Raw genomic sequence first — 57,671 nt, forward strand, 5'->3', positions numbered from 1 at the left:
CAGCTGCTAATGCTGAATACTGTCGCCGGGGATGCAAGTAGGAAGCTCATGAAGATTGCGTTGTACGTGAATCTTTAATTTAAAACACTACCTAGTCAGTTAAGTGCGCTACACACATTTTCTAAAGGCCACTCTTCGGAGTGGCCTTTTTTTTTGCTCTGGGATGATAGAGCGCATGCTCATCGACTAATCGCTGTGACTGCACCGAGGTGTAGATTTGAGTGGTCGAAATATCAGCATGGCCGAGCATTTCCTGAATCACACGTAAATCAGCTCCCCCTTCCAGCAGGTGTGTCGCAAAAGAATGCCGTAACAAGTGCGGCTTGATCGGCTTCTTAATGCCTGCCCGCTTTGCGTGCTCTTTAACTAGCACCCAGATCATTTTTCGCGAAATGGCTCGGCCCTGTTGACTCAAAAATACCTCACTCCCGGTGCGCGCTTTTACCAGATGCGGTCGCCCGCCCACCAAATAGTCTCGCACCGCCTGAACCGCCGCACTGCCAATAGGCGCGATGCGCTCCTTGGAGCCTTTACCAAACACCCGCACATAGCCTTCATCCAAATTGATGCTCTGCAACAATATCCCACACAACTCGGAAACGCGCAGGCCACTACTATAAAAAAGCTCCAAAATGGCACGGTCACGCAAACCATGCGGGCTCACAGCCGAGGGCGCATTCAGCAGGCGCTCGACTTCCTCCCGCGTCAGCACATCCGGTAAGTCACGCGAGAGCTTAGGCGAGCCAAGTAGTTCGGTCACATCATCCTTGCGCACATTCTCACGCACCAAGTGCTTCGCCAGCATCCGCAAGGCCGACAGCTTTCGCGCCTGACTACTACGCGCGAAACCGGCCCGACTCAAACTCGCTGTCCATGCCGCCACATCGGCAGACGCCACGTGCTGCCAATCCGCCACGCCCGCCTCTACCAAAAACTCGACACACTGCACTAGATCTCTCGTGTAGGCCGACAAGGTATTTGCCGAAAGTCCACGCTCCAACTCTAACCACGCCAAAAAGCTCTCAAGCGGTTCTGTGAAGGCGACGGGGATCTGATCTAAGAGGTCTTTACTCATGCGTAGGGGCCTCAGTGATGAAGACCGCATCGGTTCGGCTCTGAGCTTCGGCGGTCTTCACAAGTGAAGCCCCTACACGATCAACTTCAAAACATGTGCCTTGCAAGCTCATAGAGCTTGCTCACAATCGCCCTCATTCAATGAACACCACGGATACTCACGAGAACACCATTAAGCCCACCGATTTGCGTGGAATCCTGAAATACGTACCCATGTTTCGCGATCACGTTTTCGTGCTGGCGCTGGACGGCAGTCTAGTCGCGCATGAAAACTTCCAGAATGTGTTGCTCGACATCGCAGTGCTCCGCTCGCTCAACATCAAGGTGGTGCTCGTACATGGCATCGGCGAGCAACTCAAAGCGCTCGCCAGCCAAAAACACACCGCGATCAGCGACCCACATGGCGAGCTCAAGACCGACACCGCCACACTGGAGCTCGCAACTGAAGCCGCCGCCATCGTCAGCCTGCAAGTCATACAGGGGCTCACTCGCAATGGCCTGCGCTGCGCCACTTGCAACGGCGTAAGGAGTAAAGAGATTGGCATCGTCAAAGGCGTCGACCAACTTAACAGTGGCGCGGTCGACAAACTCGATGTGGTCTTATTTAACAAGCTATTGGATGCCGACACGATTCCCGTCATCACCCCGATCGCCTTCAGCCGCGACGGCACTCCGCTACGGATCAACTCCGACTTGCTGGCCTCCGAGCTCGCCTCCAAGCTCAGCGCCTCGAAGCTGATCTACATGACGACTCAAGAAGGGCTCAAAATCGACGAGAAGCCCTTGACGAATCTTCCGGTCGCCGATCTCGAAACGCTACTCGAAACCGCTGCCGAGAAAATTCCCGAGCGCCTACGCAGCAAGGTGCAACACGCCGTCAAGGCCATCAACGCCGGCACCCCACGGGCGCACATCCTCGACGGCCGCCTCTTCGGCGCACTGCTCAACGAGATATTCGACAAGGTGGGCATCGGCACCATGGTTTACAGCAACGAGTATCAATCCATTCGCCGTGCCGTCGAAGCCGACGCGCACTCGATCTTTAACATCACGCGCAACGGTGTTCGCTCCGAAAGCCTACGTGAACGCTCACTGGAGTCCATCGAAGCCTCCATCCACAGCTACCTAGTGTATGAAATCGACGGCAGCCTCGTCGGTTGCGTCAATTTAAAGAGCTACGACGGCGGCGACGTCATCGAAGTCGGCAGCGTTTATGTGCAGCCCTTCTACCAGAACAAAGGCGTAGGCCGCAAGATGGTCGAATTTGCCTGTGCCGAAGCCAAGGCACGTGGGGCCAAACGCGTGATCGCGATGACAACTCAAGCGAACCAGTTCTTTTCCAAGGTCTGCGCATTCACCGAAGGCGACCTGTCTGATCTCCCCGACGAACGGCGGGAGGATTACACAAAAAATGGCCGAAACTCCAAAGTGCTCTATCTCGATTTGTAGTTATTAGCCAAATACACTCAAATGGAACTCTATCATACAACAGACGCCGACGGCATATCTGAGCTGAATCCAAGTATCGATAAAATGCGCGAGCTGCTCGACAGTCTGGACGCACGCGATGCGGATGAAGCCGAGCATCCTGATGTGTCACTCATACACGATCACAGCGGATGGTCGCTTTCGGTCTATCCCAGCGGAGTTGTGACTTTTGAGAATCTCGACGAAGTGGATGACGCACCGCGCTTCATGAGTGGCATCACCCGAAATCAAGCTCTCGAAATGTGGCTAGAGCTCTCCCGCGGCAAGATCCAGCAAGTCAACAGCCGCCCATGGTTACGCGACGAAGCGTAAGGAGAAGGCGACAGTAACGACGGCTGAAACGCGTCGCTCCTACTAACGACTAAAGCGCATCGGTTCTGCTTCGGCGCTGTGGATTGTCCGCAGCTAAAGCAGCCACCGCAATCACGCCCGCTGCGATTGCCGCAAAGGCAAAGCCCGCTCGATAGGCGCCCAGATACAACTCCACCAAGCTAAACAGAAACGGCCCCACCGCACTCGACATCACGATCACCGTCATAAACAGCCCAGAGATCGCGCCTAAATGTTGCCGCCCAAAAAAGCGCGGATACACGATCGAAGACAAGCCCCCAAAACACCCGCCCGCAACACCTTGCCCCAGGATGTGCAGCCAACTAATCGACGGATAATCTCCCATTGCCAGCGCACAAAAACCAAGCATAGCCGACACCGCCATGACGCACAGCAGATACTTGATCCGCACAAAAGGCTGATCCGTGAGCCATGCGACAGCAAAGCCCGAAACCACGGCGACGATCGCAGCTGGCATAAACAGCCTTAGGATATAATCGGTCGACACCCCCAGCTCCTCTCCCACCGCAATGATATGAAAGGCATAGGCCGTGACCACTAAGCCGTTCAATCCAAACATTGCAGTGAACGCCCAAAAGGAAAAGGTGCGCCGCGCTTCCGCTAGCGTATAATCGCGGTAGATGACAGAATCTAGATTCTCTCGCTGCACTTTACCGACATAATCGCCATCCATTTCAAGTCCACACTCCTCTGGATTATCCCTAGCAAAAATCCAGAACAGCAGCGCCAATACACAAATCATAACTAAGCCCATCAGTTGCCAAGCACCCTGCCAGCCAAGTTGCCGAATCAAATATTCGAAGCCCATGGGCGCACCCGAGAATGCAAAGGAAACGACAGCCCCGCTCCAGGCAGTCACGACCCCACGCCGCCGATTAAACCACTTCCCCAGCATCGCGCGTGAAGACATGGTCACCATTCCTTGTCCCGTGAAGCGCAAGAGCGCAAAGCCGACCACCAGCACCAGGCCTGGTGCCAGCCAAGGTCGTGCATCCATCAAAGGCAAATAGCTCAACCAGCGCGAAAACAGCTCCATAAAACTCAAGCCCAGCAACACCACGCCCAAAGCCAGCACAGAATACACCAGCGAGCGCCGTGCACCGCAACGGTCGAAAAAGCGCCCCCCCGCACTGAGCCCGAATGCGCTCAACAAAGTGCCCAGCATATACGCCACACTCAACTGCATCGCACTCAATCCTAAGGCATCTGCTAAACGTGCAGTAAACACACTCACCCCTACGGTCTGCCCCGGCATACTCGCCGAAACTCCGAGCGTGGCAAATACTACGATCATCCAACCATAGAAGAATGGCCAACGTCGCGGTTGTAGCGGAAAGTCCGGTCCCCAAATTTTAGATTGTTTACCCATTTCAGAACACATTCTCTCAGACATAGCCGCACAAATCTGCTGTGTCGATAGACAGTTATATCGAATAATACTACAAATACCTTCGAACAATGGAATAAACAGTGCCCGCGTGACTTCTAATTCCCATGACTACAAAACTCACTCATTCACTCGATCTATCTCAGACCACTCCACGCAGCCCGCGCGCCACGCTAGCTGGCTTTGTGGTGGCTGCTCGCATGCTGGATAAATGCCGCGCCGTCATAGCCGGAACCGCCGACCAGTATCATTACAACTGCCCCTTGGATCAAATTTTCCTAGAATTCACTGGAATCGATGCAGATGCCTTCAAGGATTTTGTCGCGACCGACGCTGACGATGCCGCCGTGGCCGAATGGATCCAAGCCAACAGTAAATCGCTCACGGAAGAAGAAGTTGTAGTCTGGAACAACAGCCTGCGCTACAAGCGAATCAGTGAAATGCCCGCGAACTTGCAAGTATTCCTCGAAAACTACATCGCCGAAGTAGTGCCTGCTGATAAAATTGTTTATTACTGGTTCGACGTTTACGATATCGAAGAAGGCCGCATCTAACATAAATTTTCCAAGGTTATTAATCAACGGGAGCCATTTGGCTCCCGTTTTTTTGTCTACAGCCAAAGAATTCATCACACTATATAGTTGATTTACTGAAAGTTTACAAATAAGCACCTAGTTAATCATCATCGGGCAGGCTTTCATCAAGGATCATCCAACAGCCGTATAAGTAATCCAAGTAAACCAACTTTCACTTGAACTCATTCCTATGAAAAAATCACACGCTGCAATATCACTCTTAGCCATCACCGTATCTGCGACGTCAAGCGCTGCTGTTTTTGAAGGGCTCTCGACTCAATTCAACGCCATGATTTTCGGGAATTTCTACGGCATGGGAGGCGACACTGAAGGCCGACATTTCACATCTGGAAACGTTACCGTGAACGACGGCAGTAACTTATACACGGTGGCCGATGCCGTCGTGGCGCCCGACTTGCCCTATTCCCCCGGCAGGCACGACTTGATCATTGGCGGCAATTTCACCGGCAAGGCCTATGTGTTGACAGAAAGCGCCTACGTTGGGGGCAGTTTAGTCAATGGCGTTTCCACCGCAGAAATTCAAGTATACAACGGCGCCCCCTTATCAGGCTCTTATTACTCAAGTGGCACAGGCACTGTGACTACCAATGCAGGCCCCTTCGATATAGATTTAGCCACTGGACAAGCAGTCGCCAGCGGCAGCGGAGCCTCCTTTGATGCAATACTCACGGGCCTACGTGCCGACTCGCTGGCATTTTCACGCTTGGCAGATACTCCAGGCACTGTCGCGACCAACGATGGCTACGGCTCTGTCGGCATCACTTTTACCGGCGACCACGACATCTATGTTTACACCGTAAGCGAAGCCGACTGGGATGGACAAAAATATCGGACTATTACAGCGCCAGAGGACGCGACTGTCATCATCAACGTTGAAGGCAGTGAGATCGATTTATCCGGCACAATGAATGTCACTGGAACCGAACTGACCAACGTCATCATTAATTACCAAGAAGCGACTTCGATCGCGATGACCAGTATGGATCACAATGGGGCAATGCTGGCCGTGAATACCACCTCTTACGAACAAACAGCAGGCGGGCTCAACGGAGCCGCATTCATCGCAGGCGAAGTCGAGAAAAACGGAGGCGGAGAGTTTCATAATCACCTATTTACTGGCGACTTATCTGCAGTGCCCGAGCCGAGCTCCTATGCATTGCTAGTCGCAATGACCGCGGGTGCATTCGTCGCAGCGAGAAGACGACGCTAGAGCCCATGGCAGAAGCGCTGAAAAGCGCTAGGCTCGCGCGGCCGAGGCGCAACGCAGGCACAACGCATGCACAATTCAGCAGCTGACTTCATTTTCACAAACGAGTCCGCTACACAAAGGCGGCTTGCCGCGCGCTGACTGCCCAGTCGTAAATCGACTCATATTTAGCAGCCGAAGCATCCCAACTGTAATCGCCAGCCATGCCGTTTTGCTGCAACTGCCGGAACGCATCAGGTCGATCATAATAAGTGGCGCAGGCCCAGCCGATCGCATAATACAGCGCATCGGCAGTCGCCTGATTAAACACAAATCCAGTGCCAGTACCCTGCTCTTCGTCGAATGGCTCCACCGTATCAATCAGCCCACCCGTGGCACGAACCACTGGCACAGTGCCATAACGCATCGCGTATAACTGCCCCAAACCGCAGGGCTCAAAACGACTTGGCATGATGAAGCAATCCGCGCCCGCAATGGTCAAATGCGCGAGTTGATTATTGAAGCCGATATAGCTGCCGAAGCGGCCGGGGTGACGCTGCGTCAGTTGATCGAAACTGTGCTCCAAGTCCGGCTCCCCGGTGCCGAGCACCGCAATCTGTATCTGCATATCCGCCATTAAGCGGTCGCAACACGCAGCCAAGAGATCGAGCCCCTTCTGCCCCACGAGCCGAGAGACCACTGTAAACAGCGGCTTATCTGGATTCACTTCGAGACCATAGGCCACTTGTAACGCTGCCTTGACGGCTGCTTTGCCTGCCATATCGCTAGCCGAAAAATGCGCTGGAAGGTGAGGATCCGTCGTGGGATTCCACTCATCTAAGTCGACGCCGTTGAGCACACCTATCAGGTCGGAAGATCGAAAGCGCAGTAAAGCATTCAACCCGCAACCACCATCGGGCGTCTGCACCTCACGCGCGTAGGTCGGGCTGACTGTGGTAATTTTAGTTGCGTGGTAGAGGCCGCCCTTGAGCATATTGAGCTCCCCCATCGACTCCAAGCCATCGCTGCGAAAGACCGAGTTCGGCAAACCAGAAAACTGGAGCAAGCTGCGATGAAACCAGCCGTGATGTTGCAAATTATGAATGGTAAAGACCGAGGCCGCCCGCCCCATAGGACGCTCTGCTTCAGTGGTATTCATATAGACGGGCGTTAAAGCACAAGGCCAATCATGGCAATGCACCACGTCGGGAATCCAATCCATTTGCTCACAAAAATCAATCGCCGCACGACTCAGAAAAGCGAAGCGTTGCCCGTTGTCATCCTCATTCCCCGAGGGGCCGACGTAGACTGCAGGCCCACCGAAATACTGATTATGCTCAATAAAGTAACAAGGCAGTTCCGAACCCGGCAAAGTATGCTGCCAAATACGCCCATAAGCTTCGTGCCCGCCGAGTCGCACGATGAGCGGGCGCTCCAAGGCTTGCGCACCATCAAAATGCTCCATCTCCGCATAGCGCGGCATCAAGATACGCACATCATGCCCACGTGCAGCCAGCGACTTCGAGAGCGCAGCTACCACATCGGCCAAGCCGCCCACTTTCTTAAAAGGCGCCACCTCGGGAGCCAACATCAGGATACGCTGCCTTTCCATATCTACTAGCTCTTGGCTTCCGTATTCTCAGGCGCATTCCAATCTTCGTGCTCGTCTTCGAAATCCTGTAATTTAAAATTAAAAATCGGCAGCAGACAGATCAAGCCGACGCAGGTGAAGCCAAGAATCGCAAAACCAGTCACGTCGTGCACAGAGCCAATATCACCGATCAAAGGCAAGACCCAGTGCTCGTCGATCGCCTGCGAGCCATTATAGTAGGCCCACAAAGTTAAAAAGATGCTGCGGATCAGATTAGTCAGCACCGCAAAGATCATAGCGGCACAGACCAACAAAAACTTTTTCCAGAAACGATCCAAGAAGACAGCCGCCAGAAAAGAACCGGCAAATAAACAAGCCGTCAAAGAACGAATACCAGAGCAAGCCTCCTCAACCCCCACTTGCCCCTCGGGAAGGATGAGCACATTACCTTCACGCTCCAATTCGAAACCGAGGAAATCAAAAGAATGAAAGACAATGATCGTGACCTTGGTCAGCAAAAAGACGCGAATCTTAGTTTCTAAGACAGAGACCAGTGGCGCCGAAATCATCCAAATCAAAGCTGGAAAGATAAACAGTGCCGCTAGCGCCAGGCGCTGCTTCAGAGGCATCAGCTTCCCATCCACCCGTTGCTTGGTAAAAATAAAGACGCCACTCAAAGTCAGCCCCCCGAGGCTGGCTGCAATCGCCAACGATGCCGGATTCTGCGGTCCGGTGGCCGCACGCAGGAGCGCCCCAATCCCAAAGAGCAGCAAAGAGGCGCAAAAGGCCGCAATCGCAACCCACTCAAACAGAGAGCTAAGCCCACCACTTTTAGCAGGAGCTGGGGCAGGCTCCCCTGGCGCATGCCCCGAAAAGAGATAACTGCGCAGCACTGGCCAGCGATCATAGAGCACATAAGCCGAAAAAAGTGGCACCAGATAGCCAAAACTATAATCCTCGCGATTGGCCCACCAGAACAGTTGATCCCAAATCGTATACAAGGCAAAGCCAGCGATGAGGCAGGCCACTGCTATTTGCTCCGGCAAGAGATTTTTAAAGGTTTGGTTTTCGGTTTTCGTCGTCACGGGGATCAGGTGCTCACAATCGGAATAGAAGAAGTCAATCTAGGGCGAAGAGTTGTCACGCTTGCAGCCTATAGCAACCCAGAAAAGCGGATTTTCACTCCAGTGAGCGAGGCAAATGATTGTCACGAAATCGACACCACTTTGGCGTAAAAGTGTGGACAAGCTTGAGTTCTGGCTTCTCGATATTGCGCATTATGATGATTCGAGAAGTCCCGCAAAATTTTAAGCTCACCTACTCTCAAGAGGATATTGCCTACAGAGTCTATAAAATGGCGGGACAAATGCGACACTGGGTCAAAGATGCCCAGGTCAACGATGGGCAGCAAGTGCTCGCGATTTGCATCCTGCGTGGCGGCGTCTTTTTCTTTGCCGATCTACTCAAGCAAATCCCCTACACAGTCGAACCTTCTTTTTGCCGGGCGATGAGCTACTCCTCAGAGAGTAACACGCAAAGCGAAGAGTTCCGTCTGGTAGTCGAGCCCGCGGAGATGAAAGGACGCCACGTGCTCCTAGTCGACGACATCTGTGATAGTGGCAAAACACTCAAGCACCTGCACGCCTATGCTCTCGAAAATGGCGCAAAAATGGTCAAAACCGCAGTGCTCATCCACCGCAATCACGCAGCATCCGTCTACACCCCGGATTACATCGGCTTCGAATACACTGGCACCGAGTGGTTTGCGGGTTACGGCATGGAAGACAAAAACCACAATTCAAATTTCCCGGAAGTCTACACCATCCCCTGCCAATAGCTGCATGACGAAGGACAATGCACGGCGGTATGTCGCGACATCCAGTTAAAGGTAAAAAAGAGTGACATTAGTGCAATAGCGTTCACTATCCTTAGTCAGATAAGGATAAGCAATGCTAGGAATCACACAGTCTGCAGCACTCGTCGGCGTCGACGCGCACCTCGTACAGGTCGAGGTCAATACAGGCGAGGCAGGCGATCCTCGCTTCATCTTAGTCGGCCTCCCTGACACCGCCGTAAAAGAATCGCAAGATCGCGTCCTTTCCGCAATGGCCAACAGTGGCTTTCGCACACCCGCGACACGCACCACTATTAACCTCGCCCCTGGCGGCCTACGCAAGGAAGGGCCCGCCTACGACCTTCCCATCGCCCTCGCCATCCTCGTCTCTATGAAAAAGTGCGAAGATGCCGAACTGGACAACTTTCTGATCGCGGGCGAACTCAGCCTATCGGGCAAGACGCGCCCCGTTAAAGGCACCTTAGCCATGGCGATGCTGGCCAAACGCCTCGGCAAGCGTGGGCTGATCGTGCCCGCAGAATCAGCCGACGAAGCGGCCCTCGTGGACGGCGTCGCGATCTACCCCGTCGAAAGCCTCGACGAAGCGGTGCGCTTTCTCAATCACGAGCATATCATTAAGCCCCTCCCCACCAACCAGAGCAGCTTCTTTCAAACACCCCCCGAGAGCCAGCGTATCGACTTTGCAGAAGTCAAAGGCCAGCAAGCCGTGCGGCGCGCCGTCGAGATTGCCGTCAGTGGTGGACATAATCTGCTGATGATTGGCAGTCCGGGTTCGGGGAAGAGTATGATTGCCAAACGGATACCGACCATCATGCCGCAGCCGCAGATCGACGAGTTCCTCGAGATCCTCAGCATCCAGTCCGCCGCAGGCACCACACTTTCCAGCGACAACCGCTACTTCCAACGCCCCTTCCGCTCGCCCCATCACACTATCAGTGATGTCGGCCTACTTGGCGGTGGCTCCATTGTGAGCAACAAGAGATAACTGGAATTTACAAAAATAAACTGGAAATACGAGGCACTTTAAACTCATAGAACAGATTATTTAGGAAAATCATATAGCACACACCAAAGGAGCAATTTGAGAATGCCTGATCAAAACACTGAATTAATTTCTTTATTTTGGCCTGAAAATGACAACCAGACATATCTAGTTGCCGGATATGGGCATCTAATTAAAGCATCTAATCGGAGTTACGAGTATGACGTAATTGCTACCTTAATCCCGGCTAATCCACTTGAGAAAACTCCAGACTTTCGAGATGCCTACGACTACCAGAAACAGTCGCGACATAGAGTGCCGGTTCCCGACATGCTAAAGTTCCCACCTGGAACCTTCATCAAAAATGCAGAAGAAACCGAATGTCCTCCAAATTTTCGATTTCCAGAGGCCTCAGTCGATGTTGATCCCTCAGGAGTCATTTATCTCCAAAACGTCGCAAAAAACACATTCTCATACCATCCAGCTAAGCAACTGCACGACGAAAACTTCGCATTGATAACTGATGAAGTAAATAAAAGCAAACTGTATGCCCCATGTTGGAACATCATTTCCAGTTGCTTTGGCAGCTCGAGTATGCTGCTCAATGCAATCCTTCAAACTCCTGCCCAGTATACCCATACTGATTATAGTAGCCATTTCATCAATCTATTCACAGCCAAGTCCCAGATTGATCATCCGAAAAAAAGCATCCTTATTGAGTATGCCGACCGCCAAAGAACTAAATCGCATAAGGATATCGTTGAAATCTTTTTTGATCGTCGCACTCAGGAACAAATCATCGACTTGCGCAGAGCGATCATAGCTCAGTTCAATAAAACTCAAACACACCGCCCCAAAGCCAGAGTTTCCTTTAAGTTCCCTTGGGATAATGCTTTTAGCCTTCGGTATACTTATCGAACACTCGCAGACTATCGCGGCTACAAGCAAAGGCTGATTCAGAGATTTACTGAAATCTCATATACATCTCCTCACGAAGGCTACAAAGTTACTCGATTGGGTGAATCATCGATACCAACTGGCATAAACGAAGACGGAGAACCAAGTGGAGACAATCGGCACCAAAAAAAGAGAGGAAAGCGAGAATCAAGAGCGCCTAAACCAAATGCGACTTCATTCAACGTCGAAACATATGGTTGCGCAAAGCCTGCTCATGATCGATTCTCAATTGGCGTATCATCAGAAAATGAACGCCTTCCACCACCTGATTCAGACCCTCAAAATGATCCCAAAGAAGACGGCGAGACACAAAACTATGGAACAGCACCTGCGGAGTCCGATTCGGGCAAGAAATCATTAGGTCGAGGAAATTACAGCGCTGAAAACAACAATTCCTCCGTTAAGAAGTATCCAGTCGATTTCGAGGGGATCTACGAAGAACTTTTGCAACTACCTGATATTTCCGCAGTTCAATCGCCTAGTGCTTCCCCAATACGCGTGAACCAAACTCAAAGAGGAAACTCTTTTACGGACCCACATATTATCAGTGGCTCTGATCGGATCAAGTATCAGCGGCAGTTACACCAAGCGATCATTTCCTATAAAGGAACTACTGTGATACTACTGAATATAGAACGAGTTAACATAAACGACCGATTCTCATTTCCAGGAATTATCGCAAAAGGAGTCTCATCACAGAGATGCGAAAAAATCATCGATGAGATTAAAATGCATATGTGCAGATTGAAGAAATATCCTACAGTATATTTCGAACAGAATCCCGATCTAATACCTTTCAGCAAAAACCACAAAATTCCCCCTCCGCTCGATGAAGCAAATAGAGGCACGGCACGCAGTATCCATAGGGAGCTTAGAGCACTTCTATCTCCGAAAAAGAAACCCAGAAAATCAAAATAAGGCAGACAATACAATCTACTATCGGACCTACAGGCCTATTAGCCTCCAATTACGACTGACTTATTAATTTCTTCGGCAGAAGCTCTAGAGAGGGTACAAAATGCTGCCCGTTGCTCAGACATCTGCATCTGGGCAATTTTCTGAGAATACTTTTCCCTCAGTTTTTCCAATGCTTCCTGATTATTCTTAGACGCCATCATCACAGCCTGCCAAATTCAAAGATTTTTTCAAGTTCATAGTAAAGAGCCACATTAAGCTAATTCCGCAGGAATAATAAACAGGTAGGCCAACTCTTAAGACTCTTTTAGCCTATACAGCCGATTCGTATAATGCCATCATACGAAGCCTTTTGAGCCAAAGAAAGATAAAAACTCAGAAAATGATGCTCTGGGGGCCACAAAGCTGACGTTAATAATGTCGCTGGTTGGAGGGACAGGCTTCGGATATTGGTATAATCCGTGAAGCAGGAATTAGGCATAAGATCCCTTTGGGTGGAGAGCACGGCCCATTGCTGCAAAACAGGGGGCGACCAGAGGCGGGACGGTCGACCTTTGCCAGTGAAGAGGCGAGAGCCGAGTGGAGGTCTGCGGCAGCCGATGCGACGTTGACCGGAAGAGCGGCTAAGCACCTTTCATCGTATCGCGCATTCGCTTTATTAGCTGGGATGGCCCCGAAATCGAGACACCAATGTATGTTTCTGACTCCACCTCAATCTTATGACCTTCAATATCGACCTCAAAGAAGCTTAACTCTTGAGAACCCGCCAACGCCCATCAACCATTTTTCCATTAAGCTTTGATATAGCCGATCTCAATGATCTCCAAACTTCATTGTCATATTCGGCACCTACATTATGAGTAACTAGATCTTCCATTCTAATATCCTAAATCCTTTCCACCAGTTCAACCAGCTGATTCAATTATATCGTCCCAAGATTATTGCTCGGACAAAAAACTCTAGTATCTATCCCATTACGAGTTTCAATTCCATATGCAGAATTGCATTTGCCAAATCCTCGTGGCGAACCGTTAAACTAAAACTCTGGCTTGAAATTAGGATCAACCCAAACTGACTCAACCTGACCAGGCTTCAATTGAATAGAATCAGCATCAAATGGCTCTAATGCAGACAAGAATTCGGAAAATGAATTCGCTATCAACCGTCCCAGTGAACCTTCTTCATGCTCCCACAAGTATACGCGCAAATTACTTGAGGAAAGATAAAAAATGTTTCCCGACGGATCCTCCCAGGGCACCTCACTGCAAATTCGTAAGTCGTTGATTTTTGGTCATAAGGTTGGTCACGGCGTCAATTTTTCTTTGATTTCGTTGGACGAAGGCAGGTGCGGGTAAGTCCGGACGCGTGGTTTTCCAGATTTTGAGGACGGCTCCCCGCAGTAGAGCCAGGTTGGCGGCGGTGTTGCCGGTGCGACAGCGGCATTTGTCTTCGAGGAAGGTGGCGTCCCGGTGGTGGTGGTTTTTGTTTTCCACGTTCCAGCGCAGGCGTATCTGCCCCAGCACGGCTGCGGGAGGTTCCTTCTCCCGGCTGCTCAAGTAGATCCGGCTGCCCTTGGAGTTTTGGCCGGATTTCTTGTCGGTTGATTCGCGCTTGATCTCGGCGACCGATCGTATGCAAGGGAAGTTGACTTGCAGGGGACTGACGGGCATGAGCCGGATCGAGCGGGTGTCGATGCGTCCATGGCCGAGTTCTACCGGTGCGTGCAAAAAGGGGGAGCCGTATGGCTCAACCTCCGGGTGACTTCTTCGAGGGTGGTTTTCTGGTTGGCCTTGAGCTGGACGAGAACATCGCCGCCGCGCTCCTGCACGATCTCCCTGACCAGATTTTTGTTCGAGTAGAGGGCGTCGCCTTTGACCGTTTTGCCTTCGAGCGCTCCTTCGGGCAGAGCTTCCACGAGTTGCTTGGTCAGCTTCTGTTCCTGTCCGTTGCCGGGGGCGGCCTCTTGGGCGACGGGGCTGCCGTCGCGCGCATCGACCAGCGAAACGAGGGTGGCCAGATTGTTGCCGATGACTTTGCCGTCGATGGAAAGCAGTTCCGGCAAGGTTCCGTTCTTGCTTTGCGCTTGCAGCCAGCCGTTCAGGGCTTTCGCCAGTTCCGCAGGGTCGACCGAGGCGAGGACTGTGCGCCAGCAACCCTCGCCGGGCGGTGCCACCACGCGGGGCGCCGCGGGCTTGGAGCGGAATCCGAGGCTGCGCCTCTGCGCCGAAGTCAGATCCTGGCAAAAGCGGAAGATGTCGCTGACGGTCTTGGCTCCGCAGCACAGTGCGAGCACGGTGGTGGCGAGCATGGCGCCGAGCGGATACTCGCGCCCGCGGCGCGAGCGCGAGTCTTTGACCGTGCGCAGGGCCTTCGAGAGGCTCTCGGCTTGCTTGGCCTTGACCGGCATCGCGCCGGGGACACGGGCCTTCGGGTCTTCACCCGGCAGTAGGCGGCTGGGGTCGCGCAGGCGATCCAGCGCGTCGCGTGAGAGGGGTTTGAGCCAGAGGTTTTTGGGGTGCTCGTTGTCTTGGTAAAAGTCGCGACCGCTCACTCTCGCGTAGCCTGCGGTGCGTCCACAGTTAATCCATCCGGCCGCATTGTAGCAGGTGCCCTTGTAGCCCTCCGGATCGACGAAGGTCTCGGCCAGCAAAGGGCGTTTGCCATACCTGTCCTCCCAAGCTTGCGGCAGGGCTTTGACCGCCATGCCCAAGACACGGCTGGCCAGATTGGACGGACGCTTCGAGGGCAACAGCAGGAAGCGGTTGTTCTGAACCAGCCAGCTCAAGCGCTTCTGGCGCGTGCGCGCATCCCAACGCAGATACGCTTCGCGGCCCGCCAACTTTGGGGAGGCTGTCGTCCAGACGACCAGCGCCACCGCTTTGCCTTCGTGGCATACCACTTGGCACAGATGGCGCTTGCGCGCATCCGGACAGCCAAGGTAATGGTGCTTCTCCAGCAAAGCCACATACGTGTCCACATCTTCGTCGCGCCAAAGGCGCAGCTCAAGCCCGCGCAACGCTTCGTCGCTGAGCTCTCCGGTGATTGATTCGATACTCATCCATCAATAACATAGTCGCGTATCCCGGTTTGTCTAGCGTTTATTTTAAATCACTCTGTTTCAGGTTTTTAAATTTTTTCAAAAATGAGCCCTGCGGATCCTCCGCAATTGGAATCTCGTTTCTAGGAAACCCTTCTATCTTATCAGCAAAGCTAGGCACATTTCTAATCGGAATAAAACAATCAACACTAATCCGGACATTTCCATTGAACTGATTATCCTCAGGAACAGCTCCATCAAATTGTCGGACAAATTCTAGATATTCAGGAGGAAAAGAAGTCTGATACGATTTTTCTGCCTGCAAAAGGTCTTGATCTGTCGCAGTACTATATTTTCTTAACTTGAAATTCATCAATCAAATGATCCTCCGCCACAAATCGCTGCAGCACCTCCAGCATGCCCAGTCGATCTATGAATTCCTTTGATTATAAGCTCCATCGTGACGAGATTCAGTCCTCATCGGGACAAAATCAACTCCTTTTAGTTTGTTATCCTTCATGGCCGAATAAAACTCGGCAGAAACGATAATAGCCTTACTCGCCGAGGCACCACTTCCAAAATACTCCTGAGATTGTAAATAGTGCCTACTCCATCCCTTAAATGTCGAAGCCCCGGGAAAGTAACCTTTGTTTATAGGAAGGTATTTTTCACCTTCTTTAGGAAAACCAGTGAGTTCCAGTGGCGATGGCACTACCCCCCCAGACTTGAGTTGCACAACAGTCTTTAATATTTCCCCAGAATCATACTTCACCACGGGTTCACACTCAACACCAAGCGGCTTAAACACACTCTCCCATACTTCAGGAAGAACAAAGAAGACATCATAGATCCAATTAAGTTGGAGCAGATGATTCTTTTTCCAAACTGGTTCTGCTTTCATTTGGAAAGGAGCTTTCTGAAGTTTTCCAATTCCAGTTTTCGGATCATAGCAACTTAGATCATATGTCCTACCAAGGTACCCAAAATCATCATCTGGCATGGGATAACCGTGATGCCAACTTGCTCCCATACGCAACCAACCTGCACTATCCAGTTCTTTTTTAGTAAACTTCGTATCAGCTAAATCAACAGCCTCATACATCTCCACAAGAGATTCAATTTGCGGCCATTGACGGTCTGACTCATCAATCTCCAGAGTACTAATGATGGGACCTTCCTTGAAAGTTAGTCCCATTGCTTTAAGATCTTTAGCTAAATCTGATTTGGTGTTAAATGAAACACGATGCTGAATCTTCATAATTAGTTGCCCTCACTAAAGACGGTATAAAGAGGATGTCCGCGCACAGCTGTTACCTATGTCTTCGGACTTTACAAGATGGCAGGCTCCCGCCTACCCCACTTCGGACGCTTACACCAGAAGCGGGGTAGATCAGGGATGGTCGGCGAGCGGGGATGCGAGTGGACGACCTTTGCCAGTTGCGGCATTGATCCGAGGAGCGGCGAGATAACGACTTCTCCAAGTGACAAGCTAGTCAGTTGCGGTCTGTCTCGGGTGTCCAACCTGATTCTATACGTTCAATTAAGATCGTGTCATTCCAAACACCTCTAATTGGAAGCGAGCGCTGCTCTGGAGATAGCTTTCCGATCTTCCATTCTTTTTCACCGTCCCATAACCACCAAACTGAAACTTTTCTTGTTTGTGGATCGACCATACCAGTCCTAAAAACTGGAAACGATTTTTCTTCGGCCGGGACAACCTCATTCCCTACTATTTCGACGCCCCCGTGATTTACAGCAGCTTGCAAAGGAAAGAAATTCATGAATCGATACACACCTAAAAACAGCTCATCCTAGGATTCAAGCTTTGATGGATAAAGAGATTTAAAGACTCGGAGTAAAGCACCATACTGCTTATGCTTGTGCGTGTAATGTGCGTAAGCATAACCTTTGGAGGTCTTAATTTCTACAATGTCACCAATTTTAATTCTAGCCATAATCTATTTTTCTTCGAAGCTAGGATACCCTTTGGGCATACGGGACTAAGCTATACAGGATAGCCCAGCGCCATGCTAATTTTGTCATCAATCGTCTTATAACTTTGAAGGCCATATTCACCGATTGGCTCGCTGGCCCTAGCTACTTCATTCCCATGCTCGTCGAAAAGCTTTCCACGAAAATCTCTGAAGTAATGGTGCTCAAAAGTCTCATTTGATTCTATAGGTCTATTTTCCACATATTCAAAGTAGCCTTTAGACCAAGGAAGCTGATTGGTTGCCATCGGTTCAACCAAGAGATTTCGGCGATTCAAATCTGGAATTCTTGTTTTATCCGATGACGTTATATTATACATGTAGATCATTATCGTATCTTTAAAACCGCCAATATTAGATGCGGCATTTATGACTCGTCCGTATCGATATTGGTTTGGTTCCTGTTTCAGTTGAAACACGAATATATCCCCATTCTCTGCTTTCTTACGACCTTTGCGAAGTACATTTAAATTCATTGCTTATAATCCATTCGTTTGGAGCCATGACTCTCCCCATTCAACAGCTTCTTAATACCATTCGCGTTTAGGACTAATCGAATTGATCTTATTGTCAAAACTAGGGTTGCGATCAATAAGAGCCCTTTCAATTGATCTAGCCTGCCTACGTTTCTTACGAAGCACATTTAAATTCATCTCTAGAATCCATTCGACTGGAGCCATGACTCGCCCCAATTAACGGCTTCTTGATACCAATCACGCTTAGGACTGATTGAATTGATCTTATTCTCAAAACCTGGATTTCGGTTTATGAGAGCTTGTTCAATTGCTCTAGCCTGCCTTCGCGTCAATGGATCGCTTGTAATATTCTGAAGAACAAACCTGTCACCATGCTGCGCTTGTCTCTTAGCAATGTCCTTACTGATACCCGTATAAACGGGCTGACCATTTCTAAGTCCTAAGTATACCGAAGTATCTGCATTTCCTCTGAGCAAGGATGCTGGGACATTGTCCACATTCCTTGCTAGCGTGTTTGTGGCTTTAGAAAATTTAGTCAAACCAAAACCCACACCAGCAAACTTAGCTCCAGTTGCTGCTTGACCAACCCCAGGCAATGACGCTGCAAGATTTAATGCTGCATCCGCGTAATTACCTCGACCAGCACTAATTCCAGCATTAACAACATCAAATACATTTCCAACGACTGGAATTAATCCAAGAAAGCTAAGACCTGTTTGAACGGAGTCCAACGCACTGCTTAATCCAAGTCCAGTCGGGTCAACAAAAGACATGGGGTTCCCCCCCGCGTAAGCATACCAATTCCATGCTTCACGTGCTGGGTCGCTATTCACAAATCTACGCGTAGTCGGATTATAATATCTATTACGAAGGTAAACGAGCCCATTTTCATCCGTCTGATTACCGAAAAAGCCTGTCCAAAGGAACGGGGTATCATGTAACGCCCCTTCAAAGCCAGAGGTACGTTGCCGATAAGTATGTGCACCAAAGGGGGAATACTCGATGCGTTCGATTACTTGCGCTGCATCATTCGACAATGCAATCGTCGAACCAACGTTATCATAATGATAATACGTTGCAGATCCACTACCATCTACTTCATAGAGTAATCCAACTCCCCAAACATAACGCACAGTCTGACCATCCTTAGTTCGTTGAATCAATTTGCTAAGGCCAAGATTGTTCTCATTTACATAGCTAACACTACTACCATTACCACTAAGAGCCTTACGCTCACCTTCAGGGTCATAACTGTAACTAATACCATCAGCACTCTCCAATCGATTACGGGTATCGTAGTCATATGTTGCAAAAGTCCCATCAGGTAGCGGACCATAAGTCATATTACCATCGGCATCATGAGTCACACTCTGCCCCTCAAATGTCGCCAACTGGTTATCTTCATTGTACGTCATCGAGTTAACCACCGATGGCGCAGCAGAAGATTGCGACTGAGGTAATTGGTATATCCACTCTAATTCATCCGACGGGAAATAATTATTTTTATAGAGGGCGATAAGTTGGCCTGCCGCTGAAAACTCCTCGACGATCTGAGGGCGACCGGCGGCATCATATTGGATCTGGCGTTCAGTACCATTTGGGCGAACCAATCGATCCAAACGCCCATCAGCATGCCAATACAATTGCGTTATCCGTGGAGAGGAAACCGAATCAAGTTTATCGATCACTTGCTTTAGTCGGCCCGTCTTCCAGTACGTATATTCCACGTGCCCAACTCCAGACTCACTACCACCTGGATAGATGATTTTCGCAATATTACCACTGTCGTAATAACGATAACCGATACTGTTTCCGTTTACGTCGGTATATTCGACAACACGATTTAAAGCGTCATAATCACGTTGTATCGTATCCGCACCCTCCGAGATTTCCTCGATATTTCCATTACCATCATACTCTGAAAAATTAACCGTTTCGGTAACCGCACCATTACTATATGCGATGGAGCTCAAACGGCCAGAAGTAGGATCATAGGCATAGGACGCAGTTTGACCTGACGGCTCTGTTACTAGTAATGGCGCACCTCTATGAGTATAATTTGTAACATGTGCACGACTGTTATCCGCATCTAGAGGAGTTATGACATGCGTAGGGCGCCCCAAACCATCATAACGCATCTCGAAGACTTCGGCATGCTTGTTCTTATAGAAGCGGAGATTACCTGTTCTATCATATTCTTTCGTGACAGCTTCTAAATCCGCATCAGTAAACACCTCCTTCGGGTATCCATCAGTAACATCCCCAATTAGCATGTCAGAGACTGAGTACTCGTACTCATATTCTCTATTAGCAGCACTCCCAGGACGTATGGCTTCGATTAAACGGCCATCTCCATCGAATCCAAATGAACTAGAACGTGCGCCTGGACGGACGATCTGCTCTACTTCCTTGTTCTTGTAATAAACAGTCAGAGTTTCACGATTTTCTGCATCGTAGGACTGCGTAATCCAATCCCGTCCGTCTAAAACATATTCACCAATTTGATCATCACCTTCTGACGCAGTTTCATTACTCAAAAACTCATGCGTAAGCTTTTCCGTCGGAGAATAATCAAAGGTCTGCTTCACTCGTTGAGAATCATTATCCTGTGGCAGGATAATACTCTGAAGATTCCCCATATTATCATATTGCCGATCTTCAGTAGCCTCGTCAGCACCGCCTTGGTCATAAATAACCTGTGTAACCTGACGCCGTGCGTTATAGCTGTAATCAGTCTTCGTTCCATTGGGATCAACCAAATAGTCCAAGTCTCCACGTGAAGTGTATTGAAAATCGGTCTGATAACCCCCAGGAGCTTTAGTCCAATCTGGCTGACCATAGCTATCATACGCATTCTCTGTCGTCAAACCATCGTCATCAGTAACTTTCCACACATGTCCGACTCCGGCACCGCTAGCAACATACTCAAAAGCAGTCGTTCCTTCTTCATCAATGACAAATTCAGGACGGTTCTTATCAGAATTTACACCACTGCTAAAATAAACATAATCCGTCTCATTTCCGTCGGGATCAGTCACGAGATCCAGCCGATTATAACTGTCGTATTGATTGATCGTACTACCGCCCCCTAAAGGATAGTCGATTTGAATCAGATTATGATCATTATCATAGTAGTACTTTGTAGTTTCACCTTCAGCAGATATTTTCTGAACAATTCTATCCTGACCATCATAAACCCAAGTGCTCAGATTCCCTTCGGCATCGAGTTTACCAGTAGATCGCCCCCGTTCGTCATAAAAGTAGGTTGTAATCCCGCCCTCGGGATCCTCTTCGTAATTCTCGACACCAGTATAACTCAACTTCCATGTCTTACTCTGATCACCATGCAAATACTGTTCTACAACTCGCCCAAGCTCGTCGTATACGTTCTGAGTTATTGTCTCATCATCATGATTGCGCATACGCACGATACGATGCTCTGAAGCTACTGTAGCAGAAGGATCTCCAGCCACTTCATAATCAAAGTAGAAGTACTTACCTTCTGGGTCAGTTATACGGTCAAGGTTACCCTCAGAATCATAACGATATTCCACAAACCGATTGTCAGTGGAATCAGTTATTCTCTTAATCCGATCTATGTTAACACCTGATGTATAATATGTTATAGTATATCGACGCCCAAAAGCATCTTCAACATAATTGATTCGGTCATCAGCATAATACTCAAATGACATCACATTTCCGTCTGGGTCCTCAATACGCTCCACACGCAACGACTCATCATCTACATCTTGAGTCGGCTCAAAATAAATAGAGTTTCCGTGCTGTCGAGAAAGGACATAATTACCGCCACCATCTTTTGATAGCTGCATCGTTGAACTCGCTGGAGGCTCATAACTCCCATCCGGTTGCTTAATGAACTGAAATGAATTATTCCCAATGGTGATCGAAACAGCATTATTGATCAGGCTATCCAAATACCATCCTACAGTTAGCGCTGACACTCCCCACTCCTTAGGGCTCGCGGAGTGCCGATACAGGTCCGAAGCAACAAGCGTTGCTGTCAATATTGATGCCGCTTGTTGATATGTACCAAGCCCAAGCGACTCTTCTATCGCAGTACGCTCAGCAGCCCGCATATGAAACATGTGAGTCCAACCGTATCCCAAGTTCTGCCGATCACGATCATTTCCAGAGCTAGAGTAATGACGAGCAAAACTCAACCCCCGGGGCGATGGATCCACACCAGTCTCCAAATCAGTATGGGAGAATGTGAATGCACCTGTAGCCATATCGACAGGATCACTACCATAGAAGCTGGGCGTAGTGTAGCTAGGTGGAACATATGGCTTTATAGCCGGAATTGACGGAGGATTATATGTGTAAGTAGGGTTATAATAGCTACTCGTGGAAATATTGGGAGAACTTACATAACCGTAATTTGTTGAATATCCTCCACTGTAACCACCACTAATAATCATACCAGCTTGCGTAGGGGAGCGAATTACCCATCCAGAACCCGACCACTGATCTTGGCTGACACCAAAGTTCTTAGGAAGAAACATCTTCGCGTCATCATTGAGGATGTAATCTTGAAACTCTCCCTTAAGTGACGAAGAATATCCAGATAGTTTACTCTTTACATTAGTTCCAGTGTTCCAATTTGTCGAATCGGTCAAATATAGACGCTGTCCATCTGCATTTGCTTTACGCAGAATATTTACAGTAGAGATCGCCGACGAACCTGGCTGCATTTGCTCAATGATACCATGCTCCATCGCACTCGCAAAAAGAGACCCCAAATGAAAAACATTATCTCTACGACCATCATCAAAGACACCATCGCTCGCAACGCTAGAACTAAGCTGAAGTCCAACATCAACATAAAACCCCTCCTCTTGAGACATTCGGCCAAATCTATGGTGTGCAACATGCAGCACATCATTTTGCGAAGCCAGAATACTATTACACAACTCGGTTTGATACATCCAAGTTAGTCCCATAATATTCAAAAGCTCTGTGCGAACTTCTCTAGAGTCATCAGCCTTTCCATCATCAAGATATGCATTCAGCTGATCATAGCGTTTCTGCAAAAGTCTCCCAGATGGAGCGAATCCATAAATGATAGCATAAGCAAAACCGTCATTTTTCTTATAGGTCTTCGTTTCGGACTTGCTTCCGAGAGTTCCCGGATGCGTTACCGTTGCGGTCATATCAAACGTAGCTCCACTGACAGTTGCAGTATCAATGGGGGCTCCGTCGTCCAGCCGCAATCTTACAGTGTTGCCACTAAAATCCAGTGTTATCTTTTTACCTTCAAGCTCTGAAGTATATAGAGTCGCGTCGATACCACCACTGACCTGAAAACGCACTTTAGTTTTTAATGAATTAGGAATTTGCGTAATATCCGACCACGTAGTGGCACTACCAAAGAAAACCTTAGGTAATGGAAACGCCTCACTAAGGCTCTCAATATTATCAATCGATATCCGACGGCCACTAATCACCTCACGAAAAGTGATATCAGGGTACTCATCCTCAAGCTCCTGAACCAAATCAGCACTAAGTGTATCAAGATAAGAACTAATATTCGTATTGCTTAAATTCTGAATATACCCAGCTCCAGCATTGCCTCCAGCATCGGTCAACAATTGGGATCTGTCATAACCGGCAGATGACAACAGAGCATCAACACCATCAATCGTTTCGTAAGTCTTGTATGATGGATCTAAGTCATATGTTGTGCCACCAACAGTGAGAGCAACATACATACGTTTAATCACAACATTTGCTGTCGAAGGAAAATCAGGAAACCAAACAGCAACATTACCATTATATCCGTCCAACCCTCTCGAGGACAATAATGTACCAGCGAACGTAGCGCGTTTAGCCACATAATCACCAACCCCATTATCTTGTCCACCAGGATAAGCATCCGTTATTGCCTGACCGTATGCATCAATAAAAGTTTCTCCCGGGAATGGTTCATCAGCGAGACCTATCCAATCGACTAAATAATCGTAATCAACTCGCTGCCCACGATATATGTATGAATAATCAGTGATCCCGGAAGCAGTGAGCAATTCACCGAGAAGCAAACACTGATCAAAATCATTACCAGCCCCCTCAAGTAAAGTCAATGAGGCACCTTTTCGAAGTCCATGATACGCCTCATAATCAATATTATTTCTAACGTAATTAAAAATTCTTACAGGATCGCCCTCAAGGGCATCGGCAAGGCTTTGCACCTCAGCACTAATAGACTCAGGAACAGTCAATGACATCATTTGAAATGACGTGGAGCTCTCCTCCTGAAGACTATTAGCGCTAGCCTCCTCAACTGAACCGACTCCCACAATGCCCACACCTTCACGACTCACATCTTCCCAAAGAGGATTCCCTTGAGAAGGCAAAACACTAAAGCCGATCAATGCAGCAACAAGCAAACTAGTTTCTTTTAAAATATTCATAGGTATAAAACTCATCAAATTAATTAGCAGAAGTTAGATTACCTTCATCATCGAAAGTATACGTTAAGCTATAATTACCATCCATTTCCAATAGCCTTCCAACGGCATCGTAAGTATAGGTTGTCACATCTGCGCTTCCGGCGCCTAAAGAGGTTTCATCAACAGATGGATCCGTAGAAAATTGCCATTCGTAACGATCTAGAATTCCGTCACTATCAAAATCACCAAGCCCATCACGCGTCAGATCACCAAAGAACAGCAACTCCCAGTCGTCAGACATTCCATCACTATCTGAATCAGCAAGTACCGTAACTAAATGAGCAGGTGTTTCACTAGTTTCAGCACCATAGCGATCAATTGATATAGCAGTAATGGCAAAAGCTCCAACATTCGAAGCTACCCATTCGAAGCTCGCCGATGTAGTAACACTGGTATCTACACCAATAAGATTTCCACCCACATAAAACTCAATTTTATCCGAACCGAAATCGACATCACTAAAATTTACCTCAAACTTAACCGTTTCGCCCTGAAGCACGGATATAGCACTCGAAGGTTTAGTAAACTCGATCACAGAAGGAATATTCGATGGGGTACTAGAAGAGTTAGTTGGATCAAAATTAGCTTCATACTCATGTAAATTCGATGCACCGTCACTATCATAATCCCCAAGCGGGTCCTCTTGAAGCCCACCAAAGAAATACTGCTCCCAGCGGTCATCCAGCCGATCCTCATCGGCATCTGGAATCGCAAAAATCAGTATAGCCTGCGAATCATCCATACCACCGTCATCAAGAACCATTCGGGCATAAACCCAGTGAGCGCCAGCAGGAACATCTTCCCAATCAACTGAGTACTCATCATTCAACGCTGATGAATCAGAATCAATCACAGTATCAGCATATCTAAACTCAACATAATCGACATCATCAGGAGCATCAACCAACTTAGCACGAAGAAACGTGCCTGCTTCTGACAAATCTTCGCCTTCCCACAAAGTAAATCCTGAAGGCGGCTCAGTCAGCTTCGCAAAGGGTACAGAAACCTGAACCGGAACAATCCATGGTGAGGCACCTAATCCATCATGACTGAAATCTATTGATCCATAATGAACTCCAGGCAGTAGATTATCAAGTGAGACTGTTGCAGTAATTGCAGTTGTACCACCAGCTGACACTGAGCCACTGGTAGGGCTTAAACTGAACAATTCTTTAGTCACATTAAAGCGAATAGCATATCCATTCTGAAGTGTGACGTGATTTGAAGGATCACTATTGTACCTCAACTGTAAGCCTTGATTTTGAGAAACATTCTGGATCCCCACTGTATTCTCATCAAGGTCGCCATTCATTTGCTTATATTGATACTCAATGCTACCATCAGCATTCAGTATGATTTGAAACGTGTTCACTCCACTACCATCGTCCTTTGCTACTGCTTCATACTGTACAATCAAACGCTGAGCCTCTTCCTTGTAGTATATATCACCTCCAAGTGCCGTGTCTAAATCATCCCAATAAGCCGCAATTATACCGCTAGGGGAAGCAACCGAAGGCAAACCCTGGTTCGTCCCGTCACTAGCCAAGGCCTTAAAACTCAGGTATCCATTACTAGATACCCAAAGTTCCGAATATTCTCGCCCATAGTACGGGAACTCAAACTGTGTAAGTGTCACTGCGGCAATGCCATCATCAATGCTTGATAGGGATGAAATTTGAGTTCCACTTACACTAATATCACTCCACGAATATGCAATACTTCCTGAAATAGAATCCTCCCAAGAGTAACCTATTGAACTGGAACCTGTAGTAGCAGCAGAAAAATTAGCAGAGGCCCCTCCAGGATTATTAACGTATAGAGTTTCTGTGTACTCCCCGCCCCAATCATAAGTCCTCACCAAAGGCGAAGGAAAAACTGACACCTCAGAGTCCCAGTAGAATTCCCAATCGTAGGGCACGCCATCACTATCTAGGTCCGCGGCAGAAAAGGGAATTGTCCCCCCCAAAAACTCATCTAAATTAGAAATTGCATCACCATCAAAATCATCACCAGGCTGTAGGTCTGGATAATCAACGAGATAGTCATAGGAATCAAAAAGAATAATCCGAGCCTTCCACCAGTCTGGCACGTAAGTCCAAACATTTGCCCCACCAGGATACACACCTTCAATGAACTGGTTTGGATTCTTTTGGACACTACTACCATATGTAACATTTCGCGCATTCAAATCCCACAATTGATTCAAGACACCATACCAATTTCCATTCCCGTCCCAGCCGGCAATATAGCAAATTGTCGCAGAATTCGATACAATTGAAGAGATCCAACCACTATATTGAGCAGGTGTAAATACAGTACCAACTACGCCACCTTTAGTCTGCGAGGAGGCAATAGCTTGGCTTTGGGTAAAGCCCTGAAAGTTAACAGTACAAACGTAAGCAAGGCTAATCTGTGAAAAATCCTCACTTCCAGTAAATGTCACATTTGGCAAGAATGCCCCCTGAATACCTGCGTACTGACCACGTATATTCGTAATAGACTCTGCAGCATCAAAAAACTGTGCTGCAGTAAGGTCAGACAAGTAAGGGCGCCAATCCTGATACTGCAAATTAATCCCAGTAAAATCGAGGCCTTGCGCAGACAGATTTCCATTTATTATGACTCGGTTAGGCAAAGACAACAAACCCAGTAAATCCTGACGCAATGTGTGAGCTTCCGCTGAGCTGATTGATATTCCGGACGTGATATTTCCAAGGTCTACTTCAAGCAAATAATCGAGCGCATCCTGAGTTTCGGGAGATCCAAAATTAAATGCATACCAATCAGTCAACGTCATATGCCCGTATGTAGCTGCAAGATCAACGACGCTCATACTCGCCATTTGGTTCATCTTCAAACTTGAAGTGGAAACCAAACCACTCTTCTTCGCATCATCCGGCTCAATATAAATTGCATTCTGATATGGCCCGACCGACTGCTCACCTCCAGTTATTACCCCCTCAAACTCGTGGTCCTTCAAATTTATATAGTCATGCTCCACTGACCGCTGACTAATGGACAAGAACTGACTTCCACCAGCGTAGGAATCACCGCATACAACTAGGCACAAAAGAGTCACGCTAAATAAACTAGTGAAATATTTCTTCTTCATAGGGCAAATTTCTTCATTTCCTCTGATACCTGAACTATATTCCGCTCAACACAAGAAAAATAAATTTCACTTTTTAGAGTAGTAAAAAAAACTAGGCTTACTACCTAAAACGAAGTATGTATATACCCCAGATAAGCCACAAACAAACACTTTAGGATTAGCCAGAAAAACTCCCAAAAATTAGCACAACCACAAATCCACCAGCATACAAAGCTAAAGGCAATAATTGACATCCTGCTACCAAAGAAGCACCTACACACTTCTACCTAGCCTACTAATTTAATAAACAAGCTAACCAACACGCTAACGCATAAATAATTTATTAAAGTACCAGAGAAAGCTCATTCTCCCCTCGCATTTCCTTGTAAGCTTTCTTAACCCATTGATTGAAAATTTAACACTGAGGTGGATCCAAACCTTGGACAGGTTGCAGTGATGGTTTAGATGTAGTCCAGAGGAGCTTCGGAGGGAAGTCCAGTCTGGAAGGTTGTTGGTTGAGGTTGTGGTTGGGAGGCTGCTGCCGTCGCTCCGTGGAGGCCGTCCCCGAAGGGGTGCCGCGTAGCGGCAAGGCCGGAGCGGAGCGACGGCAGCAGAGGTGGACAATAGTTTCTCACGCGGCGTCCTCCATGTTGAGTCCAGCGCGATACTTTTGCTCGGGACTCATGCCCAGGCTCTGATGCTTGCGGGAGTTGTATTTTCGGAAGAACGCAGACAAGCCCTGATACAGTTCGGACATCGTCTCGTAGCCGCGGATATAGATGTCGTCATACTTCACCGTGCGCCAGAGCCGCTCGATCATGACGTTGTCCAAAGCCCGGCCTTTTCCGTCCATGCTGATTTTGATACCATGGGCCTTGAGCGTGCCGGTAAAGGCTTCGCCCGTGAACTGGCTGCCCTGGTCGCTATTGAAGATCTCCGGGGTGCCTTCGGTCTCCAAGGCTGCTTCCAGGCACTCCACGCAGAACGCCTCGTCCATGCTGTTGCTGAGCCTCCAGCTGATCACATAGCGGCTCGACCAGTCCATCACCGCCGTCAAGTAGACGTGGCCGTCTCCGAGAGGGATGTAGGTGATGTCGGTACACCAGACCTGATTGCTCCGGTTGATCTCCAGATTGCGCAGCAGGTACGGATACTTCTTGTGGCCTTTGCCCGGAATGCTCAGGCGCGGCTTCGGGTAGATCGGCTCAATCCCCATCGTCCGCATCAGCCGCTGCACACGCTTGCGCCCGACATGGTAGCCGAGCTCCTGCAAGGCATCGCGCATGCGGCGGCTCCCCAGAACAGGATCCTCCATATAAAGCCGATCCATCGCCTGCATCAGCATCTCGTCCATCCGGCAGATCTGACGCTTGGGCTTGTGATAGTAGCTCGAATGCGGAACCGCCAGCAACTTGCACTGTTTCGTGATACTCATCGTCGATCCCTTCTCAACGAAGCTCATCCTCCGGGATACTGATACCGAGCTTGTCACAACTGTCTTTTAAAAAATCCACCTCCACCTGGAGCTGGCCAATTTGCTTGTATAAACGGTCTTCCTTCAGCTTCTGCTTGAACGCCTCTTCGTGCTTCGAACTCGCGCTCTCGAACACGCTGCTGGCATTGCCGAGCAGCGCCTTCTTCCACTCCGTCACCTGCGTGGGATGGATCTGATAACGCTTAGCGATCTCGTGGACCGGTTGCTGCTCACGCAGCGCTTCAAGCGCCACTTTGCTTTTGAACTCTGATGTGAACTTACGTCTTTTTTTCATTCGTTGCTTTACCTTAGTCGGGTGAAGCAACCTGTCCAACATTTCGGGGCCAGCTCTCCAGCGAAACACCACTCGAGATAGTATGCGCCATACAAGCCCTCCAAAAGAGCTTCCCGCAAAAAGTTGTGTTGTTGTGCGGAAATCATGATTTACCATATTACGCGCTACGGCCAGCCTGCATCAATGGCAGCAACCAATTCAACAAAGAGCTATCCTTCTCCCTAAACGATGGGCCGAGTAATGATTATAAGGTTGAGCGTGCTCGAATCATAAATGGCATATGGGATGAGACATTCTGGCAAAGCCTGAAAGGAGCTTATTTATTTGATGGATGGCTGTTTTCACATGCCGGCATTAAGCGAAGATTCTGGCGCAAAACAGATTCACTGGCAAGCAGCTATGAACTCTTCTGTATGGGTTGGCAGTCTGCCTGGAACAACATGCATACCTCAGAAGAGAAAAATGCTTTTTTCTCCTGTGGCACAGTGAGGGGCGGAGAATCAGAGTATGGTGGTCCTCTCTGGCTCGATTGGCGCAAAGAGTTCGATGATGAACTGGAGCTGCCACAAATCGTAGGCCACACACGCCTTACATCTGAAAACGAAATGCAGAAGGGACGTTGCTACTGCCTGGATTTCTCTCAAAGAGCTTACGGAAAACTCATTGATGGAAAACTGACCTTAATTCGACTAAAGAGATAGGGGATTATCGCGACTACTCGCGCTCCATTTGATCCATATAGGCAAAAACAGCTCGATATGGCTTTCTTACCCGGTGAGTCGGGGTAGTTATCCCTGCGTCCACAAGTGTTTGCGCTTTTTCTTTCGAACTCATCTTAGCGAATCGACGAGCGACATGTTTGGCCGCAACCCTTGGGTCATGAGATAACGCTGATCTTTGAGAATTCATGTTACGATCCTTAAAATGCCATGTCATCTGTCAACTCTCTTGCTCACCCTCGACTCATGATAGCGCACCATAGCCGAATAGGAGCTATATCTTGAATGCTTCGGCGTCTCATTCCTCCATGGACTATAAACAACGCTAAACTTCCGCATTTCTTTCCACACCCAAAAGGGAACATAGTCTCTATCTTTAGTCAGCACAGACGGCCAGAGTTTCACGGCATCACAGATACTCGAAAAGCGTTCAGGCCATTGAGTGTCCATAACCAATGCTGCGACCCCGGATACTACCGTGCGCCTGAGTCTCAATGGCAGCCGCGTAAGGCCGAGACCTCTAAATGCTGCAATCTTTTCACAATCAGGATGAAACAGTCCACACTGCAGCATTTCTAATTGGATTTTACTTCCGTAGTCACGGTAATTGGTAACAAATAATTTCGCCAAGGCCTCCAACCCCGACAGAAACACTTCCGAGTAGAGCCAATGCCCACCATGAAATCGTATTTGCCCGACAGCCAAAGCATCTTCAATTAGATGACTAAGCCGTAACAATTCGTCCGAAATCACGCCATCACCACTCATTTGCTCTACACATAAGCCAAGATTAGTGCCACAGTTATAGCAGTTTGCGAGACTACCGATCTTTACTTTGTTTCGATGTCCCATTTCTTTACGATAAAAATGGACTGGCGATCCACAGTCTGGGCAGGAATCATGCAACCAGCACTGGTGCCGGGGACAACATACTGCAAATGCGAATCTCCAATACCGCCTATAGTGTTCAGATTCGGCAAGGCACACAGGACAATACTGTAAACCGTTCGACCGACCGACCCGATGATACTTCACCAGCGGCAATATTGAGTTCCTAAGCCGCAATCTTGAATCTGCGACACAAGGACTACTCTGAAAAGTAGTCTTAAGGACTACCTCTAATGGCACGGACATCAGGAATGCCCAGCTCTCCAAAACATGAGAGTTCGGGTTTAAATCAAAGTCGCGATTCCAGATATTCACCCCCGGCCACAAATCGTGACAGAAGCTTTGAACTTTCATCCGGTAAGCCTTTGCGACCCTAACAATCCATGAAGTTAACAACTCATCTTCAAGAGGATCTGGGCGCAACGGCAATTGCGCCGACCAAAACCTGCGGGAGTATTTTTTCATGACATAGCCCGAGAGAACCTAGTCGGATTACTACAAATTAATTCTCTTCAAAGAAAATTATAACTAGGCGACAAAATTGCGATAATTAAGTAATTGCACACAAGCGGTCTAGGGTAATTCTGCAAGGTCCGATTTAGTGATCACATCATGAATCCGGGCATAATTACCGCGCGAAACAACGCCATATGGAGCTGGGGACGTAAAGTTGGACCAGCCGCCTCCGACGCTGAAATTAAAAAAGTTCCACTAAATGTGATCTTATCATCGACGACTGAAGCTCAATCCGTCCGACAAAATGCTGAAGGTTGAGCTCCAGAACGTTCATCTAGAATACGAACAGCTTAACCCTTAGACTTCACTAACAGTTCAGGAAGTCGAACCGCTTTCAGCTTCAAATAAATATTCTGCAGCGACTCATACTCTCTCGCGGATAAACCCAACCCATCATAAAAATCGATATTATGAGGACTAGTCGCCCCGGCTCTAGAAAACTCTACTTGCCCGCAAAGCCTGTGATAGTCCTTAGCCTTAAAATGACGATAGAGCATTGGAAGGCTCTGAAATTCAGATGGCGTCAACTCAAGGACCCCGCCTCCATACCTTCTGCCCATTAACTCTGTAAATATTAGTGTGATTATATTGTAGAATGATGCAATAAAGCTCCTCACATCTACGCCATGTCTTACATTAACTAAATATGCAGAATCAGTCACCTGAACCCGTGCAAGATTCCTTACTAATTTCGGCATGCTATGTATGCGCTTGAAGATCAGGGCATCTGCGGGCTCGCTAACTCCAGGAACATTATACCACCGATTCCGCTTCTTACATTTGTAGCGCTCATGCAATTCAAGATCGACTCCATGCCTCAAGTAATCATCCAGTCTAGAATTAGGCCGATTCTTCTTATTTAGATCTAACAAATAACTAGGGACTCCATCCCTAACGATTTCATCAAACATTTTCGCGGTAAAATCTCCCCCGCACGTCAAACTGCTACTCCTAGTTAAAATAGGAACCTTGTACGCCATTGCACCGTGCTTAGCTATTTCTTGCTCGTTCAGTATAAAGAAATCATTCGCTCCCGTCACAACCCCAGGCCTTGATGTAATAAAATCTGAAGCACGAGGGAGTCGTTCATTAATGCGATTTAGCAAGCCAATTTCAGCAGAACTCAAAGTGTAGTGTGTCCACTTTGACTGACTTATCATTAATCCATTGGAAGAGATTTCACGAATGCGTGAAGCTTCAAAGTCCTCTACTTCATAGAAAAAGGTCCCAGCGCTATCGTGTATCTTGTATGCGAATAATAATAAAGTTTGCTGCTCAATCCCCGTAAAATCTCGTATGCTCAAAACAAAAATCTCTAAGCGCTGAAATCGCTCTTCAAGGAAAACTCTTAGTTTCTCGGCATACTTCACCTGAAGCAGATCCGCCGGAAGAACTAGAGCCAAAACTCCATGTTCATCTAATAGCTCCGCAGACTTTAGGACAAATGCTGTCCATATATTACTAACATTGGTTAGACCTAAACCAGCTTTTGCATGACACTCCTTTACCCGCCCTAAAACCTCCTCATCAAGAAATTTCTTCTTAATGTAAGGCGGATTACCTAGAACCAAAGAATAAGTATTCCCAGGAGCTGGCTCATAAGCCAAGAAGTCTCCGTTGTGTTTAACGACGGATCTAAAAGCATTTCTACCTGCTGCGATAGCATAAGCCGACTCGATAGCTTCACTGTCTAGCTCAACAATCGTCAGGTCTACTCTTTCGGTCGAACAAGAATTACTCTCGGACAAAGCTCTCAAAAAACTACCGTCACCAACACTAGGTTCAAGAATTGCATTACAACTTGAATTTATAAAGTCAGACAAATAGCTAACCATAAAATCTGAAATATGGCTAGGGGTATAATAAGCTCCTGTAATTTTACTCATTGTGACTCTCGTAATAGAGATAAATAATTTTTGATTCGTTGCTGTGTCTCAAAAAACTGCTCCAGCACTTTAAGATACAGACCGGAGCTATCTCTTTTATCACTAGAATCTCTTAGTTCCTCGATACACTCAGCCAACTTTTTATTCTGTGACTCGAGCTTTTTAATAGTCCAGATGATTTGGTGACGCTTAAGGCCTAGATTCAACTCCTCGAAGATAAATTTACCGCGACTCCCTTCATATCCAATGGAACCATCGTCACGCCTTATTATATGTTCATCATACCCGTCTTCACATGGATCAATAAAGCCATCCTCTTCTCGCCAAGTATCCCATTTGGAGCGATTACAGTACGGGCATGAATATACTAGATTATCATAATCATTTACATCATCCGGAAAAGAACATTTCGGTTTAAAATGATCGATCTGATACCCTCTCGAACCACCAGAGTAAAAATCATCATCATCGCAATATCCACAATGCTGAGAAAAATCATTCCTCAAATTAGTTTTGTAACTCTGATATCTAGCAAAAACCCTAATACAGTTACGGATAGGTTTTTTTGAGTGAAACCGTTTACGCACCGGAATTCCTCACGCTTTCGATCAACTCATCGGTCTTTTTAATGAACTCGCAAAGGTCATCCTGAAAAGAACGTTTTTTAATTACCGGAGGCAAAGAAGCCGCATCGCTAATGCTTCGCTCAAAGAAAGTATCTAATTCGATAATACGTTCTTCTTGCGTTGCGCTCAGATCGCCTTGCCTTGAAGCCTCAAGCAGCTCGTAATACTCAGCTTTATATTCAGCAAATCTAGCATGGTAGTGTTCTATCTGACGAAGTATTCTAAGTGAAAGTCTATTGTCTGCATCACGCTGAGCATTTCTAGTAAAATTGCGCCCATACAAATCCTTCGAGTAAACAATATTCACATCTTGGCTATTACCAATCGCATCGTGGTCAAAAGAAGTCACAACGAAACAGGGGAAACCTTTTTTTATCTTCAAAAAAGCTTCAACAAGGTCAACTCCGTTGAATGTCACATTGTAATCAATGTCAGTCTTCAAGTCATTGAGTTTATAATCAACAACTACAGCATCTGGTCTTTCCTCCACGATAGCATCTAACATTTCGTCAACCCCCGAAAGAGGGAGCAATTTAACGACATCAAGCTGATCCGACATTTTTTGACTCTCGATATAGTCTAAAAACCGATCCATATCTTCGTCGGACTCATCTATTAAAAGCACCTTGTACATAATCTTATTTTTTTAGATTAGGAAAAATAAAGCGAATCGAGAAACCTTCATCTGGATGCAGCAACAAGACTTCACCTCCGTTTTCCTCAACAATAGATTTGATCAACCACATACCCAGCCCAGTGCCTTCTTCATCACCAGTATGCTGATTGCGCTTAGTGGTAAAAAGAGGCTTAAAGACTTCCTCACGATTAACAATATCTTCCGAGAGCCCGGGTCCAGTATCTGAATATTCAACCACGAGGTTTCTAGAATCCTTTATTGCTACGATCGAAATCTCACGATCACGATCAATCTTTGAAGTAGAGAACGCATCTACAGAGTTCACTATCAGATTGTTAAATATACTATCTAAGTCGATTTCAAAGGCTCTTATACCGACATCGCTATCAGCCTTAAAAGTAAACCTAATGCGTCGCTCGTCAAAAACAGGCTCCCAATCGTAATGTAGGTTCTTGAGGTATTCCTGAAGCAATATCAACCGCCGGTTTCTTTTATCTTTTCGGGCAGCGCCTAAAGAAAACTTCAACCAATTCCGAAGCTTGCTATCGTGACCACACATGCGATCCATTAGGACGTAAGGATTTTTTCGTTTTTCAACCTCTTTAAAGTCATCTTCAGGTATCAAATTCTTAATGATCTCCTTTAGATTGGTAACGCGATCCCCAAGAGCCGAATGCAATCTACTTAGATCATGACTAAATGAAGCCATGATGATCCCACTACTAGCCATCCCCCTTAAGACTTTTTGCTCATCCCTAAGCCTTTCATTTTCCTCGCTCTTATCTCGATAGGCCTGGGCTAGGACAATCTCATTATCCGTTTTTGGCGGTGAATCACTCGATTCACCTTCCTTACCGGTGAATTCAGAATCCTCTTCACTGCCGCCTAAAATTCGATTAGCTAATTCTTCTGCCTCTTTTTGCTGGATAGCAGCAGCGTTTTTACGCTGATAAAATTCATTCAGCACATATGCTACATGTGCACGGTCTTGCTCAAATACACTAATTATTCCACTCAGTAATTTTGAAAAAACTAGAAATACCTTGTTCTCCTGCAGCCCCTCTCGGCTAGATTTATCTTCAAAGCTGACATTAACTAACCTCGAAATTCGAACGGATCCTGCAACATTATCTGGGTTTACTCTATAACCACCACCCGCCTTCGCAACGGAAGCAGGGCTTTGAGCCTTTCTAGCACCCAAGCCCAACCAGTCAAAAGAAGTTCCCTTTGCTTCACCATATGGCCTCACCCTAAAGTCGTCCCGAAAGACTTTTATCCCACCATACTTATCAAGCCATGTCTTCCTATTATTTGCAGCAAAAGTTCTGTAACAAAAACGCTCTACATCTTTGTCACTGTAGGTCTTCTTCAAGAAGTATAGAGTAAACTTAAATGAACCTATCTGGCTAAATATCGATTCTTTATCAACATCTTTAAACCCTGGAATCAATTCCGAGAAAGTGCGCACAGCCTTCCAACTACCTGCCTTGAAAACATCCTGAGTAAAAGGGTAATCTGCCATGTCCTTTCTATCGAAGACCTTCGGGTCAATTAGGCTAAGGTCATATTCATTTCGATGGACCTCAATAATAACCTTACCATCCTTATCGGCTTCGGCCTCAAGCTTATAATCATAATCGTTACATACAGAGCCTTGAACTTCCCCGTACTCATCTGGATTGAGTCGACTTTTAAGGATAATGGAAAAACCAGAGACTTCGCTGGGAGGAATCAAGACCTCCAGGTCAGAATACACCTGTTGAACGAAGAATTCTTTCCAGTCGTCCCTCAACTCTGAAATTTTCAGTATAGTGCCAGTACGTCTGAGTGATGTGTCCTGAGAAAACTGGACATGAGATTCTCTTAGATAGAGGATACAACCATGAAAAAGCAACGTTACACGCCTGAGTTCAAGCAAGAGGCGGTTAAAATGATAATAATCGACGGAGTGACCGTCAAAGAGCTGTCAAAGCAGCTCGGGGTCCCTGAGGGCGTTTTATACAGTTGGCGCCAGAAGCACCTGGACGAGTTGGAAGCGAATAGTCCCGAAGGTGCTCAGAGTCCTAAGGCGATGGCGGCAGAGATTGCCGACCTGCGTAAGCAGCTCGCTAAGCAAAAGCGGATGAGTGAGATTCTAAAAAAAACTGTCAGCTACTTCAGCGAGGAGGTGTGATGCAGTATCAATTCATCAAGGATAACAAAAATATCTATCGTGTGGATGAGATGTGCGAATGCTTGGATTTGTTGCGCGGCAGCTATTACTCATGGGAAAGCCGAGCCCCGAGTGATCGCTCCAAGCAGGACGAAGTACTCAAGGATCGAATCAGTGAGTTACACCGCAAGGCCAAAGGCCGATACGGGCACCGGCCAATCTACAGCCACTTGCAAGACGATGACTTTGATTGTGGTCGTGACCGGACTCTGAGACTTATGCAAGAGCTCGGTATCGCTGGGGTGCAACGCAAGGGCTTCAAGCCCTTAGGCACAGACAGTAATCATAACTTTGGCTACAGTGCCAATTTGCTCAAACAGCTCGGTAAGCCTGAGCGACTGGATCAAGTTTGGGTCGCTGATACGACCTATCTGCGCATTGAGGGCGGTTGGTGTTATCTGGCCACGGTCATGGATCTGTTTAGTCGACGTATCCTTGGCTGGAGTGTCAGCGACCACAATGACTCGAAGCTAGTTTGCCAGGCCCTGCAAGCTGCTGTGCTCACTCGTGGCGGTGATCTCCCGAAGGGACTGATCCATCACAGTGATCGTGGTAGCACCTATGCCAGCTACGCTTATGCAGACATGCTTAGCAGCTTTGGCATCGAGCCAAGCATGAGCGCTAAAGGCAACTGCTATGACAATGCCGCTCAAGAGTCCTTTTACGGAAGATACAAAACATCATCGGTTAGAGGCCGCATCTTCGCAGATCAACAAGAGGCCAGAAGCAATGCCTTCGAATACATCGAGGTCTTCTACAACCGATTTAGGAAACACTCATCGCTGGGCTATCAAAGTCCCTTTCAGTTCGAAGAAAAATTTTGCCCCCATGGGGGCAAGCAGCAGGCAAGCTTACCAGCTTGCCTATCACACAACTAATCACATAACACAATTAACAAGAATCCCATGTCCACCAAAATCAGGGCACATCAGAGTTTCTTCTTTCTACTACTGGAAATTAAATCTTTGGGGAGCTCTTCATCTATTAATTCGAATATGTCTTTTCCATTAATTGCAGACAAATCAGCGTACACTCGATCAATAGTCTTGAATTCCCCTTCAAAGTCAGACCAGCGAACATTCCATATATATCCATCGTTGCCAGTCTCAACACCTTTTTCGTCAAGATCTTGGCTTAATACATTCTTATCAAAAACGGTAGTCATCGTCGCTAAATTGCCTAATTTGTCCAAAGCGAACCGGCCAATCCCTTTTGCTCCAGACTTAATTCGCCCCCCAGATGTGAATATATCACTAGCCTTGCTGTCCGTACCAATAACCATCCAGTTGTCTCGGATGATCTGGCTGTTCATGCCATCTCCAAAATCAACAATGTATAGCGAGTTCAGCTTGGATATTCTGCTTAAGAAATCCTTCGCAAATTGTTCATCTTCTTCGCATATGCAGAGCTTACCCCCGGACTCAGAGGGATAAAGCCTATCGATATCTTCACGAGAAACCGCAATACTATCGAAATTCTTAAAATCCTCCTCTACAAGCTTATCCGGCAATTCGGAATACTTGTTATCAAAATATATTAAGCAAAGCTCACTGTCTGCATCGTAAGCGTTCTTCACCAATTCAATGATTGCGCCCTTAGATGATGCAATATTCTCTCTTCCAATTAGTCGCGCGGTTCTAGCAGATACTTTAAAAGGTATTTTCGACATAACTTTCAGGAAAGAGTCCCTAACAGGAGACTGAACAATGGCAGTAATTGTGTTAAAACGACGATAGAATAGATTTAGGCTTTAGGCCAGACCATATTTCAACTGACTACTTTCAAACGCCAATGGCTAAAGCAAGACAATTAACCGCGAGCAAACCAAGCAGCCTTTCGGTGAAGCAGCAGAGGAACCTGCCTAGAGATTTCAAGAATCCATAGCCATTCCCCCCAAAAAAACTCCGTGGTTTCATCCACATTCCTGTATAAAACGCCACTAAACTTTAGAAATGCTCTCCGAAGCGCCCCCATCGAAATCATTCTCAGGAATAGAATCAATGAGCTCCGGAGTAATGGTTTCATTTCCATTATTGATGGATTCAATGGCTGCAGCCTGAACCAACGAAGTCATCTGACCAATTAAACCACGACTTCGAGCAACGATTCGGCTTTTTACGACAACATCTGTCAAATTTGCACCCCCATGCAGTGGAATCACTTTTTCGTAGTTTCTGAGAAAACTACCGATCCTTTTTCCATCAGTCCAACGAGTCAGCGGCATACCATCAAATCGGGTCACAAACTGAGGGTCGACATGAATTGCAATTTTGGCTTCGACAGTTCCTGACAGGACAATGGGAAGCCGAAGCTCATTACTTAGATTTTTCAACGCAACTAGAGCCCTCCGCTGCTGACGACTGGGACCAGTCAAGAGGTTATGAAATTCATCCAGAATAAGAAGTTTCACCTCAATATCATGGAAAATCGAAACAATTTGATTCAGTAAATTTTGGGGTGTGTCTTTGGTGCTGTGCGGAATATGAGCAGCTTTCAATATCTGTGAATACATTCTGCGCTCATCAGGCACCACAGGAAAATCAGCCATAACAACCGGCACTGTCTTCTCGCCTTCAGATAGGTCTTTCTCGGCCTCTATGTTTTCATTGATTAGGACTCGCTTAAATGTCCGTAAAAGGAAGCTTTTGCCATTAGCGGCGTCTCCATATAATATAAGGTTCTTGATGCGACTGCCTTCAGACCGGTCCTGTTCAACCAATGAACGCATCTTAGCAAATGCCTCATCCGCAACGCGGTAACTGATCCACTTCGGACGTGCGATATATGCGATGCGCTCTGCCTTCGAAGCCTTAAGCATTTCAAGCGCTGACGGGATTAATTTTACTGAGTCCATTAGTCTATAATTGTTGCTTCGTAGTCATCATCTTCATCGAGATCATATTTTTGCATCTCAACTGTCTCAGAGGAAGGTTGCGGGTCTGAACCATCTTCAGACGGGCATGCATTAGACGTCTCAGCATATATAGACTGCTTACGATCACGATCTTTCTTAGCCTGAACTTGCTTTCGGGCACTCTTCGATTTTTCTGCAGCCTTATTCAGAATTTCTTCCATTTGCTCCAACGCATCAAATAGCTCCGACTCAGTATACTTGTCCCGCCCGGAGTCCTTCAATCTTCGCTTGGCTTCACGTAATTCCCAAATGCTAGCCGGCTTTCGACTTCTCTGACGAAATGGAACCTCGATGTAATCATCGATTTTGGGATCATAGAAATAAATCGGACTAATACAGCGAGGATCTCGTTTAAACTGATGCAACTTCGTCTTTTCATCTGGACCAATTCCAATCCAAGGACTTAGAGCATCTGCGCTGTAAAATATCCCATCAATCTCAACGCCCTCCGGGCGAACAACCCGCCTGATGGAGGGAAGGAAATCCAATTTGAGTCTCCGTGGGTCAGACACTCCGAACGGGAGACCGCGACCGGGAGAGTTCTCTGTTCCGAAAATGACCTCGTTATATTTTTCCAGAGGGCTCATTCCCAATCCAGGGTGCTTCCGATTATGGTAATATTTCAATATAAACAGCATCAGCCATTCTTCGAACTCTCTTGTAGTCAATATGGCGTTACCATCAGAGTCGTATTCTGCACGTTCCTGAATATTAGAAAATGTTGTTCCCGGGATATCATGAACTCGTTTCATTACAGTCCCCATGATTCTCTCCACATGAGCGCCGTTTTCCGGTTTCTTCACAGACCTCCATTCAATACGGAATTTATAATCCAAAGCGGTCTCTTGAAGCAGATTTCCCTTAAACTCACCGGCGTTGTCAGCGTGCACACCCGTAGGCAGTCCCCATACTGGCCAAAATAATTGATCATCTAGACCCAAATGCTGAAGATAGGGTTGCTTTGGTAATATTGCGTTCACCAAACATTGTCCTACGGAAACATCTCCGGGAGGGTCCAAAGAAATATACACACCCGCAACAATACGAGTTACCGGACTGAGAGCCAAAGTCAGCCATGGCCTCCCGATCGGCAAGCGATACTCCTCATCAACAAGGATCGCATCTACAGGTGTATGATCTATTTGATAGACCCCAGCGCTCTCCACACCTAGAATATTGCTCTCTCGGTGCATGCGAGGAGGGATTTTCTTCATCATGTTTCCAGTTCTAATTGCAGCCGTAAACCTGCGATTCAGACTGCGTATCCGGTTTCGGACCGTATTCGGATGAGGAGCCTGCATTCCGGATTTCCTAAAAGCGAGCTCAACAGCATCAATAGTCCCAGGGATACTTTTGCGCTGAGCAGTTAAATACTGTTTCTCAATTACCAAACAGAGAAGTTCCTCGCGTTCCGGCTTCAAAGTGAAGTTACCGACTTTCGGCCCCGGTTTGTCAGGAACAAGGTCCGAAATTCGCTCGCAGAAGGAATACTGCTTAATCCATGAGTAAATCGTGCTTTTAGATACATCATGTTGCTCGCATGCCTCTTGAACGAGCTTGGCAACCCGACCATCCTTACCGCCTACAACTTGAGCACGAATAATAGGGGCGATAATGTTAAATCGCCTTATGGCTTCCTTGCGCTCATCTTCGTCAAGCATATCAATTGGAACGCTCGTGTCAGACTTACTATCGATTTCAGCTATATTTGCCCGCCTACGCTCAATTGTCTGGAGATCCGTAATAACTACAGTTTCAGCATCTAGAATGTGCTCAATTCTGCAATCCTGCCCCGAGACTTTAACAACCGAGCCAATTTCTATTTTAAGAAACGTCTCCATAATATTCCTTCCTCTTTGTGGTGATCGATGTGCCAAAGCGGTGACTCCATCGTAAGTGGTTCCAGTAAATTTGCACATATTTGATCTTCACAAACCAAACGCCAAACGTAGGGCAAATATGCCGCACGCTTCCATTTATCGTCACTAATGCACGCCAGTAGACTATTCGGTGTGGCCTGTCCCAAATCCAGCAGTAGATCGAGAATCTGCTTCTCAATCCCATATACCTCAGAAAGAGGATATTCCAAATACGGATGACGCCTGAATTCACGCAGGAAAATCGCGTTCTTCAGAAAGTCATCATTAATATCTTCATCCGTCTGAATAATGAATTCTATCCCCTCTTTCTCGTATATTTCACGCATAGCAGCAAATTTGGGTTCAAGTTCAGCTGCCTTTTTCTCCAGTTCGTCGACTCTCTTAACTTCGACAACATAGCGTTTAAGTGGATTTTTATTCTCATCCCAGGTCTGAACATCAAAATCCGGCGTATACTGCCGATTCTTCATTCCATCATGCCATAGTATTTTCTTCGCCCGACGAATGGAACAGCAGTCGATGCAAAACTCGGTTTTTAAGATAAAGTTCCGCTCTAGCTGAGACTCAAAGCGAATTAGCTCACTACGGGGCGATTGATCTGTAAAATGGTTCCATACCGGCACAACCCCGGTAAGACAGGTATAAGAGCGTTTCGGCTGCTTAATCCTCTGGTAACTCTGATTCTTTTTCATACCTTATTTTAGCACAATCCCCTTAATATTTATTTAGTTGGATTTCCAAGTGGATAGCACTTTCGGGGAGATACAGCTATCGCTTGTAAATAAAGGGGAGAACCAAGAATCTTTTGTGCAAATTCCAGCTATTACTTGTAAAATTCGAGACTTTTTCATCGATAATTCCTATTATCTAATGTTCGCCACATCCATTCCCGGCCCTGGCGAAATCTCGCTGGCACACAATGGCGTGCTCTTCCTTGACGAATTGCCCGAATTTAAACGCTCCGCCTTAGAAGTGCTGCGACAACCACTGGAAGACGGAAAAGTCACCATTTCACGTAGCGCAGGCAAAATCACCCTCCCGTGCTCCGTCATGTTAGTGGCCGCAATGAACCCATGCCCCTGCGGCTACACCGGCGACAGCTCCCGCGAGTGTCGCTGCAGTGTGCCACAAATTCAACGCTACCGCTCCAAGATCAGCGGCCCACTGCTCGACCGCATCGATCTACACATCGAAGCTCCCTCGCTGCGAATCGAGGAACTACGCAACAGCGAGCCCGGCGAAAGCTCTGCCGTGATGCGCGCTCGTTGCGAAGCCGCCCGCAGCGTACAGAATGAACGCTTTCAAGCCACCGAGCTCGCCTCCGACCGCTGCAATGCGCGTATGTCGCACTCACAAATCCGGCAACATTGCGCCATTAACAAAGAGCAAGGCGACCTACTGCAACAAGCTATGGAGCAACTTTCGCTCTCAGCGCGCGCCTACGATCGCATTCTAAAAGTCGCCCGAACAATTGCCGACCTAGCAGGGGCCGAACACATCCAGACTGCCCACTTACTCGAAGCCATTCAGTACCGCAGCCTCGATCGTAATCTATTTTATTGAGCAAAAGTAAAATTACCGCTTGCACTCAACCGAGAGCCTATTCTAAACATACACCTTCAAGCGCATGGAGAGATGGCAGAGTGGCCGAATGCGGAAGTCTTGAAAACTTTTGAGCCGAAAGGTTCCGGGGGTTCGAATCCCTCTCTCTCCGCCACTTGGCAAAGCCAAGTGAAGCTATCCGGCGCAGCCGGAACAAGGGATGAGAACGAAGCATTAGTTCTAAAGAATGAAAATGTTCGAAGTCTACAGCGCGCCGACGGAGCGAAGCGGAGATGGGGCGCACGAAGTGCGAGCCCGTAGGGCCGAGCTAGCGAGCCAATGCCCTGAGCGCGCCGAATGCTGCTTAAATCCCGCGGCTAAAAACCCTCCACACTGACGGGCGCCTTCTCTTGCAGGTCGCTGGTATTCATCTGCGCCAAGCGAACGTCAGCCTCGGCATCCACAAACATCACGGCGTCAGCACCTATTTTCTTGGCGCGCACCTGGCCATCGTCGCGTAGCATATCAAAGCCAAAAGCACTCACTTCCTCGGCTTTTTCCTCCTGGCTGACACGCTTCCAGAAAGAACCTTCGGCATGCAGCGCCATCAGATGATTAAACTCGTGCTCAGTAATTCCCTGACTGCGCTTATACACCTCAATCACAGACTTGCCGCCCACATAAACCACATGCAGGTCCCAACCATTCGACATGCGGCGTTCTTCCAGTTCCGAGGAGGCCGGGCGCCGCCCATCGGAAGTCTTGAAGTAGATTCTAACATCTGAAGAACCGGACAAATATTCTAGATATTTCACATAGGGCATGCCTCGGCGGCGCGTTGTTTCGATCGCATCGTCACGGTATACAATCCCTCCGGAAGCAAACAACCTGCGCTCAATGGAATCACGTCGCTCACCGATGCGAGCATCCGAGGCGTGAGAACACATCGAATTAATCATAAATCCCGCACAAACAGTTGCGAGTGTTCCTAAGCGAATGGGGTATTTCATCATTGAGCTATGAGAGCTATGCCCGCTCACTGTAAATGACAAACAAATCCGATGCATGCAGAATAAATTCTATTCCTCCTTTGACCTAGAACGCTTCCCTGCGACAGCTTCTCCCGAAGGCGACTATCGCAGCGCCTTTCAAATTGAGCGCGACCGGATCATATTCTCCTATCCGTTCCGACGGCTACAATCCAAGACGCAGGTCTTTCAATCAGGTGAGTACGACTTTTACCGCACACGGCTCACGCACTCGATCGAGGTGGCCAAGGTGGGCCGCTCCATCTGCGAATACTTGCTCGCCCGCTCGGGGCTTCTCAACGAGCAGTTCCACATCGACGCGGATCTAACGGAAGCCATTTGCCTCGCGCACGACATGGGGCACCCGCCCTTTGGCCACATCGGTGAGCGCAAACTCAATCAACTCATGAGCGCGCACGGCGGCTTTGAAGGCAACGGCCAGACACTGCGCATTTTAACCGAACTCATTTACGAACGCCCCGGACGCACAAAGGGCATCGCCCCCACGCGCGCTTTTCTGGATGGCGTCATGAAATATAAAGCCACGCAAAGCGACTGGATCCAACAGAGCGGACAAGCCCCCGAGCACCACTTCATCTACGATGAACAAGCCCAGTGGCGTGACGTGGTCTTCGATGGCCAAGCCCTGCCACAAGAACTCCAAAATATCCAAGCGCTGAACAAATTTAAAAGTATCGAATGCCAAATCATGGGTTGGGCCGATGATACCGCTTACTCGCTGCACGACATCGTCGATGGCATCCATGCCCGCTACATCAGTGTGAGCAGCTTGACCGAGTGGGCCGCCCGTCAATCACTCGACACGGCTCAGAGCAAACTGGTGGACACGCTATGCGAAAAAATCAAGACCAACAGCTACGAGCCTTACTTCGGCAGTCGCGTCGGCACATTCGTACATGCCTGCACATTGCGCCCACGCTCTGGTTTTATGAGTGATCGTAGCCATCGTCACGCCTTCGACTTAGAAATCGACCCGAGCGTAAAGGCCGAAAGTGCACTCTATAAGTCCATCGCACTCGACCTCATATTTAGATCCACCCAATTGCAGCAAATCGAGTTCAAAGGCGGCCACATTCTCAACCAATTATTTAGCGCACTCAGCGAGCATTGCGTAGAACCAGAAGGCAAAGGCCTCAACCTACTGCCCGCCTCGGTTCAGGCACTACTCTCGCACGAAAGCGATATCGCGGGGCGCTACCGCCGCCTCTGCGACTACACTGCCGGCCTCACCGACGGCTTGGCGGTGCGCACCTACAAACGCTTATTTGACGCAGACTTCGGCTCCATTGCAGAGATCCAATAAGCCACATCGCATTCACTAATAATCACTCCCACCACCTTGCGAACTGGTAAAATAGTTTGCCCCAGAACAGATCACGCCTTATCTAATCGCGCTCAATCCCCACTTACGCTCTATGGAATACAAGACCCAAACCCTGCAGGAACTTAAAGAAAAGAGCTCACTCGCAAGCTCAAAAAAAGCGCTCGTTGGTATCGACGGCTTTGTCGACGTCATCGTGCATCCCGTAGATCAACGCTCCGGCCCTGGCGACCAATTTCAGGCCATCCCCACCATCACCGAATTTGCCAACCGTATCGGCTCCGCCGCGGGCAAAAGTGCCAACATTGAAATGGCTCCCATCGTCGAAAAACTCGGGGGCAACGGCCCCATCATGGCCAACGCACAATCCGCGCACGGCCTCGATGTCCGCTACTTGGGCGCTCTGGGGCGTGACGCCATTCATAGCGTCTTTCATGAGTTCGCCGAAAAGACCAACGCGATCTCGATCGCTGACCCCGGCGTCACTCACGCCGCAGAATTCAACGACGGAAAGATCATGTTCGGCACCATGGCTAGCCTGGATGAAATCACCTACCAGCGCCTATGCGAATTGCCAGGCGAAGCGCAACTCATCCAAGTATTCGACGAATCCGACCTCATCGCCATGGTCAACTGGACGATGATCCCCTTCCTCACCGATGTCTTTAACAGTTTTCTGGAAAAAGTGCTGCCCGCCTGCTCCAAGGACAAAGCACGCACTTTCTTCTTCGACCTCGCCGACCCTGAAAAGCGCTCCGAAGCGGACCTACTGGAAGTGCTGGGCGTATTTTCTAAATTCGAGGCATTTGGCAAAGTGATCCTCGGCCTTAACCTGCGCGAAGCAGAGCAAGTCGACGCACTACTGGGCTTTTCACCACTACCCAACACTCCTGAAAACCTGCAAACTGTGGCCGCACGCATCCGTGAAAAGCTGCAGCTCGATACAGTCGTCATCCACCCCGTAGCCGACGCCGCCTGTGCCACTGCAGAAGGCACGGCCTACGCCGCGGGCCCCTACTGCGATAAGCCCAAGATCACGACAGGCGCTGGCGACCATTTTAATTCCGGCTTCGTCACCGCACGTCTAATCGGGCTCTCTCCCGAAGCAGCCCTCACCGTCGCGGTCGCCACCTCTGGCTTCTATGTGCGCACCGCAGTCAGCCCATCACTCGACGACCTCGTAGAGTTCATCGCAACTTGCTAAATGGCTGGACTCTTCATCACTTTCGAAGGCGGCGAAGGCTGTGGGAAATCCACCCAGATCGCGGCACTCAAGGCTCGGTTTGAAGCAAGCGGCCAGTCATTCGTGCAGACCCGAGAGCCGGGCGGCACGCCACTGGGCGAAGCAGTTCGTAATCTTCTTCAACACGATGCCGCGGGCGAAGGCATGTCGCCGGAGGCAGAGCTACTGCTGTTTGCCGCCAGTCGTGCTCAGCATGTAAGGGAGCTCATCGCACCCGCAATCGCCGCGGGGCAAATCGTATTGTGTGACCGTTTCCTGGACTCCACCACCGTCTACCAGGGTGTCGCGCGCGCGATAGACCCGCAGCAAGTCCAAGCAATCAACCAGTTCGCAATCGGGAGCACCCGCCCGGACCTGACTCTACTCATCGACCTGCCCCCCGAAATCGGCCTCGCACGTGTGCACAAACGCAGCGATGGGCAGCTCGACCGCATGGAGCAAGAAGCCATCGAATTTTTCCAAGCCGTCCGTCAGGGCTACCTCGCACTGGCCGCCGCAGAGCCCGAACGCATCCGAGTGCTCGATGGCAACCAAAGCATTGAAAGCCTCGAAGCCGAAATTTGGGACATTGTGCAAAGCAAAATGAACGGCTCCATCACAGCCAACACAAACTGACTACGTAGTCGTCGACTAGACGAAAGCGAAAGCGCAATCGCAGCAAGTCCGACGCAAAACGCGCATCAAGCTGCAAGATCCGAGCCTCCCCCCTCGTGAGATCTAGCGTCAGCGCCATATCATGAAAATTGCCAGGCGTACGCCAGCGAGGGAACTGTGCCTTATAGAAGGCCTCCTTCAAACTAAACAATAGACTGGCGCGCACTTGATCGCCCGCGACAAAGTTCTGCTCCAGCGGATGCACCACTTTTTGAATGGCACCCGCACTCAGCCGATTCGTCTTTTCCAGATCAAGCCCCAACAGCAACGCAGGCTCTGCCCGCGCCACAATCGCCGCGGCCAGACCTCGACTATGCGAAATACAGCCCGCCAAGCCCCGCGGCCATTGCGGCAGCCCCTCATCATCCGCCAACAAATCACCAGTAGATAGACCGAGCTGTGCCATCGCATGCCGCGCGCACCAACGCCCCGTCGCAAATTCGGCTCGCCGATGCGGGCCCCAGCCATCCACCCACCGGCGCTCCGTCTCGGAGAGCTCGGCGTCATGTGCCCCCACCAAGGCAGCTGTCGAAATCACGCCCTCAGGCGCCAACTCGGCCAGAGCGACTTGAATAACAGCAAGGGTGGATTCCATAGACATCCTTGCCAATAGAGGCAGCGAGACTCAAAATGGCAAGCCAGCGCAACACAGATTGCCGCCACAAAGTATCCGCAGCTAAATGACAACGAATACAATCCCAGCCTTGCCAGCGGGTCCGGCCAGTTTAAAACAGTCTCCATGCGGACGCTGATTATACTGCTATTGATTTCCTTGCTGGGCCTCAGCACGCGAGCCGCCGATCAAGTCGAAGGCGTCTGGGAGGTATTAGAAGGCTGCCGACTGGTCAGCGCCTCCTACAACGATGGCGACAGTTTTCGAGTCAAACACGAGAACGAGGAATACACCTTTCGCCTCTACTTTGTGGATGCCCCCGAAACTTCCAATACCTACATCGACCGCGTGCGCGAACAAGCTCGCTACTTTTCGATCCCAGAAGAATCCGTCACCGACACTGGCAAGCTCGCAACGACTTTCACCCAAAACTTCCTGCGCGGCGAATTCACCGTGATCACCAAATGGGAAGACGCCCGCGGCAGCAGTCGCCACAAGCGCTACTTCGCGCTCGTACAAAAGCAAAATAACTACCTGTCCCTCGAACTGACGCGTGCCGGCCTAGTACGCCTCTATGGCATGCCCACCCGAGACAGTTGGCCCGGCGGTGTCACTCCCCGCAGCTTTCTCGGACGGCTGAAAAACAACGAGCGCGAAGCACAACGCGAAGAAGATGGCATCTGGGCACTCGCCACCGGCTCAATGCAAATGGCCGGGCTCGAGGCACTTCAGGCCAGCACCGTGGCCAGCGGCATCGGCGAGCTCTCAACCGGCAGTCACGCGGACATGGGCACAATCCCCCTAAAAGATCGCCTCAATGTTAACACTGCCACGAGTGCGCAACTGCAAGAGCTCCCCGGAATCGGCAAGGCCTACGCAGCCCGCATTATCTCCGCACGCCCGATCGAGAGCATCGACTCACTGGTGCAAATACCTGGCATTTCCAACAAGACATTGGAAGGCTTTCGCCATTTAATCATCACCGAAGATCCACCCCCACCCGCATTTACGGTGGCATTTTACCAAGCAGAACTTGACCGCTACCTAAACACAGAAGTCACCGTTCAAGTCGCTTCCGTCAGCCCGAGTCAGCTCGAAAGCCCTGAGACTTTTCGCGCCGTCACCTTACAAACCGCCTACCAAGGCGAAGCCGGCGGCTCGATCACCGCCTACATTCCCGACGAGTACTACGACTCCTTTATCAACTATTACCGCGAGCCCGGCCGTGAATTCAAAGGCCTGCTCTATTCACGCGATGGCGAAATCGTCATGGTTTACGTTCGGAAATGATGCCTTGATCCATTATTGACCTTATCCCTCCAGCAGCACTCACTAGCCTACAATGAAACTTAGCGACTTCGACGCCTACCGCATCACCAAAACTCAGAACAATGAGATATCGAAAGTATCTTCAGATCCATGGAAGGATTTGCCCAGTAGTAAAAGCGAAGCGCGCAAAGAGCTAAGTGCTCTGCACCTACGCTTAACCGAACTACAGCAGCGATTCTTCGTGGATCGCCGCAAAAAGCTGCTCTTTGTGCTGCAGGGCATGGATACCAGTGGTAAAAATGGCACCATTCGCCACGTATTCCGCGGCGTCAACCCACAGGGCGTTCACGTGGCCAGCTTCGAGAAGCCCTCCACCCGCGAGCTCGCACACGACTATTTGTGGCGCGTGCACAAGCGCACCCCGGCCAAGGGTGAAATCATGATTTTCGACCGCAGCCACTACGAAGACGTCCTAGCCGTGCGCGTCAACAAGCTCAAGCCCCAGAGTGTCTGGAGCAAACGCTACCGCCACATCAATGACTTCGAACAACTACTCGCCGACGAGGACACCGTCATTCTCAAATTTTTCCTCCACATCGACCGCGACACTCAAAAGCAACGCCTACAAGAGCGCCTCGACACCCCCGCTAAAAATTGGAAATTCGACCAATCCGACCTCGTCGCACGTAGCAAGTGGCAAGAATATGTCGCCGCCTACGAGGAAGTCTTCGACAAAACCAGCACTCCACACGCGCCTTGGTACATCATTCCTGCGAACAAAAAATGGGCACGTAACCTCCTCGTCGCACGCATTGTCGTGAGCTGTCTAGAAGACATGCGCCTGAGCTATCCACAGGTCGATTACGACCCGTCAAAGATTATAATTGACTAGATTTCCTAAAATAGACGAAAAAACGTCTTGATTTCGTCGCTCAGCACGATTTGCTCGCCCCTTTTCCCATGAAAGCCACTATCAAAACACAAGGTCGCCAATTCACCGTAACCGAAGGCGATGTCCTCAAAGTAAACTCCTTCCCCGGAACGGAAGCAGGCGACTCTGTAGACATCAACGAAGTCCTCATGATCGGCGAAGGTGCAGACGCACGCTTCGGCAGCCCTCTCGTTGAGGGAGCATCCGTGAAGGCCACCATTCTCGAAAACAAGAAGGACAAGAAGGTCGTCGTCTTCAAAAAGAAGCGTCGTCAAGGCTACAAAAAGCGCCGCGGTCACCGCCAGCACCTTTCTGTTATCAAAATCGAATCCATTAACGGATAATTTTCAACCACTTAGGAGATACTGAACGATGTCACATAAAAAAGGACAAGGAACTTCACGTAACGGTCGCGACAGCAATGCAAAGCGCCTCGGCGTTAAAAAATTCGGCGGCGAAGCTGTCATCGCGGGTAACATCATTATCCGTCAGCGCGGCACTCGTTTCCACCCTGGCGCCAATGTAGGCATGGGCCGCGACCACACTCTGTTCGCACTCAAGGACGGCCGTGTTGCTTTTGATAAGCTTCACCGCACAATCAACGTCGTTGAAGAAGCCGTCGCTTAAAGCACGCACACATTTTTCAAAAAATCCCGCTCCTGCTTCAGGTGCGGGATTTTTTTTTTGCACTCAAAGTCAACGAAGCCTGAGCAAAATGCGAAAAATGGTTCGACCTAATAAGCCCGATCTTTAAGCCTACCCATAGATCCGATGGCTATATCACTCGAAGAGCTCCAGCAACAACGCCAACAAGTCCAACAGCACCTAGCATGGTTAGACGCGAAAATCGGCGAGCTCAGCCCCGAGGATCCAGCAGCCAGCACGATTAAAGCGCCTAGGTCCGAGGCCCAAACAGCGCCCACCGCGCCCACCGCGAACAGCAGCGCGCCCGAAACCAGCCCGGCACAAACGCCAGCGCACCCGAATTCCAACGAAACTGGCAACGAAACTGGCAGCGAAACATCCCAGCCAGAACCCACAGCCGAGTCGCCAAGCCAGGCAGACTCCAGCACCGCGCCTCCCGTGCCTGCGCCTCCCGTGCCTGACATCGAGAGCAGCTACAAAAATAAAACACAAAGCGAAATACAACGCGCGAAGATCGGCTGTCTGGTGCTGTTCGTGCTCGCGACTGCACTCTTTCTATTCCTACTCTTCGGGCTCCCCTACCTACTGTAACAGGGCCCTAGCAGGCAGCCAACAGCCTAACGACGCATCGTCCGCAGCAAACCGATCACCGTCGAAAGCACCCCAGCCAATTTAAAGAGTTTTAAACGTCCTCGATTCGCCAAACCGCGCTGAATCAAGCCAAACGCGACCGGCCGAATCGCAGGAGCCAATTGCTTAATTGAAAACGCGTAAGCTCCGACACGCAGACACTTTTTAGCCAATGGCGCAAAGTAGCTCGCAGCCACAGCGATTTGAGCTCGCTCCACATCCGAGCGCATTTTGAGCTCATTTATTCGCCTGATTTCACGACGGTTCCCAAACATGCAAAATCCTTTCTAAGTTCCTCGCGCGTGTGCTCAAATGGAGCCGCCCCTCTGCGTAAAGCATACAGAAGCAGTGCCACACACACAGCTACCAGCATCGCATTCAGCAACATCCAGACGCCGGCCACATGCACGCGATACTCAACAGGGGCGAGCAAAATTAGAAAGATGCCTGCAAAGGTCACCCCCAGCAAAGCAAAACCAGCCGAAAGCATCACTGCAGCAAGCAGACAAGCTGCGCGGCGCTTCTCAATGACAGTCTCTAAGGAGAACATTTCCAGGCGAGACTCAACGATCCCGCCCAGCGCCCGCAACGCGGACTCAGCTGCATTCAATGCATCCATTCAGCGCTTATTTATGACGACTCGTTAAACGGTCGATCACGATACCCGCAACAACTGCAATCCCGATCGACTTCCATGGATTCTTACGAATGCAAGACTCCACCTCATCCGTCTTCTCAACTGCGACTTCCTTAACCTTTTCGCCCTCCGCTTTAAGCTTTTCCATGGTTTCCGCGAGTTGCTGACGCAAGTCCTCGGCCTTGTCCGAAAGAAACTCCTTAGACTCATCGCTCGCAGACTCCGTCAGCGATTTAGCATCCGCGACCAAGAGCTTCAGGTCGGCGACCAACTTATCGCGATCCGACTGTAGATCATTCGCTTGGCTGGTAGTCGATTTGGTACTTGTTGATTTCTGTGGCATAATCGTTCCTTGGTTTGATTTTTAATTTTCAGTGAACCCCTAACACAACAGCCCCCGTGCCAACCACGACACGCAGAACGTAAGACACTGACAAAAAGCCAGTTAAAAACCACCCACGAAAAGCGCCGCACAGCCCACAATGCAAAGCGCATGCCGACAAACAGCAGCGAGTATGCAGAATGCAAGGCACAGCCTAAGCAAACAGAGAAAACAGCGACGCCTAAGAGTGCCAAGTGCGCACCCACAATTCACCGAACAGCGATAACGATTACAAAATACAGCGATGCTTGACCTTAAGTAAACACTTGTTCAGTATTTAATTTCAACAATACGACAAAAAGGAAGCTAGGTGAAAGAACGGCACAACATCGAATAGAAACGCGCGAAATACACATGAACCCCGAATCCATTCACAAAATGCAAAGCCAGTTCGACACGCTGGCGCAACAACACCCCGACGAGCCGCAAGTGGAGTTCTGGTTCGCCCGCGACTTACAAGAACCACTCGGCTACGCCCGTTGGGAGAACTTCCAGACCGCCATTCGTCGCGCAATTGAGTCTTGCGAATCAACTGGTTACGAAGTCGGCAACCATTTTCGTGGTGTCACGAAAATGGTCCCCCTTGGCAGCGGTTCCGAACGACCAGTCAACGATTTCATGCTCACCCGCTACGCGTGCTACCTGATCGCTCAGAATGGCGATCCACGCAAAGAGCCGATTGCTTTCGCTCAAAGCTATTTTGCCCTGCAAACCCGCAAACAGGAACTGATTGAGGAGCGTCTCGAATGGATGCGCCGGATGGAAGCGAGAGAAAAGCTCAGAGCTTCCGAGAAAACCTTATCGGAAAATATCTACGAGCGCGGAGTCGACGACTCCGGCTTCGCCCGTATCCGCTCGAAAGGTGACGCAGCTCTCTTCGGAGGTCATCCGACCCAAGCGATGAAGGAAAAGTTTGGCATTACAAAGACACGCCCACTGGCTGACTTCCTCCCAACCCTGACGATTGCCGCCAAGAACCTTGCCACAGAAATGACCAATCACAATGTGCAGCAAGACGACCTGCAAGGTGAACACGCCATCACCAAGGAACATGTGCAAAACAATACCAGCGTGCGCCAAATGCTGGGAGAGCGCGGCATCCAACCCGAATCGCTCCCACCAGCCGAAGACATCAAAAAGCTCGAACGCCGCGTGAAGCGTGATGAAAAGAAGCTAGAAAAAGACGCTGGGCGTCTGCCAGATGAAGGGAATCAAGTATGATGGCATCACTCCAGAACAACTACTTAAAGAAGGCTCAGGCGTGACAAAAAGGCTAATCAAAAACACAAATACACAAAGAGTTCTATTTGTTTTGGGATCCGGCGTCTCATCAAGAATTTGTCCCGATGTGCAGGAACTGACGCGAACTGTTCTGAACCCAAATCCAAAATGGTTCGGTTACGATCAAGACAAGGAATTCCGCGCAATCGTCGACTTCCTCAAAGCACTGGAAGAACATGCGAGGCCCACTACAGGCGCATGCACATACGAAGATCTATTCTCTATGTGCGATCAACTCGCAAAATTTGAACTGGGAATCATACCCGACCCTGCACTCCGACTGTTTCGCGACAAGATATATGAAGAAAGTAAATCGCAGTGGGCATTTTATGCACAAGAAGATAAATCATATCTACAAAAGTTGCCATTAGCGGCGATCAGCCAAAAGGCCCAGCACGCCATACACACAGTCATTCGTAGAGCCTTAATCAGCAAAAATGATCCGGGTAATCAACTCAACCTCATCGCAGAGGTCATACACAAATTGGGGCCAGGAAATGTAGATATCCTGACTCTAAACCATGACTGCTTAGTTGAAGCTTTACTTGATCGCCAAGGCATCAAGTGGACAGACGGATTCGATTCTCGAATTTCACAAGATGGCGATGTCATTAACTTCGATGCGCAAGCTTTCGAACACCGTAGTCGAGTTCGAATTGTCAAAATGCATGGAGGCTGTGATTGGCATTACGCTGGAACCTCAATTGAGAATTTTCGTTGGGTTAAGAACCCCACAGAAAGTGAAATAGACCTGTGCAGTGATGCGCACGGGGATCAATTTCGTAGCATCGTAGAACGTGCACCGACTCTGACTGGCACAACAACAAAAGCATCAGCATACACTGAAGGAGTTCACGCAGAACTCTACATTGAGGCTAAAAAACTATTAACCGAGCATGATCGGATCATCTGCTCAGGATATGGCTGGAACGATTATGGCTTCAACACGATGCTAGCTGAATGGGGAAAGCGTCAATTGTGGCACGAGAAAACACGACGACATCCCCAATTATTACTACTCCATACAGAAAGCAAACTGGGGGAATTCAAACATCCTAAAAACCACAAACACCTCAGAAGAAATTTATGGTTTTGGCCTTTGAGCTGGGAAGAGGACTTATCCCTGATTTGGAATGAGAGCTATTTAGACTGGTTTCGTTGTCACAAGAAATGGCTGAGTTGCACCCGGTTTTCAGAAATTGAAGATTTGTTCTCAGACCAGTAGAGCCGCTCTTGCTTCGATTACTTTGTGGAAGCCATCCTTTGCCCCGCCTAACTGAGCCTTTTCCTAACCACCGATATACTTCAAGAGGTCGCGTGTTCGGATAATAGCGGACGGATAGCCGTTCTACATCAAAATAAAATTAACATACAAACCATAAAGCGTCACATTACGGTTTGTCGATACTCCAAAAAAACGACGCCTTCGCTCTGCTCGTAAAGCCACATGCTCATCTTATTCGCAGTGATCACTGCCGTCGTTCATAGCACCCAGCCAGACAAGAGGAGGTCATCGTTCCAAAGCGACAAGACCGGGCGCGAAGCAAACCGGACCCTATTCAATTTCGAACGCAAAGGTCTTATTTAATATGACACCTTAGGCCTGCTCTAAATTCTAGCAGTGCGGTATCCTCGGTTCTCTGAACCGGGGCGGCGAGGCTCGCTGAGCCGTAACCGGCATTTGAATTAGCCTTCGACCAAAGATTACATTTCATACTATTCCTAAAAGTGTTTGATCCTATTGAGACCTCAGCTCGCCCTTCAAAAAGCTCCGCGGACGCCTCGCGAAGCAATCCCGACTTCGTCCGCCAGTTACGGCTGACGATTCAGGGTATAGTCTAATTTGATAAAAGAACGATCGGCTTCACTAAATGGAATTTCGACTTCAATGTATTGCGATTGTGCGTCTTCTTCTATGATTCGCGTATGCGACTGCAGCGGCTCCCAGCCCGAGTCCAAGTTTGAGGTATTCAAAACTTGAATACCTCCGTCTAACTCGCCCCGACGTGCCCAGTATCGGAGCACCAAACTACTCGTTGTGAACTCTGTGCTCATCACTTCGGCGCTTTGATTGAATAACTGAGGATCACTGCCTGACAAATACTCTTGTATATTTAATAACTGATCGCCGTCGGGGTCGCCTGTGGGTTCCAGATCAGCCCCACTCACTCCGACCAACTCTGCCGCCTGCCACTGAGCGTATGTTTGCCCAAAATGAGCGACTAGTATTTGATCTGCATTCATCGTCAAATCGAGGGCGGCATGACTGCTATCTGAATCACCGGACCATCTGATGAATGACCAGCCATCTTCAGGAACCGCAGTGAGCGTGACCGTCTCCCCATCTTCAAACCGATCCTGAGGGACCGTAGAATCAATACGTCCGGCACCGACGACATCGTGAACTAATAAATGGTAGCTGGTAAAGGAAGCCGTCAGGTCCTTATCCTCACTCATCGTGAGAGTCAGTTGATTCAAGCCACCTGGCGTATCACCTTCCCATCCGGTGAATTCAGTATGCTTATCCTCCAGAGCAACCAAATTCACCTGCGCATTACTTGTGTAGCGAACAGCATTGGTATCTTGACCGGTCTCACCATCGCCGCTGGTCGATACGTTGAGTAACCATTCTGGAACCACGACACTCGCCACGCTTGTGCTCTTAAAGTTGTTGTTTGAGTATTTTTCCTGAGCGGAGTCTTTTGGATTAATCTGCGACAGCACATAATAGCTGCCCCCCTTAATCGTATCAGGCAGCGTCCCCTCGGTCACCCACTGATTGCTCTGCATGGGGTCTGGCAACCCTGCTGCCACACTCGCCACACCGAGCACTGCATCATCGTCGCTCCAATACTTATCTTTTGATAATCTAAATTCGATATCGAAAGGCACTGAAGTGCTGGTCTCAGAACTGGCATTAAACACTTCGAAATCGAGTGCTATCGTATCACCGATACCATATTCACCCGCCGTCACGTTTAGCGAGCGATTCACCCAGTCGAATTCTGAATATAGAATCAATCGCGATCCAGTAAGGTATAAGTTCCCATCGACCGTGGATGCTCCATCGACGAAGTCAATTTGCTTGAGCAACTCCCAACTAAGCCCATCGGCAGAAGCATACAAGTCGCCGTCAGAATTAACATAAACCAGACCATCTAAGCCTGCAGCAAGATCGTCTGGTGTATTAGATCCGGCAGGGAGTGTCGTGGCTGATTGCGTCCAAGTCAGGCCATCAGTTGATCGATAGGTAACATAACTGCCATATGAGCTATAAGAGAGCAGAACCACTGCACCATCAATTTCAACAAAATCATAGATCTTGCTAGCTGGGGAGACGCCTGCCGCCCAAGTCGCACCATTGTCATACGAGATCGCGAGATCACTGATTCCCGAAAGGCTTGTGCCTTGGAGAGCAATCAGCATCGAAGCCCCCGGCACGACAGCCACCGTATTTAGCGTCGCATCGACTACAAAATACTCCCAATGGATACCGTCACTTGAACGCGCAAATTTTCCATCAGAAGCAGCGGCGACAAATAAACCACGCAGGCGATCAAAGCGTATTTCTGTAGGTGCGTCTTCTAATACAAGAGTCCAGTTTTTACCGTCGGTTGATTGATAGAGGTCAGAATTGATACGTACCAAAAACTTCCCGGCACCATACACCACATCTTCGATTGATTGAATCATCGTCCAACCGTCGAAGCCCGTAGTCGGCCGATGCCACGACTTGCCCGCATCCTCGGACCACGCAATTCCAGGATAGTGTAAGCTGTGATTCGCGACCCAGATCCCGTTGCCCTCAACGATGTTCTCAATGCGCATGGGATCGTTTTCCAACGTCTCCACTGTCCAGGACTGAAGATCGCGACTATAAGCAATTCCTTCATTCGTAACGGCGACAGCGTAACTGCCATCGGCAAGTTGCCAAATTTCAGATGAACCTGAGGGTTTGCTAGCTAACCTTGACCAGTTGA

The 57,671-nt window shown here is 48.8% G+C and carries 48 protein-coding genes, 1 tRNA gene and 1 pseudogene (1 of these 50 running past the window's edge); 22 read left to right on the plus strand and 28 right to left on the minus strand.

Translation table 11 applies throughout. From position 1 onward, the window contains the following. Nucleotides 1–121: 121 nt before the first annotated feature. Nucleotides 122–1,075: a site-specific tyrosine recombinase XerD gene (xerD, locus tag QEH52_RS00005; protein WP_308947834.1), complete on the minus strand. Its 954-nt coding sequence runs from the start codon at nt 1,073–1,075 to the stop codon at nt 122–124. A gap of 140 nt (nt 1,076–1,215) precedes the next feature. Between xerD and argA the strand changes: the two genes are divergently transcribed. Both argA and QEH52_RS00015 read left to right on the plus strand, forming a co-directional pair. Continuing rightward, nucleotides 1,216–2,523: an amino-acid N-acetyltransferase gene (argA, locus tag QEH52_RS00010; protein WP_308947835.1), complete on the plus strand. Its 1,308-nt coding sequence runs from the start codon at nt 1,216–1,218 to the stop codon at nt 2,521–2,523. A 21-nt stretch (nt 2,524–2,544) separates the two neighbouring features. Beyond that, nucleotides 2,545–2,874 (plus strand): hypothetical protein, encoded by a 330-nt coding sequence (locus tag QEH52_RS00015; RefSeq protein ID WP_308947836.1) that lies wholly within the window; start codon nt 2,545–2,547, stop codon nt 2,872–2,874. Nucleotides 2,875–2,923: 49 nt separating this feature from the next. On the opposite strand, the gene QEH52_RS00020 is transcribed toward QEH52_RS00015, so the two are convergent. Then, complete coding sequence (locus tag QEH52_RS00020; protein WP_308947837.1) at nt 2,924–4,282, minus strand: MFS transporter; 1,359 nt, start codon at nt 4,280–4,282, stop codon at nt 2,924–2,926. 125 nt (nt 4,283–4,407) lie between these two features. Here QEH52_RS00020 and QEH52_RS00025 point away from each other — a divergent pair, with 125 nt between their 5' ends. Together QEH52_RS00025 and QEH52_RS00030 are read left to right on the plus strand one after the other, a co-directional pair. Beyond that, nucleotides 4,408–4,854: a DUF5069 domain-containing protein gene (locus tag QEH52_RS00025; RefSeq protein ID WP_308947838.1), complete on the plus strand. Its 447-nt coding sequence runs from the start codon at nt 4,408–4,410 to the stop codon at nt 4,852–4,854. 211 nt (nt 4,855–5,065) lie between these two features. Next, complete coding sequence (locus QEH52_RS00030) at nt 5,066–6,106, plus strand: choice-of-anchor A family protein (RefSeq protein WP_308947839.1); 1,041 nt, start codon at nt 5,066–5,068, stop codon at nt 6,104–6,106. A 109-nt stretch (nt 6,107–6,215) separates the two neighbouring features. Here QEH52_RS00030 and glgA read toward each other — a convergent pair whose 3' ends face one another. Both glgA and QEH52_RS00040 read right to left on the minus strand, forming a co-directional pair. Then, nucleotides 6,216–7,694, minus strand: a complete 1,479-nt coding sequence (gene glgA / locus QEH52_RS00035; RefSeq protein WP_308947840.1) for a glycogen synthase GlgA — start codon at nt 7,692–7,694, stop codon at nt 6,216–6,218. 5 nt (nt 7,695–7,699) lie between these two features. Continuing rightward, complete coding sequence (locus QEH52_RS00040; RefSeq protein ID WP_308947841.1) at nt 7,700–8,758, minus strand: exosortase/archaeosortase family protein; 1,059 nt, start codon at nt 8,756–8,758, stop codon at nt 7,700–7,702. A 194-nt stretch (nt 8,759–8,952) separates the two neighbouring features. Between QEH52_RS00040 and QEH52_RS00045 the strand changes: the two genes are divergently transcribed. The 3 genes from QEH52_RS00045 (at nt 8,953) to QEH52_RS00055 (ending at nt 12,385) form a co-directional block, all read left to right on the plus strand. Beyond that, complete coding sequence (locus tag QEH52_RS00045) at nt 8,953–9,510, plus strand: phosphoribosyltransferase (RefSeq protein WP_308947842.1); 558 nt, start codon at nt 8,953–8,955, stop codon at nt 9,508–9,510. A 112-nt stretch (nt 9,511–9,622) separates the two neighbouring features. After that, on the plus strand, nt 9,623–10,513 hold the full coding sequence (locus QEH52_RS00050) for a YifB family Mg chelatase-like AAA ATPase (protein WP_308947843.1): 891 nt from the start codon (nt 9,623–9,625) through the stop codon (nt 10,511–10,513). 102 nt (nt 10,514–10,615) lie between these two features. Then, entirely contained in the window at nt 10,616–12,385 is a 1,770-nt protein-coding gene (locus QEH52_RS00055) for a hypothetical protein (protein ID WP_308947844.1), read from the plus strand. A 1,256-nt stretch (nt 12,386–13,641) separates the two neighbouring features. On the opposite strand, the gene QEH52_RS00060 is transcribed toward QEH52_RS00055, so the two are convergent. The 9 genes and pseudogenes from QEH52_RS00060 to QEH52_RS00100 all read right to left on the minus strand — a co-directional run bounded on the left by QEH52_RS00060 (nt 13,642) and on the right by QEH52_RS00100 (nt 29,258). Continuing rightward, nucleotides 13,642–14,109, minus strand: a complete 468-nt coding sequence (locus QEH52_RS00060) for a transposase (RefSeq protein ID WP_425609270.1) — start codon at nt 14,107–14,109, stop codon at nt 13,642–13,644. Then, entirely contained in the window at nt 14,094–15,440 is a 1,347-nt protein-coding gene (locus tag QEH52_RS00065; RefSeq protein WP_425609271.1) for a Druantia anti-phage system protein DruA, read from the minus strand. The genes QEH52_RS00060 and QEH52_RS00065 overlap by 16 nt, the downstream gene beginning before the upstream one ends. Before the next feature lie 40 nt (nt 15,441–15,480). Further along, nucleotides 15,481–15,792, minus strand: coding sequence for an SMI1/KNR4 family protein (locus QEH52_RS00070; RefSeq protein WP_308947845.1), 312 nt, complete (start codon nt 15,790–15,792; stop codon nt 15,481–15,483). 57 nt (nt 15,793–15,849) lie between these two features. Then, nucleotides 15,850–16,677 carry a hypothetical protein gene (locus QEH52_RS00075; protein WP_308947846.1) on the minus strand — a complete coding sequence of 276 codons (828 nt, stop codon included), beginning with the start codon at nt 16,675–16,677 and terminating at the stop codon, nt 15,850–15,852. A 235-nt stretch (nt 16,678–16,912) separates the two neighbouring features. Beyond that, entirely contained in the window at nt 16,913–17,200 is a 288-nt protein-coding gene (locus QEH52_RS00080) for a hypothetical protein (protein ID WP_308947848.1), read from the minus strand. A 224-nt stretch (nt 17,201–17,424) separates the two neighbouring features. Further along, on the minus strand, nt 17,425–17,886 hold the full coding sequence (locus QEH52_RS00085; RefSeq protein WP_308947850.1) for an Imm26 family immunity protein: 462 nt from the start codon (nt 17,884–17,886) through the stop codon (nt 17,425–17,427). A 179-nt stretch (nt 17,887–18,065) separates the two neighbouring features. Then, nucleotides 18,066–24,317 carry an RHS repeat-associated core domain-containing protein gene (locus QEH52_RS00090; RefSeq protein WP_308947851.1) on the minus strand — a complete coding sequence of 2,084 codons (6,252 nt, stop codon included), beginning with the start codon at nt 24,315–24,317 and terminating at the stop codon, nt 18,066–18,068. Nucleotides 24,318–24,336: 19 nt separating this feature from the next. Next, nucleotides 24,337–27,468 carry an Ig-like domain-containing protein gene (locus QEH52_RS00095; RefSeq protein WP_308947852.1) on the minus strand — a complete coding sequence of 1,044 codons (3,132 nt, stop codon included), beginning with the start codon at nt 27,466–27,468 and terminating at the stop codon, nt 24,337–24,339. A gap of 610 nt (nt 27,469–28,078) precedes the next feature. Then, nucleotides 28,079–29,258, minus strand: a pseudogene (locus QEH52_RS00100) (IS3 family transposase). Between the two features lie 83 nt (nt 29,259–29,341). On the opposite strand from QEH52_RS00100, the gene QEH52_RS00105 reads away from it, so the two are divergent. Beyond that, nucleotides 29,342–29,917, plus strand: coding sequence for a hypothetical protein (locus tag QEH52_RS00105; protein ID WP_308947853.1), 576 nt, complete (start codon nt 29,342–29,344; stop codon nt 29,915–29,917). Nucleotides 29,918–30,148: 231 nt separating this feature from the next. Here the strand turns inward: QEH52_RS00105 and QEH52_RS20665 are convergent, their stop codons facing one another. The 5 genes from QEH52_RS20665 to QEH52_RS00125 all read right to left on the minus strand — a co-directional run bounded on the left by QEH52_RS20665 (nt 30,149) and on the right by QEH52_RS00125 (nt 36,223). Then, nucleotides 30,149–31,288, minus strand: coding sequence for a TniQ family protein (locus tag QEH52_RS20665; RefSeq protein WP_425609272.1), 1,140 nt, complete (start codon nt 31,286–31,288; stop codon nt 30,149–30,151). A 341-nt stretch (nt 31,289–31,629) separates the two neighbouring features. Next, nucleotides 31,630–33,225: an Eco57I restriction-modification methylase domain-containing protein gene (locus QEH52_RS00110; protein ID WP_308947854.1), complete on the minus strand. Its 1,596-nt coding sequence runs from the start codon at nt 33,223–33,225 to the stop codon at nt 31,630–31,632. After that, on the minus strand, nt 33,222–33,731 hold the full coding sequence (locus QEH52_RS00115) for an HNH endonuclease signature motif containing protein (RefSeq protein WP_308947855.1): 510 nt from the start codon (nt 33,729–33,731) through the stop codon (nt 33,222–33,224). Before QEH52_RS00115 ends, QEH52_RS00110 begins: the two co-directional genes overlap by 4 nt. 73 nt (nt 33,732–33,804) lie before the next feature. After that, the gene (locus QEH52_RS00120; RefSeq protein ID WP_308947856.1) at nt 33,805–34,485 is read right to left on the minus strand and encodes a response regulator; all 681 of its coding nucleotides are present in this window, start codon (nt 34,483–34,485) and stop codon (nt 33,805–33,807) included. A 4-nt stretch (nt 34,486–34,489) separates the two neighbouring features. After that, on the minus strand, nt 34,490–36,223 hold the full coding sequence (locus QEH52_RS00125; RefSeq protein ID WP_308947857.1) for a sensor histidine kinase: 1,734 nt from the start codon (nt 36,221–36,223) through the stop codon (nt 34,490–34,492). A gap of 147 nt (nt 36,224–36,370) precedes the next feature. Between QEH52_RS00125 and QEH52_RS00130 the strand changes: the two genes are divergently transcribed. Beyond that, nucleotides 36,371–36,661 (plus strand): transposase, encoded by a 291-nt coding sequence (locus tag QEH52_RS00130; RefSeq protein ID WP_308947858.1) that lies wholly within the window; start codon nt 36,371–36,373, stop codon nt 36,659–36,661. Further along, the gene (locus QEH52_RS00135; protein ID WP_308948059.1) at nt 36,661–37,578 is read left to right on the plus strand and encodes an IS3 family transposase; all 918 of its coding nucleotides are present in this window, start codon (nt 36,661–36,663) and stop codon (nt 37,576–37,578) included. Before QEH52_RS00130 ends, QEH52_RS00135 begins: the two co-directional genes overlap by 1 nt. Nucleotides 37,579–37,628: 50 nt before the next feature. On the opposite strand, the gene QEH52_RS00140 is transcribed toward QEH52_RS00135, so the two are convergent. The 4 genes from QEH52_RS00140 to QEH52_RS00155 all read right to left on the minus strand — a co-directional run bounded on the left by QEH52_RS00140 (nt 37,629) and on the right by QEH52_RS00155 (nt 42,186). Next, the gene (locus QEH52_RS00140; RefSeq protein ID WP_308947859.1) at nt 37,629–38,369 is read right to left on the minus strand and encodes an ATP-binding protein; all 741 of its coding nucleotides are present in this window, start codon (nt 38,367–38,369) and stop codon (nt 37,629–37,631) included. A gap of 270 nt (nt 38,370–38,639) precedes the next feature. Beyond that, a complete protein-coding gene (locus tag QEH52_RS00145) occupies nt 38,640–39,554 on the minus strand; it encodes a TniB family NTP-binding protein (protein WP_308947861.1) in 915 nt (304 codons plus the stop codon). Further along, nucleotides 39,554–41,455, minus strand: coding sequence for a Mu transposase C-terminal domain-containing protein (locus tag QEH52_RS00150; protein ID WP_308947863.1), 1,902 nt, complete (start codon nt 41,453–41,455; stop codon nt 39,554–39,556). Before QEH52_RS00150 ends, QEH52_RS00145 begins: the two co-directional genes overlap by 1 nt. Next, nucleotides 41,434–42,186, minus strand: coding sequence for a TnsA endonuclease N-terminal domain-containing protein (locus tag QEH52_RS00155; protein ID WP_308947865.1), 753 nt, complete (start codon nt 42,184–42,186; stop codon nt 41,434–41,436). Before QEH52_RS00155 ends, QEH52_RS00150 begins: the two co-directional genes overlap by 22 nt. Before the next feature lie 178 nt (nt 42,187–42,364). Here QEH52_RS00155 and QEH52_RS00160 point away from each other — a divergent pair, with 178 nt between their 5' ends. Both QEH52_RS00160 and QEH52_RS00165 read left to right on the plus strand, forming a co-directional pair. Beyond that, nucleotides 42,365–43,057, plus strand: coding sequence for an ATP-binding protein (locus tag QEH52_RS00160; protein WP_308947866.1), 693 nt, complete (start codon nt 42,365–42,367; stop codon nt 43,055–43,057). Nucleotides 43,058–43,123: 66 nt separating this feature from the next. Beyond that, nucleotides 43,124–43,211, plus strand: a tRNA-Ser gene (locus QEH52_RS00165). Nucleotides 43,212–43,413: 202 nt separating this feature from the next. Here the strand turns inward: QEH52_RS00165 and QEH52_RS00170 are convergent. Beyond that, entirely contained in the window at nt 43,414–44,049 is a 636-nt protein-coding gene (locus QEH52_RS00170) for a hypothetical protein (protein ID WP_308947868.1), read from the minus strand. Between the two features lie 52 nt (nt 44,050–44,101). On the opposite strand from QEH52_RS00170, the gene dgt reads away from it, so the two are divergent. The 3 genes from dgt to tmk all read left to right on the plus strand — a co-directional run bounded on the left by dgt (nt 44,102) and on the right by tmk (nt 47,264). Next, entirely contained in the window at nt 44,102–45,388 is a 1,287-nt protein-coding gene (gene dgt / locus QEH52_RS00175; RefSeq protein WP_308947869.1) for a dGTP triphosphohydrolase, read from the plus strand. Nucleotides 45,389–45,500: 112 nt separating this feature from the next. Beyond that, nucleotides 45,501–46,610 carry a PfkB family carbohydrate kinase gene (locus QEH52_RS00180; protein ID WP_308947871.1) on the plus strand — a complete coding sequence of 370 codons (1,110 nt, stop codon included), beginning with the start codon at nt 45,501–45,503 and terminating at the stop codon, nt 46,608–46,610. Beyond that, entirely contained in the window at nt 46,611–47,264 is a 654-nt protein-coding gene (gene tmk / locus QEH52_RS00185; protein WP_308947872.1) for a dTMP kinase, read from the plus strand. Here tmk and QEH52_RS00190 read toward each other — a convergent pair. Further along, nucleotides 47,245–47,898, minus strand: coding sequence for a 4'-phosphopantetheinyl transferase family protein (locus tag QEH52_RS00190; protein ID WP_308947873.1), 654 nt, complete (start codon nt 47,896–47,898; stop codon nt 47,245–47,247). The genes tmk and QEH52_RS00190 overlap by 20 nt on opposite strands. Nucleotides 47,899–48,042: 144 nt before the next feature. Here QEH52_RS00190 and QEH52_RS00195 point away from each other — a divergent pair, with 144 nt between their 5' ends. From QEH52_RS00195 to QEH52_RS00215, 5 genes are all read left to right on the plus strand, one after another. Then, nucleotides 48,043–49,206 carry a helix-hairpin-helix domain-containing protein gene (locus QEH52_RS00195; RefSeq protein ID WP_308947874.1) on the plus strand — a complete coding sequence of 388 codons (1,164 nt, stop codon included), beginning with the start codon at nt 48,043–48,045 and terminating at the stop codon, nt 49,204–49,206. Between the two features lie 52 nt (nt 49,207–49,258). After that, nucleotides 49,259–50,077 carry a PPK2 family polyphosphate kinase gene (locus QEH52_RS00200; protein ID WP_308947875.1) on the plus strand — a complete coding sequence of 273 codons (819 nt, stop codon included), beginning with the start codon at nt 49,259–49,261 and terminating at the stop codon, nt 50,075–50,077. 68 nt (nt 50,078–50,145) lie between these two features. Beyond that, nucleotides 50,146–50,460 (plus strand): 50S ribosomal protein L21, encoded by a 315-nt coding sequence (rplU, locus tag QEH52_RS00205; protein ID WP_308947876.1) that lies wholly within the window; start codon nt 50,146–50,148, stop codon nt 50,458–50,460. 28 nt (nt 50,461–50,488) lie between these two features. Beyond that, nucleotides 50,489–50,743 carry a 50S ribosomal protein L27 gene (rpmA, locus tag QEH52_RS00210; protein ID WP_308947877.1) on the plus strand — a complete coding sequence of 85 codons (255 nt, stop codon included), beginning with the start codon at nt 50,489–50,491 and terminating at the stop codon, nt 50,741–50,743. A gap of 144 nt (nt 50,744–50,887) precedes the next feature. After that, nucleotides 50,888–51,352, plus strand: coding sequence for a hypothetical protein (locus tag QEH52_RS00215; RefSeq protein WP_308947878.1), 465 nt, complete (start codon nt 50,888–50,890; stop codon nt 51,350–51,352). 26 nt (nt 51,353–51,378) lie between these two features. Here QEH52_RS00215 and QEH52_RS00220 read toward each other — a convergent pair whose 3' ends face one another. The 3 genes from QEH52_RS00220 to QEH52_RS00230 are packed head-to-tail and all read right to left on the minus strand — an operon-like array spanning nt 51,379 to nt 52,371. Next, on the minus strand, nt 51,379–51,621 hold the full coding sequence (locus QEH52_RS00220) for a hypothetical protein (RefSeq protein ID WP_308947879.1): 243 nt from the start codon (nt 51,619–51,621) through the stop codon (nt 51,379–51,381). A gap of 11 nt (nt 51,622–51,632) precedes the next feature. Beyond that, the gene (locus tag QEH52_RS00225; protein ID WP_308947880.1) at nt 51,633–52,010 is read right to left on the minus strand and encodes a phage holin family protein; all 378 of its coding nucleotides are present in this window, start codon (nt 52,008–52,010) and stop codon (nt 51,633–51,635) included. 7 nt (nt 52,011–52,017) lie between these two features. Beyond that, a complete protein-coding gene (locus QEH52_RS00230; protein WP_308947882.1) occupies nt 52,018–52,371 on the minus strand; it encodes an ElaB/YgaM/YqjD family protein in 354 nt (117 codons plus the stop codon). A 393-nt stretch (nt 52,372–52,764) separates the two neighbouring features. Here QEH52_RS00230 and dinD point away from each other — a divergent pair, with 393 nt between their 5' ends. Continuing rightward, nucleotides 52,765–53,631, plus strand: a complete 867-nt coding sequence (gene dinD / locus QEH52_RS00235; protein ID WP_308947883.1) for a DNA damage-inducible protein D — start codon at nt 52,765–52,767, stop codon at nt 53,629–53,631. Further along, a complete protein-coding gene (locus tag QEH52_RS00240; RefSeq protein ID WP_308947884.1) occupies nt 53,612–54,916 on the plus strand; it encodes a hypothetical protein in 1,305 nt (434 codons plus the stop codon). Before dinD ends, QEH52_RS00240 begins: the two co-directional genes overlap by 20 nt. A 587-nt stretch (nt 54,917–55,503) precedes the next feature. On the opposite strand, the gene QEH52_RS00245 is transcribed toward QEH52_RS00240, so the two are convergent. Next, nucleotides 55,504–57,671, minus strand: partial view of a S8 family serine peptidase gene (locus QEH52_RS00245; protein WP_308947885.1) — the final stretch only. The gene runs 5,869 nt beyond the window's last position; only the last 2,168 of its 8,037 coding nucleotides appear in the window; the start codon falls outside the window, past its right edge; it ends in the stop codon at nt 55,504–55,506.

Origin of the sequence: Thalassobacterium maritimum, assembly GCF_031127805.1 — a bacterium.
GTDB lineage: Bacteria > Verrucomicrobiota > Verrucomicrobiia > Opitutales > Coraliomargaritaceae > Thalassobacterium > Thalassobacterium maritimum.

Coding starts and splice junctions, on each gene's coding strand:
- xerD (WP_308947834.1), bottom strand. CDS start 1,075: ATGAGTAAAGACCTCTTAGATCAGATCCCCGTCGCCTTCACAGAACCG.
- argA (WP_308947835.1), top strand. CDS start 1,216: ATGAACACCACGGATACTCACGAGAACACCATTAAGCCCACCGATTTG.
- QEH52_RS00015 (WP_308947836.1), top strand. CDS start 2,545: ATGGAACTCTATCATACAACAGACGCCGACGGCATATCTGAGCTGAAT.
- QEH52_RS00020 (WP_308947837.1), bottom strand. CDS start 4,282: ATGGGTAAACAATCTAAAATTTGGGGACCGGACTTTCCGCTACAACCG.
- QEH52_RS00025 (WP_308947838.1), top strand. CDS start 4,408: ATGACTACAAAACTCACTCATTCACTCGATCTATCTCAGACCACTCCA.
- QEH52_RS00030 (WP_308947839.1), top strand. CDS start 5,066: ATGAAAAAATCACACGCTGCAATATCACTCTTAGCCATCACCGTATCT.
- glgA (WP_308947840.1), bottom strand. CDS start 7,694: ATGGAAAGGCAGCGTATCCTGATGTTGGCTCCCGAGGTGGCGCCTTTT.
- QEH52_RS00045 (WP_308947842.1), top strand. CDS start 8,953: ATGATGATTCGAGAAGTCCCGCAAAATTTTAAGCTCACCTACTCTCAA.
- QEH52_RS00050 (WP_308947843.1), top strand. CDS start 9,623: ATGCTAGGAATCACACAGTCTGCAGCACTCGTCGGCGTCGACGCGCAC.
- QEH52_RS00055 (WP_308947844.1), top strand. CDS start 10,616: ATGCCTGATCAAAACACTGAATTAATTTCTTTATTTTGGCCTGAAAAT.
- QEH52_RS00065 (WP_425609271.1), bottom strand. CDS start 15,440: ATGAGTATCGAATCAATCACCGGAGAGCTCAGCGACGAAGCGTTGCGC.
- QEH52_RS00070 (WP_308947845.1), bottom strand. CDS start 15,792: ATGAATTTCAAGTTAAGAAAATATAGTACTGCGACAGATCAAGACCTT.
- QEH52_RS00075 (WP_308947846.1), bottom strand. CDS start 16,677: ATGAAGATTCAGCATCGTGTTTCATTTAACACCAAATCAGATTTAGCT.
- QEH52_RS00080 (WP_308947848.1), bottom strand. CDS start 17,200: ATGAATTTCTTTCCTTTGCAAGCTGCTGTAAATCACGGGGGCGTCGAA.
- QEH52_RS00085 (WP_308947850.1), bottom strand. CDS start 17,886: ATGAATTTAAATGTACTTCGCAAAGGTCGTAAGAAAGCAGAGAATGGG.
- QEH52_RS00090 (WP_308947851.1), bottom strand. CDS start 24,317: ATGAATATTTTAAAAGAAACTAGTTTGCTTGTTGCTGCATTGATCGGC.
- QEH52_RS00095 (WP_308947852.1), bottom strand. CDS start 27,468: ATGAAGAAGAAATATTTCACTAGTTTATTTAGCGTGACTCTTTTGTGC.
- QEH52_RS20665 (WP_425609272.1), bottom strand. CDS start 31,288: ATGAAAAAATACTCCCGCAGGTTTTGGTCGGCGCAATTGCCGTTGCGC.
- QEH52_RS00110 (WP_308947854.1), bottom strand. CDS start 33,225: ATGAGTAAAATTACAGGAGCTTATTATACCCCTAGCCATATTTCAGAT.
- QEH52_RS00120 (WP_308947856.1), bottom strand. CDS start 34,485: ATGTACAAGGTGCTTTTAATAGATGAGTCCGACGAAGATATGGATCGG.
- QEH52_RS00130 (WP_308947858.1), top strand. CDS start 36,371: ATGAAAAAGCAACGTTACACGCCTGAGTTCAAGCAAGAGGCGGTTAAA.
- QEH52_RS00135 (WP_308948059.1), top strand. CDS start 36,661: ATGCAGTATCAATTCATCAAGGATAACAAAAATATCTATCGTGTGGAT.
- QEH52_RS00140 (WP_308947859.1), bottom strand. CDS start 38,369: ATGTCGAAAATACCTTTTAAAGTATCTGCTAGAACCGCGCGACTAATT.
- QEH52_RS00145 (WP_308947861.1), bottom strand. CDS start 39,554: ATGGACTCAGTAAAATTAATCCCGTCAGCGCTTGAAATGCTTAAGGCT.
- QEH52_RS00150 (WP_308947863.1), bottom strand. CDS start 41,455: ATGGAGACGTTTCTTAAAATAGAAATTGGCTCGGTTGTTAAAGTCTCG.
- QEH52_RS00155 (WP_308947865.1), bottom strand. CDS start 42,186: ATGAAAAAGAATCAGAGTTACCAGAGGATTAAGCAGCCGAAACGCTCT.
- QEH52_RS00160 (WP_308947866.1), top strand. CDS start 42,365: ATGTTCGCCACATCCATTCCCGGCCCTGGCGAAATCTCGCTGGCACAC.
- QEH52_RS00170 (WP_308947868.1), bottom strand. CDS start 44,049: ATGATGAAATACCCCATTCGCTTAGGAACACTCGCAACTGTTTGTGCG.
- dgt (WP_308947869.1), top strand. CDS start 44,102: ATGCAGAATAAATTCTATTCCTCCTTTGACCTAGAACGCTTCCCTGCG.
- QEH52_RS00180 (WP_308947871.1), top strand. CDS start 45,501: ATGGAATACAAGACCCAAACCCTGCAGGAACTTAAAGAAAAGAGCTCA.
- tmk (WP_308947872.1), top strand. CDS start 46,611: ATGGCTGGACTCTTCATCACTTTCGAAGGCGGCGAAGGCTGTGGGAAA.
- QEH52_RS00190 (WP_308947873.1), bottom strand. CDS start 47,898: ATGGAATCCACCCTTGCTGTTATTCAAGTCGCTCTGGCCGAGTTGGCG.
- QEH52_RS00195 (WP_308947874.1), top strand. CDS start 48,043: ATGCGGACGCTGATTATACTGCTATTGATTTCCTTGCTGGGCCTCAGC.
- QEH52_RS00200 (WP_308947875.1), top strand. CDS start 49,259: ATGAAACTTAGCGACTTCGACGCCTACCGCATCACCAAAACTCAGAAC.
- rplU (WP_308947876.1), top strand. CDS start 50,146: ATGAAAGCCACTATCAAAACACAAGGTCGCCAATTCACCGTAACCGAA.
- rpmA (WP_308947877.1), top strand. CDS start 50,489: ATGTCACATAAAAAAGGACAAGGAACTTCACGTAACGGTCGCGACAGC.
- QEH52_RS00215 (WP_308947878.1), top strand. CDS start 50,888: ATGGCTATATCACTCGAAGAGCTCCAGCAACAACGCCAACAAGTCCAA.
- QEH52_RS00220 (WP_308947879.1), bottom strand. CDS start 51,621: ATGCGCTCGGATGTGGAGCGAGCTCAAATCGCTGTGGCTGCGAGCTAC.
- QEH52_RS00225 (WP_308947880.1), bottom strand. CDS start 52,010: ATGGATGCATTGAATGCAGCTGAGTCCGCGTTGCGGGCGCTGGGCGGG.
- QEH52_RS00230 (WP_308947882.1), bottom strand. CDS start 52,371: ATGCCACAGAAATCAACAAGTACCAAATCGACTACCAGCCAAGCGAAT.
- dinD (WP_308947883.1), top strand. CDS start 52,765: ATGAACCCCGAATCCATTCACAAAATGCAAAGCCAGTTCGACACGCTG.
- QEH52_RS00240 (WP_308947884.1), top strand. CDS start 53,612: ATGAAGGGAATCAAGTATGATGGCATCACTCCAGAACAACTACTTAAA.